Source organism: Lentzea sp. NPDC042327 (genome assembly GCF_040647275.1).
Classification (GTDB): domain Bacteria; phylum Actinomycetota; class Actinomycetes; order Mycobacteriales; family Pseudonocardiaceae; genus Lentzea.
This window is the reverse complement of the sequence record NZ_JBEZBX010000005.1, coordinates 453,395-510,803: the sequence shown is the minus strand read 5'-3', so window position 1 is coordinate 510,803 and position 57,409 is coordinate 453,395. Positions and strand designations below refer to the sequence as shown.

The 57,409-nt window shown below is 70.6% G+C and carries 53 protein-coding genes (1 of these 53 only partly in view); 38 read left to right on the top strand and 15 right to left on the bottom strand.

Annotated elements, in window-relative coordinates; all coding sequences use genetic code 11:
- Positions 1-27: 27 nt before the first annotated feature.
- The 5 genes from AB0A63_RS16220 to mutM are packed head-to-tail and all read left to right on the top strand — an operon-like array spanning position 28 to position 2,681.
- Positions 28-609: a YceD family protein gene (locus AB0A63_RS16220; protein ID WP_360391120.1), complete on the top strand. Its 582-nt coding sequence runs from the start codon at positions 28-30 to the stop codon at positions 607-609.
- A 2-nt stretch (positions 610-611) separates the two neighbouring features.
- Positions 612-794 (top strand): 50S ribosomal protein L32, encoded by a 183-nt coding sequence (gene rpmF / locus AB0A63_RS16215; protein WP_030467958.1) that lies wholly within the window; start codon positions 612-614, stop codon positions 792-794.
- 16 nt (positions 795-810) lie between these two features.
- The gene (gene rnc, locus AB0A63_RS16210; protein ID WP_360391117.1) at positions 811-1,614 is read left to right on the top strand and encodes a ribonuclease III; all 804 of its coding nucleotides are present in this window, start codon (positions 811-813) and stop codon (positions 1,612-1,614) included.
- Positions 1,615-1,621: 7 nt separating this feature from the next.
- Positions 1,622-1,822, top strand: coding sequence for a hypothetical protein (locus AB0A63_RS16205; RefSeq protein WP_030467960.1), 201 nt, complete (start codon positions 1,622-1,624; stop codon positions 1,820-1,822).
- 1 nt (position 1,823) lies between these two features.
- On the top strand, positions 1,824-2,681 hold the full coding sequence (gene mutM, locus AB0A63_RS16200; protein WP_360391114.1) for a bifunctional DNA-formamidopyrimidine glycosylase/DNA-(apurinic or apyrimidinic site) lyase: 858 nt from the start codon (positions 1,824-1,826) through the stop codon (positions 2,679-2,681).
- 4 nt (positions 2,682-2,685) lie between these two features.
- Here mutM and AB0A63_RS16195 read toward each other — a convergent pair whose 3' ends face one another.
- A complete protein-coding gene (locus tag AB0A63_RS16195) occupies positions 2,686-3,978 on the bottom strand; it encodes a TIR domain-containing protein (RefSeq protein ID WP_360391111.1) in 1,293 nt (430 codons plus the stop codon).
- Positions 3,979-4,069: 91 nt separating this feature from the next.
- Here AB0A63_RS16195 and AB0A63_RS16190 point away from each other — a divergent pair, with 91 nt between their 5' ends.
- The 4 genes from AB0A63_RS16190 to AB0A63_RS16175 all read left to right on the top strand — a co-directional run bounded on the left by AB0A63_RS16190 (position 4,070) and on the right by AB0A63_RS16175 (position 7,615).
- Entirely contained in the window at positions 4,070-5,464 is a 1,395-nt protein-coding gene (locus AB0A63_RS16190; RefSeq protein WP_360391108.1) for a toll/interleukin-1 receptor domain-containing protein, read from the top strand.
- Positions 5,461-6,048 (top strand): PASTA domain-containing protein, encoded by a 588-nt coding sequence (locus tag AB0A63_RS16185; protein WP_360391105.1) that lies wholly within the window; start codon positions 5,461-5,463, stop codon positions 6,046-6,048. Before AB0A63_RS16190 ends, AB0A63_RS16185 begins: the two co-directional genes overlap by 4 nt.
- A gap of 134 nt (positions 6,049-6,182) precedes the next feature.
- The gene (locus tag AB0A63_RS16180) at positions 6,183-6,506 is read left to right on the top strand and encodes a PadR family transcriptional regulator (RefSeq protein WP_360391102.1); all 324 of its coding nucleotides are present in this window, start codon (positions 6,183-6,185) and stop codon (positions 6,504-6,506) included.
- Entirely contained in the window at positions 6,503-7,615 is a 1,113-nt protein-coding gene (locus tag AB0A63_RS16175; RefSeq protein ID WP_360391100.1) for a hypothetical protein, read from the top strand. The genes AB0A63_RS16180 and AB0A63_RS16175 overlap by 4 nt, the downstream gene beginning before the upstream one ends.
- A 34-nt stretch (positions 7,616-7,649) precedes the next feature.
- Here the strand turns inward: AB0A63_RS16175 and AB0A63_RS16170 are convergent, their stop codons facing one another.
- Positions 7,650-8,090, bottom strand: a complete 441-nt coding sequence (locus tag AB0A63_RS16170) for a MarR family transcriptional regulator (RefSeq protein ID WP_090095422.1) — start codon at positions 8,088-8,090, stop codon at positions 7,650-7,652.
- A 331-nt stretch (positions 8,091-8,421) separates the two neighbouring features.
- On the opposite strand from AB0A63_RS16170, the gene AB0A63_RS16165 reads away from it, so the two are divergent.
- On the top strand, positions 8,422-10,911 hold the full coding sequence (locus tag AB0A63_RS16165; protein ID WP_360391096.1) for a DUF4118 domain-containing protein: 2,490 nt from the start codon (positions 8,422-8,424) through the stop codon (positions 10,909-10,911).
- The gene (locus tag AB0A63_RS16160) at positions 10,908-11,588 is read left to right on the top strand and encodes a response regulator (protein ID WP_360391093.1); all 681 of its coding nucleotides are present in this window, start codon (positions 10,908-10,910) and stop codon (positions 11,586-11,588) included. The genes AB0A63_RS16165 and AB0A63_RS16160 overlap by 4 nt, the downstream gene beginning before the upstream one ends.
- A 6-nt stretch (positions 11,589-11,594) precedes the next feature.
- Here AB0A63_RS16160 and AB0A63_RS16155 read toward each other — a convergent pair whose 3' ends face one another.
- The 3 genes from AB0A63_RS16155 to AB0A63_RS16145 form a co-directional block, all read right to left on the bottom strand.
- Positions 11,595-12,104, bottom strand: coding sequence for a hypothetical protein (locus AB0A63_RS16155; protein WP_360391091.1), 510 nt, complete (start codon positions 12,102-12,104; stop codon positions 11,595-11,597).
- 128 nt (positions 12,105-12,232) lie between these two features.
- Positions 12,233-12,700: a hypothetical protein gene (locus tag AB0A63_RS16150; RefSeq protein ID WP_360391088.1), complete on the bottom strand. Its 468-nt coding sequence runs from the start codon at positions 12,698-12,700 to the stop codon at positions 12,233-12,235.
- A gap of 44 nt (positions 12,701-12,744) precedes the next feature.
- Complete coding sequence (locus AB0A63_RS16145) at positions 12,745-13,470, bottom strand: CAP domain-containing protein (protein WP_360391085.1); 726 nt, start codon at positions 13,468-13,470, stop codon at positions 12,745-12,747.
- A 63-nt stretch (positions 13,471-13,533) separates the two neighbouring features.
- On the opposite strand from AB0A63_RS16145, the gene AB0A63_RS16140 reads away from it, so the two are divergent.
- From AB0A63_RS16140 to smc, 4 genes are read left to right on the top strand one after another with little or no spacing between them, the layout of a single operon-like run.
- Positions 13,534-13,824, top strand: coding sequence for an acylphosphatase (locus AB0A63_RS16140; RefSeq protein ID WP_360391502.1), 291 nt, complete (start codon positions 13,534-13,536; stop codon positions 13,822-13,824).
- Between the two features lie 32 nt (positions 13,825-13,856).
- Complete coding sequence (locus AB0A63_RS16135; protein ID WP_360391082.1) at positions 13,857-14,363, top strand: sigma-70 family RNA polymerase sigma factor; 507 nt, start codon at positions 13,857-13,859, stop codon at positions 14,361-14,363.
- The gene (locus tag AB0A63_RS16130) at positions 14,360-14,962 is read left to right on the top strand and encodes a zf-HC2 domain-containing protein (RefSeq protein ID WP_360391079.1); all 603 of its coding nucleotides are present in this window, start codon (positions 14,360-14,362) and stop codon (positions 14,960-14,962) included. Before AB0A63_RS16135 ends, AB0A63_RS16130 begins: the two co-directional genes overlap by 4 nt.
- A gap of 60 nt (positions 14,963-15,022) precedes the next feature.
- Complete coding sequence (smc, locus tag AB0A63_RS16125) at positions 15,023-18,616, top strand: chromosome segregation protein SMC (RefSeq protein WP_360391076.1); 3,594 nt, start codon at positions 15,023-15,025, stop codon at positions 18,614-18,616.
- A gap of 249 nt (positions 18,617-18,865) precedes the next feature.
- Here the strand turns inward: smc and AB0A63_RS16120 are convergent, their stop codons facing one another.
- The 3 genes from AB0A63_RS16120 to AB0A63_RS16110 form a co-directional block, all read right to left on the bottom strand.
- Positions 18,866-19,582, bottom strand: coding sequence for a lysophospholipid acyltransferase family protein (locus AB0A63_RS16120; protein ID WP_360391073.1), 717 nt, complete (start codon positions 19,580-19,582; stop codon positions 18,866-18,868).
- Positions 19,583-19,605: 23 nt separating this feature from the next.
- The gene (locus AB0A63_RS16115) at positions 19,606-19,944 is read right to left on the bottom strand and encodes a hypothetical protein (RefSeq protein ID WP_360391070.1); all 339 of its coding nucleotides are present in this window, start codon (positions 19,942-19,944) and stop codon (positions 19,606-19,608) included.
- A gap of 97 nt (positions 19,945-20,041) precedes the next feature.
- On the bottom strand, positions 20,042-21,973 hold the full coding sequence (locus AB0A63_RS16110; protein ID WP_360391067.1) for a hypothetical protein: 1,932 nt from the start codon (positions 21,971-21,973) through the stop codon (positions 20,042-20,044).
- Positions 21,974-22,102: 129 nt separating this feature from the next.
- Here AB0A63_RS16110 and AB0A63_RS16105 point away from each other — a divergent pair, with 129 nt between their 5' ends.
- Positions 22,103-23,026: a GNAT family N-acetyltransferase gene (locus AB0A63_RS16105; RefSeq protein ID WP_360391065.1), complete on the top strand. Its 924-nt coding sequence runs from the start codon at positions 22,103-22,105 to the stop codon at positions 23,024-23,026.
- On the opposite strand, the gene AB0A63_RS16100 is transcribed toward AB0A63_RS16105, so the two are convergent.
- Together AB0A63_RS16100 and AB0A63_RS16095 are read right to left on the bottom strand one after the other, a co-directional pair.
- A complete protein-coding gene (locus tag AB0A63_RS16100; RefSeq protein ID WP_360391062.1) occupies positions 22,976-24,544 on the bottom strand; it encodes a sodium:solute symporter in 1,569 nt (522 codons plus the stop codon). The genes AB0A63_RS16105 and AB0A63_RS16100 overlap by 51 nt on opposite strands.
- Entirely contained in the window at positions 24,532-25,665 is a 1,134-nt protein-coding gene (locus AB0A63_RS16095) for an anhydro-N-acetylmuramic acid kinase (protein ID WP_360391059.1), read from the bottom strand. The genes AB0A63_RS16100 and AB0A63_RS16095 overlap by 13 nt, the downstream gene beginning before the upstream one ends.
- Positions 25,666-25,779: 114 nt before the next feature.
- On the opposite strand from AB0A63_RS16095, the gene ftsY reads away from it, so the two are divergent.
- Complete coding sequence (ftsY, locus tag AB0A63_RS16090) at positions 25,780-27,168, top strand: signal recognition particle-docking protein FtsY (RefSeq protein ID WP_360391056.1); 1,389 nt, start codon at positions 25,780-25,782, stop codon at positions 27,166-27,168.
- 6 nt (positions 27,169-27,174) lie between these two features.
- On the opposite strand, the gene AB0A63_RS16085 is transcribed toward ftsY, so the two are convergent.
- Positions 27,175-27,921, bottom strand: coding sequence for an IclR family transcriptional regulator (locus tag AB0A63_RS16085; protein ID WP_360391053.1), 747 nt, complete (start codon positions 27,919-27,921; stop codon positions 27,175-27,177).
- Between the two features lie 76 nt (positions 27,922-27,997).
- On the opposite strand from AB0A63_RS16085, the gene aceB reads away from it, so the two are divergent.
- The 4 genes from aceB (at position 27,998) to AB0A63_RS16065 (ending at position 32,507) form a co-directional block, all read left to right on the top strand.
- Complete coding sequence (gene aceB, locus AB0A63_RS16080; RefSeq protein ID WP_360391050.1) at positions 27,998-29,482, top strand: malate synthase A; 1,485 nt, start codon at positions 27,998-28,000, stop codon at positions 29,480-29,482.
- On the top strand, positions 29,482-30,651 hold the full coding sequence (locus tag AB0A63_RS16075) for an aldolase (RefSeq protein WP_360391047.1): 1,170 nt from the start codon (positions 29,482-29,484) through the stop codon (positions 30,649-30,651). The genes aceB and AB0A63_RS16075 overlap by 1 nt, the downstream gene beginning before the upstream one ends.
- 74 nt (positions 30,652-30,725) lie before the next feature.
- Complete coding sequence (locus AB0A63_RS16070; RefSeq protein WP_360391044.1) at positions 30,726-31,193, top strand: Imm1 family immunity protein; 468 nt, start codon at positions 30,726-30,728, stop codon at positions 31,191-31,193.
- 30 nt (positions 31,194-31,223) lie between these two features.
- Positions 31,224-32,507 (top strand): FAD-dependent monooxygenase, encoded by a 1,284-nt coding sequence (locus AB0A63_RS16065; RefSeq protein WP_360391042.1) that lies wholly within the window; start codon positions 31,224-31,226, stop codon positions 32,505-32,507.
- On the opposite strand, the gene pucL is transcribed toward AB0A63_RS16065, so the two are convergent.
- Both pucL and uraD read right to left on the bottom strand, forming a co-directional pair.
- Positions 32,434-33,312 (bottom strand): factor-independent urate hydroxylase, encoded by an 879-nt coding sequence (pucL, locus tag AB0A63_RS16060; protein WP_360391040.1) that lies wholly within the window; start codon positions 33,310-33,312, stop codon positions 32,434-32,436. The genes AB0A63_RS16065 and pucL overlap by 74 nt on opposite strands.
- A 5-nt stretch (positions 33,313-33,317) precedes the next feature.
- The gene (uraD, locus tag AB0A63_RS16055; protein ID WP_360391037.1) at positions 33,318-33,800 is read right to left on the bottom strand and encodes a 2-oxo-4-hydroxy-4-carboxy-5-ureidoimidazoline decarboxylase; all 483 of its coding nucleotides are present in this window, start codon (positions 33,798-33,800) and stop codon (positions 33,318-33,320) included.
- Between the two features lie 122 nt (positions 33,801-33,922).
- On the opposite strand from uraD, the gene AB0A63_RS16050 reads away from it, so the two are divergent.
- The 11 genes from AB0A63_RS16050 to AB0A63_RS16000 all read left to right on the top strand — a co-directional run bounded on the left by AB0A63_RS16050 (position 33,923) and on the right by AB0A63_RS16000 (position 47,386).
- Positions 33,923-34,669 (top strand): TIM barrel protein, encoded by a 747-nt coding sequence (locus AB0A63_RS16050; RefSeq protein WP_360391034.1) that lies wholly within the window; start codon positions 33,923-33,925, stop codon positions 34,667-34,669.
- Complete coding sequence (locus AB0A63_RS16045; RefSeq protein WP_360391031.1) at positions 34,666-35,523, top strand: NAD(P)-binding domain-containing protein; 858 nt, start codon at positions 34,666-34,668, stop codon at positions 35,521-35,523. The genes AB0A63_RS16050 and AB0A63_RS16045 overlap by 4 nt, the downstream gene beginning before the upstream one ends.
- A 3-nt stretch (positions 35,524-35,526) precedes the next feature.
- Positions 35,527-37,227, top strand: coding sequence for a glyoxylate carboligase (gcl, locus tag AB0A63_RS16040; protein WP_360391028.1), 1,701 nt, complete (start codon positions 35,527-35,529; stop codon positions 37,225-37,227).
- A gap of 95 nt (positions 37,228-37,322) precedes the next feature.
- On the top strand, positions 37,323-38,309 hold the full coding sequence (locus AB0A63_RS16035) for a glycerate kinase (RefSeq protein ID WP_360391499.1): 987 nt from the start codon (positions 37,323-37,325) through the stop codon (positions 38,307-38,309).
- 5 nt (positions 38,310-38,314) lie between these two features.
- Positions 38,315-39,604 (top strand): allantoinase AllB, encoded by a 1,290-nt coding sequence (allB, locus tag AB0A63_RS16030; RefSeq protein WP_360391026.1) that lies wholly within the window; start codon positions 38,315-38,317, stop codon positions 39,602-39,604.
- Positions 39,601-40,593 carry an allantoicase gene (alc, locus tag AB0A63_RS16025; protein ID WP_360391023.1) on the top strand — a complete coding sequence of 331 codons (993 nt, stop codon included), beginning with the start codon at positions 39,601-39,603 and terminating at the stop codon, positions 40,591-40,593. Before allB ends, alc begins: the two co-directional genes overlap by 4 nt.
- A 114-nt stretch (positions 40,594-40,707) precedes the next feature.
- On the top strand, positions 40,708-42,225 hold the full coding sequence (locus tag AB0A63_RS16020) for an alpha/beta fold hydrolase (RefSeq protein WP_360391020.1): 1,518 nt from the start codon (positions 40,708-40,710) through the stop codon (positions 42,223-42,225).
- Positions 42,226-42,480: 255 nt separating this feature from the next.
- Positions 42,481-43,824, top strand: a complete 1,344-nt coding sequence (locus AB0A63_RS16015) for an ammonium transporter (protein WP_360391018.1) — start codon at positions 42,481-42,483, stop codon at positions 43,822-43,824.
- Positions 43,821-44,159, top strand: coding sequence for a P-II family nitrogen regulator (locus tag AB0A63_RS16010; protein WP_360391016.1), 339 nt, complete (start codon positions 43,821-43,823; stop codon positions 44,157-44,159). Before AB0A63_RS16015 ends, AB0A63_RS16010 begins: the two co-directional genes overlap by 4 nt.
- A gap of 19 nt (positions 44,160-44,178) precedes the next feature.
- Positions 44,179-46,503, top strand: coding sequence for a [protein-PII] uridylyltransferase (locus AB0A63_RS16005; protein WP_360391013.1), 2,325 nt, complete (start codon positions 44,179-44,181; stop codon positions 46,501-46,503).
- 322 nt (positions 46,504-46,825) lie between these two features.
- On the top strand, positions 46,826-47,386 hold the full coding sequence (locus AB0A63_RS16000; RefSeq protein WP_360391011.1) for an AAA family ATPase: 561 nt from the start codon (positions 46,826-46,828) through the stop codon (positions 47,384-47,386).
- On the opposite strand, the gene AB0A63_RS15995 is transcribed toward AB0A63_RS16000, so the two are convergent.
- Positions 47,373-51,140, bottom strand: coding sequence for a hypothetical protein (locus tag AB0A63_RS15995; RefSeq protein ID WP_360391008.1), 3,768 nt, complete (start codon positions 51,138-51,140; stop codon positions 47,373-47,375). The genes AB0A63_RS16000 and AB0A63_RS15995 overlap by 14 nt on opposite strands.
- 77 nt (positions 51,141-51,217) lie before the next feature.
- Here AB0A63_RS15995 and ffh point away from each other — a divergent pair, with 77 nt between their 5' ends.
- Both ffh and AB0A63_RS15985 read left to right on the top strand, forming a co-directional pair.
- On the top strand, positions 51,218-52,777 hold the full coding sequence (gene ffh / locus AB0A63_RS15990; protein ID WP_360391006.1) for a signal recognition particle protein: 1,560 nt from the start codon (positions 51,218-51,220) through the stop codon (positions 52,775-52,777).
- Positions 52,778-52,779: 2 nt separating this feature from the next.
- Positions 52,780-53,835, top strand: a complete 1,056-nt coding sequence (locus AB0A63_RS15985) for an amidohydrolase family protein (protein WP_360391003.1) — start codon at positions 52,780-52,782, stop codon at positions 53,833-53,835.
- Here AB0A63_RS15985 and AB0A63_RS15980 read toward each other — a convergent pair.
- Complete coding sequence (locus tag AB0A63_RS15980; RefSeq protein ID WP_360391000.1) at positions 53,829-54,305, bottom strand: carboxymuconolactone decarboxylase family protein; 477 nt, start codon at positions 54,303-54,305, stop codon at positions 53,829-53,831. The genes AB0A63_RS15985 and AB0A63_RS15980 overlap by 7 nt on opposite strands.
- Before the next feature lie 148 nt (positions 54,306-54,453).
- Between AB0A63_RS15980 and AB0A63_RS15975 the strand changes: the two genes are divergently transcribed.
- The 4 genes from AB0A63_RS15975 to rpsP all read left to right on the top strand — a co-directional run.
- Entirely contained in the window at positions 54,454-55,332 is an 879-nt protein-coding gene (locus AB0A63_RS15975; RefSeq protein WP_360390998.1) for an RNA polymerase sigma-70 factor, read from the top strand.
- 316 nt (positions 55,333-55,648) lie between these two features.
- Positions 55,649-56,419: a type II CAAX endopeptidase family protein gene (locus AB0A63_RS15970; protein ID WP_360390996.1), complete on the top strand. Its 771-nt coding sequence runs from the start codon at positions 55,649-55,651 to the stop codon at positions 56,417-56,419.
- Entirely contained in the window at positions 56,419-57,150 is a 732-nt protein-coding gene (locus AB0A63_RS15965; RefSeq protein ID WP_360390993.1) for a 5-oxoprolinase subunit PxpA, read from the top strand. The genes AB0A63_RS15970 and AB0A63_RS15965 overlap by 1 nt, the downstream gene beginning before the upstream one ends.
- 126 nt (positions 57,151-57,276) lie before the next feature.
- Positions 57,277-57,409, top strand: the beginning of a protein-coding gene (rpsP, locus tag AB0A63_RS15960; protein WP_360390990.1) for a 30S ribosomal protein S16. It continues 311 nt past the right edge of the window; 133 of the gene's 444 nt are visible here — the first part of the coding sequence; its start codon is at positions 57,277-57,279; its stop codon lies off the right edge, out of view.

The following is a 57,409-nucleotide window of genomic DNA, read 5'->3' as shown; positions in this document are numbered from 1 at the left end:
GTCCCCGTTCCAGCACCCAACCCGATCATGACTGAGCATCGCCACGCGTCCACGCGTCCCACAGCATCAGGACCCTGGGTCATCGACACCAGGGACCTCGGCCGTCGCGCCGGTTCCAGCCGACCCTTCATCCGGTCGGTACCCGCCGCAGGAGTGGGTCTGCTGGGGGTGATCGCGGTGCCGGAAGGCGGGGAGGTCGAGCTCGACCTCCTCACCGAGTCGGTCGTGGAGGGCGTGCTCGTGTCGGGGACGGCGTTCGCCAAGGTCGAAGGTGAGTGCGCGCGGTGTCTCGACCCCATCTCCGATGAGGTCGAGGTCCGGATCACGGAGCTCTACGCGTGGCCGGACAGCACCACGGACGAGACCACCGACGAAGACGAGATCAGTCGGATCGAGAACGATCTGATCGACCTCGAGCCTGTGGTGCGGGACGCCATCGTCCTCGCGCTGCCGCAGGCGCCGCTCTGCGAGCCGGACTGCAAGGGGCTGTGCCCCGAGTGTGGTGGCAGGTGGGCGGAGCTCGGGCCCGACCACGGGCATGAGACGATCGACCCTCGTTGGGCCGCGTTGCAAGAGCGGTTCAGCGATGACAACAACGAGGAGAAGTAGTCGTGGCCGTCCCGAAGCGGAAGATGTCGCGCTCGAACACCCGTGCGCGCCGTTCCCAGTGGAAGACGTCTGCCGTGCACCTGGTGGCGTGCTCCAACAAGGCTTGCCGCCAGCCGAAGCCGCAGCACGTCGCCTGCCCGGCCTGTGGTCAGTACGCTGGCCGCCAGGTCGCTCAGCCGGCCTGATCTCCTCGGCCACGTAGTGGGGGGAAAGCCGCCGCGCGCTCCGCAAGCCGACCGCGCGACCTTGCTCGAAGCGCTCGGCGTCCACCTGGACGCCGAGCTGCTCGTGCTCGCGCTCACCCACCGGTCGTACGCGTACGAGAACGGCGGGTTGCCGCCGAACGAGCGTCTCGAGTTCCTGGGGGACGCCGTGCTGGGGCTGGTCGTCACCGACCACCTCTACCGCACCCACCCCGACCTCCCGGAGGGTCAGCTCGCGAAGCTCCGCGCCAGCGTGGTCAACATGCACGCGCTCGCGGGGGTCGCACGCAACCTGGGTGAGGGCGGACTCGGTGCGCACCTGCTGCTCGGCCGCGGCGAAGAGCTGACCGGCGGCAGGGACAAGGCGAGCATCCTCGCCGACGGCCTGGAAGCCGTCATCGGTGCGGTGTACCTGCAGTTCGGTATCGATACCGCACGAACGTTCGTTCACCGGCTGTTCGATCCACTCTTGGCCAAAGCTCCGCTTCTGGGTGCTGGACTGGACTGGAAGACAAGCCTGCAGGAGCTCACCGCTCAAGCCAGTCTCGGCGTCCCGGAGTACCGCGTGGACGACCAGGGGCCGGACCACCGCAAGGAGTTCACCGCCACGGTGCTCGTCGGTGGTCAGCCCTACGGCAAGGGTGATGGGCGCACCAAGAAGGAAGCCGAGCAGAAGGCCGCGGAAGCGGCCTATCATGTTCTGTCGGAACGCGTGCAGGCCGAGCAGGAGCCGGCCTCGTCCGCGAACGGACAGAATGGCGCCTCGGTGACGCCAGGGACCGCCCCAACCGAGGAAGACTGAGACCGCAATGTATGCGACCAGGAACCGCACGAACCGCCGCACCCGCACCGTCCGCGGGCCGGTGAACACCTCCCGCAGCGGAGGAATCCAGGGCCTTGTGCTGGTCAGGGACACGAGCCGGGCCGGTGTGTGGGTGCTCAAGCCCACCAAGCCGCAGGCCGCCGTGATCGAGGCGCAGCCCGTCGACGAGGGCAAGTCCGAAGCCTGACGTGCCCGAACTCCCAGAGGTCGAGGTAGTCCGCCTCGGCCTCGAAGCCCACGTCGCCGGCCGGGTGATCTCCTCGGTCGAGGTGCTGCACCCGCGTGCGATCCGCCGGCACGACCTGGGCTCCGCGGACTTCTGCGCGCGCCTGGCCGGTCAGCCGATGACCGCAGCCAGGCGCCGCGGCAAGTACCTCTGGGTGGAACTGGCCGACAAAGCCGCCATGCTCGCCCACCTGGGCATGAGCGGCCAAATGCTCGTCCAGCCGTCCACGGCACCGGACGAGAAACACCTTCGCGTCCGGTTCCGGTTCGCCGACGGCGGCCCGGAGCTGCGCTTCGTCGACCAGAGAACCTTCGGCGGCCTCGCCTTGGCTGAGCTGGTCGAGGTCGATGGCACCCTCGTCCCGGACACGGTCGCGCACATCGCCCGCGACCCGATGGACCCGCTCTTCTCCCGTGATGCCGCCGTGCGCGCGTTGCGCCTGCGTCACACGGAGGTCAAACGAGCCCTGCTCGACCAGACCCTCGTCTCCGGCATCGGCAACATCTACGCCGACGAGGCCCTCTGGCGCGCCAAGCTGCACGGCACCCGCATGACGGACAAGCTCACCAAGGTCAAGGCCGCCGAGCTGCTCGACCACGCCACCGACGTGATGCGCGAGGCCCTCGGCCAGGGCGGCACGTCGTTCGACGCGCTCTACGTCAACATCAACGGCCAGTCCGGCTACTTCGACCGCTCGCTCAACGCGTACGGCCAGGAGAACCGGCCCTGCAAGCGGTGCGGCGCGATGATGGTCCGAGAGCCGTTCATGAACCGGTCGTCGTTCTCCTGCCCGCGCTGTCAGCCGCGCCCGCGCCTCTAACGCCTCACGGCCGCGTGACCCGGTCCTGGATGCGCTGCACCTGGACGTGCACCTCGTCGGCCACCTCGCGCCGCACCCAGCGCTGCCGGCGGAACGCCGCCTCGACCGTGGCCCAGGCCATCGCCGCGACGAGGCCGAATGCGACCGCAGGGACCCAGAGCCGCATCGCCGGCAGTGCCGCCGACGTCAGCAGCCCGACCGATGCCGCAGCCCACGCCGTGTAGGCGACCAGGTAGCCCGTCGGGTCGGAGGTCAGCCACCGCCACCGGCCGCGGCTCGCGTCCCGTGCGAGCACGTCGGCGGCGTTCTCCAGGTGCACGAGGTGCCAGCGGACCCGTTCCGCGTCGGCGGTGGCGTGCTTGCGCCGCAGGCGTTCGAGCTCGCGGCGCACCGGAGCCGGCTTCACCGGGTGCCGCAGCCGCACCGGCCAGTGGTCCTCGCGGAACTTCTCGGTCTGGTAGTTGCCCAGCACGAGGAACACCAGGTACAGCACGCCGACACCGGCGCCGACGACCAGGAACGGGCGCAGCTGCGGGTCGACCGGCGAGCTGAACACGAACGCCACGACCACCGATTCGAGCAGGATGAGCAGCGGCGCACCGACGGCCAGGTGGTAGCGGGTCGGGTCGACGTACTGCGAGAGCCGCTCGGCCGTGTTGAGCGGCTTGCGCGCCAGCGAGACCACCGACACCGCGAACAGCACCGCCGCCAGCACCACTACCCCGAACACGGAAAGGTAGACGGCCGCTTCCTGCCAGTCGCCCGGCACCAGCACGACCGGCGCGGCGAACGCGACGGCGCCGGCCACCCCGGCGACCGGTCCTGCCCACGGCTTCGGCGGCGTCTGCGCGATGGCGGCCCGCCGCCGGGGTTCCGCGGCGATCTTGTCGACGAGGAGGTCGTGACCGGGGTCGTCGTCGGCCCGGTGGGCCTGGAAGTTGGCCAGCTCCCTGATCGTGCGCGGCAGTTCCTGCGCCCGCGGCATCCTCGCGCCGCCGAAGAGCACCGGGATGATCGTCTTGCCGGCGTCGAGGGCCCACCGGATCTCGTTGTGCACCCAGTCCGTGCCGTCGGTCCGCAGCTCCCGCGCCCAGCCGTCGTGCACGACGACGACCACCACGTCGGACCGGTCGAGGTGGCGGCGCAGCTGGTTCGGGTAGCGCCGGCCGTGACCGATCGAGGCGGAGTCGAGGAAGACGGTGCCGGCGCCGAACCGTTCGGCGAGCCGCTCGTACAGCCCGCGGACGAACGCGAGGCGCTCGTCGTGGCGCCGGTAGTTCAGGAAGATGCCTCCCATGGCGTGCGACCGTAGCGGTACGGACACCGTGCGCGACAAGAGTTCGAGCGGATTGGACCGACGGGCCCCGGGAAGCAGGTGAGTCGGCGCGATGAGCGGCGGCATCTTCGTCAGCTACCGCAAGATGCACGACGGCGAACGGCGTGTGCACGCCCAGACCATCGAGGCGATCGTCGAACGCCTCCAGCACCACTTCGGTGAGGAGAAGGTGCTCGTCGACGTGGAGCTGGAGCCGGGCGTCCACTACCCGTCCCGGCTCCGCGACTGGCTGCGGGGCTGCGAGGTCGTGCTGGTGGTGATCCACCGCGAGTGGCTGGACGACCTCCGTGCGCGTCGCGGTGAGAAGTGGGACTGGGCGCGCTGGGAGGTCGAGACCGCGCTCGCCATGGGCCTGCACCTCGTCCCGGTGCTGCTCGACAACGCCCGGCTGCCCGGCAAGGAGCAGCTGCTCGCCGAGGACTTCCCCGGCCTGGCCGAGCTCGGCACCCGGCAGTACTGGCGGATCGGCTTCGGCAGCTGGAAGAAGGAGCTGGCGGAGCTGCTGCGAGCGCTGGAGGTGCGGGTCGCCACCAAGCCCCTGCCGGCGGCGGAACGACCGGAGCCTGTGCGCCGCAAGCACTTCCGGGCGGAGATGGGCGCGGCCGTGGCGACCGGCTTGGCGGCGCCGTGGGTGCTGGCGCACTCGCCGGCGGGGCAGGGGCAGCCGGAGGAGTTCCTGGTGGCGCTGTCGATCGCGATGACCGTGGTGCTGGTCGTGTGGCTTGTGGTGGTCGCGGCCTGCTACGCGCTCCGGCGCCTGTACGACCGGTACGACGTGCTGTTCGCCGAGGCCGGGCCGAACTCGAAGATCACCAACGGCCTGCTCGTCGCGGGCATCGGTCTCCTCCTGCTCCTCCTCGGCGCGGTGCTGTCGTACCGGGCGGTCGTGGCGGTGATGCTGGTGGTCGCCGCGTACGCCTTCGCGAGAGGCCACCGGTGGGTGGAGGAACGCCGCCGTGAGCTGTGGCCGTACCCGCACCTCGAACCGAGGTCCGAGCCCGTCCGCGGTGTGCTCGCGCACGCCGGCCGGTTCGTGGCCGAACGCGACCTGCTCACCAGGGCCGAGCGGGACCAGGTCGAGTTCGTGCTCGGGCAGGTCGAGTGGGCGCGGCGGCGGATGGACGACTTCGCCCGGCTGGGCAGGTGGGCGTGGTTGCGGCAGGCGGGGAGCCTGCTGCCGGCGGCGTACGTGCTCGTCCTCGCCGCGGTGGCCGGCTCCGCGGTGCTCGCGATCGCCGAGGGCGCCGTTCCGTCCTACGGGGCGTTCCTCGCCGGCTCCGTCGTCGTGGCGCTGCTGTGCTGTTCCGTCACCTTCGAGCTCGCGTTCCGGTTGCAGCGGTGGCAGCGCCGGACCGTCGTGGCGGACCTGCCCGCTCACGTCGACCGGGTGCGCGCGCGGCTTGCCGAGATCAGCGTTCCGCCCACCCGACAGGAGCACGCCGGATGAAGATCGTCATCGCCCTGCTCGTCCTCGTGCTCGCCGGGTGCGGGAACACGCCACCGCCGGGCCCGGCCGCGCAGAGCACGCCCACCGTTGCCGAGGAGAAGGTGCCGAAGGTCGTGGAGCTGCGGCTCGCCGAGGCGCGCGAGGTGCTGAAGGCACGGGGATACCGGGTGGTCGAGGAGGACGAGACCGGGCAGCGGCGGCCAGTCCTCGAACCGCGGAACTGGGTCGTCACCTCCCAGCTGCCGGAGGCCGGCGCCGACGCACCGGGCGGGACGGAGGTGGTGCTGGAGGTCCGCAAGCCCACGGACGCGTCGACGAGCTTGCCGCCGCCCGCGAAGGGGACCGTGCCGGACGTCGTGTGCCTCGACCTGCAGAAGGCGCAGGACACGTTGCAGGCGGCCGGGTTCTTCGTGTTGTCGTCGGAGGACGCGACCGGGCAGGGGCGGCGGCAGGTGGCCGACCGGAACTGGGTCGTGGTCAGCCAGTCCGCGGCCGCGGGCAGCACGCCCGAGGCCACCGTGAAGATCACGCTCGGGGCGGTGAAGGTCGGCGAGCCGACCGGGGGGTCCGGCTGTCCGAGCTGACGACGCCAACCGGCACCGGCCTCCCGCGTCCTACGACGGGGAGGCCGTTCTCGTCGCGCCGGAGCATCAACGGGTTCGACAGTACTGTGCGATGCGTAGTACTGTTCACCACGCAACAGTGCGTCGGAGGGGCCATGGACACCAGTCAGCTGCTCAAGGGGGTGCTGGACCTGGCCGTGCTTGCGGTTCTGCGCAAGGACGACGGGTACGGCTACGACGTGGTGCGCAGACTGCGCGCCGGGGGGTTGAACGACGTGGGGGACGCGTCGGTGTACGGGACGCTGCGGCGGCTCTACAACGCCGGGATGCTGACGTCGTACGTGGTGCCCAGCGAAGAGGGCCCGCACCGCAAGTACTACAGCATCAACGAGCCCGGCCGGGTGCGCCTGGCCGAGTCGAGGGACACGTGGCGGTCGTTCGCCAGCACGCTGGACGGCCTGCTCGGGGAGGTCGCATGAACACGCAGGCACTGGGTGTCGAGCACTACGTGGCCGGGATGCGGGCCGCGCTCGACGACCTGCCGCCGCACGAGGTCGCCGAGATCATGGAGGACGTCGAGGCGCACCTCGCGGAGCTGTCGACCGAGCTGGGCGAGGACGAGACGATCGAGCGGCGGCTCGGGCCGCCCGAGCAGTACGCGCGGGAGCTGCGGCAGGCCGCCGGGTACCCGCCGCGGACCGAGCGGGTGCCGGTCACGGTCAAGCAGGCGCTGCTGACGCGGCCGCGTGCGGCGGCGTGGGGGTTGGCGGCGGCCACCGGGATCACGCTGCTCGCGGGGGCCGCGGCGTTGCGGGAGCCGGCGATCCTGCTGCTGCCGGCGGTGATCCTGGTGCTCAGCCTCGCGCTGGTGCAGGACCGCGGTCCGCAGCAGGCCGAGGTGATGAACCTGCGCGAGACGGTCAAGCTCAAGGAGTGGCTGACGCCGCAGGAGGGCACGCCGGCCGAACGCGCGCTGACCTACCTGCGGTCGCTGCAGCCCGCGTGGTGGCTGGTGCGGGCCGGGCTGCTCGGGCTCGGTGCCGTGCTGCTCGCCGGTCGTGACCTGCTCGGGTTCCTCGCGCTGGCCGCGGTCGCCGTCGTGTCGGTGTTCGCGGCGCCGCGGGCCAAGACCGACCGCCGGTGGCTGTGGTTCACCCTGCCGGTCAGCGCGCTGGCGGTGGGCGTGCTGTTCTCGGTCATCGACGTGGCGGCCGACCAGCTGCGGTTCGGCGGCCCGGCGCGGCAGTCGTACTCGGCCCCGGTCGTGCGCGAGTACGAGAACATCTACGTCCGCGACGAGAACGGCAAGCTGCTCACCAACGTGCTGCTGTACGACCAGGACGGCCAGCCGATCAACGCGTCCGACCGGTACTACGGCTGCCAGAACCGCGGTGAGGAACCGATGATTCCGGCGAACCAGTACCCGCGGCCGAAGATCGACTACGAAAACGGTGTCTGTTACACCGTGACACCGAGTGCGGACACTCCGTCATCGGCGCCGAGTTCGGTGAGTTCGAGTGCGCCACCGCCTTCCAGTGGCGCACCGTCGAGCTCGGTGACACCCACTTCTGTGCCACCTAGCAAGTAATGCCGGGAGCGGGACCCGTCGGGGGGTCCCGCTCCTACTTGTTTTCCTGCGGGTCGGCCAGGTGGCGCAATACGGGCATGGCGGACCGCAGGTGTTCGCGGTCTTCCGGCGAAAGTTCCGACATTCTTTCACTCAATAGTTCTGCTTCGCCGTGAGCGAGCGACAGGATCGTCTCGCGGCCGACTTCGGTGAGCACCACAATCGTGGCCCTTCCGTCGGCCGCGTCGGGCTCCCTGCGGACCAGTCCGGTGGACTCCAGGCTGGTCACGACCGTTGTCGCGGTCGGCTGCGAACACAGCGCGCGCACCGCGATCTCGCCGATCCGCATCGGGCCGTGGGCGCTCAGTTCTGACAGCACCAACAACTGGGTGGGTTGCAGACGACGGGCCGGAGCGGCCTGTCGAAGACTTCGCACCAGCCGGTGCACGGCCACCACGAGTTGAAGTGCCTCGTGGTTGGTGACGGTGGTGGGCATCGTTTCTCCGCGCGCATGTGATTGTCCGAATTCGGACACGAACCCTGGCACTTTCCCTCATTCACGCTCCGCGCGCTATCCGCCAATTGCCGATAACCCATTCGGCCGTTGTGGTGACCGGAGGTGTCACAGCGCGCGTCCAGCACGCTTGAATGTGCTGGTAAACGGCGTAAAAAGCGCACTGCGGTTCCCGCGAACGGGTGGCGTGCGGCACCGTGGTTCCGATCGGTCAGAACGTGTGACAAAGATCCGCGAAGGAGCGCCGGTGTGCCCGGGTGGCGTAGCGCGTGCCTCCGAACGGCCGGTGGGGGTGCGGGGGCAGACTGACGAGGTGAGTGCGAAACCCAGGCGTGGCGAGCTCCGCATCTACCTCGGTGCCGCTCCGGGCGTCGGCAAGACGTTCGCGGTGCTCGGCGAGGCGCACCGCCGCCGGGAACGCGGCACGGACGTGGTCGTCGGCCTCGTCGAGACGCACGGCCGCGCGAAGACCGCGGACCTTCTCAGCGGACTGGAAATCGTGCCGCGGCGGCGGAGCACGCACCGCGGTGTCGAACTCACCGAGATGGACGTGGACGCGGTGCTCGCCCGCGCGCCCGAGGTCGCCGTCGTCGACGAGCTCGCGCACACCAACGCACCCGGCTCGCGTAATGCAAAAAGGTGGCAAGACGTCGAAGAACTGCTGGACGCCGGCATTGACGTCCTCTCGACCGTCAACGTGCAGCACCTGGAATCGCTGAACGACGTCGTCCAGCGCATAACCGGCGTGCCGCAACAGGAAACCGTCCCGGACGAGGTCGTGCGCAAAGCCGAGCAGACCCAGCTGGTCGACCTCACACCGGAAGCCTTGCGGCGCCGGCTCGCCCACGGCGACGTGTACGCGGCCACGAAGATCGACGCCGCGCTCGGCAACTACTTCCGCGTCGGCAACCTCACGGCGTTGCGGGAGCTCGCACTGCTGTGGGTCGCGGACCAGGTCGATGTCGCGTTGCTGCGTTATCGCACCGAACAGCAGATAACGGACACATGGGAAACGCGCGAACGAGTCGTCGTCGCCATCACCGGCGGCACGGAGAGCGAAACGCTCATCCGTCGCGCGCGCCGCATCGCAGCGCGCGCGGGAGCGGACCTTCTCGTCGTGCACGTCCTGCGCGGTGACGGTCTCGCGGGTGCCGATCCGCACTCGTTGCAGAGGTACCGCACGCTCACGGAGGACGTCGGGGCCACGTTCCACACCGTCGTGGGCGATGACGTGCCCACGGCGCTGCTGGAGTTCTCGCGCGGGGTGAACGCCACTCAGCTGGTGGTCGGCACCTCGCGCCGGTCGCGGCTCGCACGCGTGTTCTCCGCGGGCATCGGTTCGACGGTCGTGCGGGAGTCCGGTGCGATCGACGTCCACATGGTCACGCACGCGGCGACCGGCTCCGGCTGGCGGGCCCGGTTCGCCGCCAGTCCGCTGCGGCCGGGACGGCTCGCGCTGGGCTGGGTCCTGGCCGTCGCCGGACCCGCTGCGGTCACGGCGGCGGGCGCGACCCTGCGCGAGGGCCTGAACTTCTCCACGACCGTCATCGGCTACCTGCTGGTGACGATGGTGGTCGCGACCGCAGGCGGCCTCGGACCGGCGCTCGCGACGGCCCTGCTGAGCGCGCTGCTGCTGAACTTCTTCTTCACCGAGCCGCTCTACACGTTCACCATCGACGCGCAGCAGAACGTGCTCACGTTCATCGCGATGATCATCGTGGGCGTGTCGACCGCGCTCGTGGTGGACTACGCCGCCCGACGCGCCACCCAGGCCGCACGCGCTCGCACCGAAGCAACCCTCCTCGCCTCGTACGCGCGCACCGTGCTGACGAACCCCCATCCACTCGCACGACTGCTGGAGAAGGTGCGGGAGAACTTCGGCCTGACGTCGGTCGCGCTGCTGGAACGGGCCGACGGCGAGTGGCGGCGCGTGGCGGCCGTGGGCGCGCATTCGCCGGACGAGCCGGACGACGCCGAGATCGACATCGCGGTGACCGCGGACGTGCACCTGGCGGCCCGCGGCCGGTCGCTGCCCGCCTCCGACCGGCGGGTGCTGGAGGCGGCGGCCGGTCAGGCCCTGCTCGCGCTGCGCCAGCAGCGGATGGCCGAGCAGGCGCTGGAGGCCCAGCGGCAGGCGTCGCGGACCGAGCTGCGCACCGCGTTGCTCTCCGCCGTCGGCCACGACCTGCGCACGCCGCTGACGTCCATCAAGGCCTCCGTCTCGGCGCTGCGCGACCCGGACCTGACGCTGTCGGACCAGGACACGGCCGAGCTGCTGGAGACCGTCGAGGAGTCGGCCGACCGGCTCACCGGCCTCGTCGACAACCTGCTCGACTCCTCCCGCCTCGCGACCGGCGCGGTCGAGCCGCAGCTGCGCGCGGTCGGCTGCGACGAGGCGGTGGCGCTGGCGCTGCGCGGCCTGAACGGCGACGTCGAGGTCGACGTCCCCGAGACGCTGCCGCTCGTGCGCGCCGACATCGGGCTGCTCGAACGGGTGATCGCGAACGTGGTCGGCAACGCGCTGCGTTACGCCGGTGCCGTGGCGGTGCGGGCCAGCGCCCACGGCGACCACGTCGAGCTGCGGGTCGTCGACCACGGCCGCGGCCTGCCCAGCGGGACGGCGGAGGCGGTCTTCGCCCCGTTCCAGCGGCTCGGCGACCGCACACCGGGTGGCGTTGGTCTCGGTCTGAGCGTGGCGAAGGGCTTCACCGAGGCCATGGCGGGCACGATCACGGTGGAGGACACGCCCGGCGGCGGCCTCACCGTGGTGATCGCGCTGCCGGCCGAGGAGGGGACCCCGTGACGAAGGTGCTGGTCGTCGACGACGAGCCGCAGATCGTGCGCGCGTTGCGGATCAACCTGTCCGCCCGCGGCTACGAGGTGCTCACCGCACCCGACGGCGCGACGGCGCTGCGGCTCGCCGCCGACGGCCGGCCCGACGTCGTCGTCCTGGACCTGGGCCTGCCGGACATGGACGGCACCGACGTCATCGCCGGCCTGCGCGGCTGGACGACGTTGCCGATCATCGTGCTGTCCGCGCGCACGGACTCGCACGACAAGGTCGACGCGCTGGACGCCGGCGCCGACGACTACGTGACGAAACCGTTCGGCATGGACGAGCTGCTCGCCCGGTTGCGCGCCGCCGTCCGCCGCTCCGCCGTGACCGGCCCTGAGGACGAGCCGGTCGTGCACACGGCCTCGTTCACCGTCGACCTCGCGGCCAAGCGGGTGCTGAGGGACGGCGCGGAGGTGCACCTCACGCCCACCGAGTGGGGACTGCTGGAGGTGCTGGCGCGCAACGCGGGCAAGCTGGTCGCCCAGAAGCAGCTGCTGCGGGACGTCTGGGGCCCCGCGTACGAGAAGGAGACGCACTACCTGCGGGTGTACCTGGCGCAGCTGCGGCGGAAGCTGGAGCCCGAACCGGCCCGGCCGCGGCACCTGCTGACCGAACCGGGCATGGGCTACCGGTTCGAGCCCTGAGGGCGCCTACGGCTGGGGCGGGACCGGCGAGGTGCCGACGGTCGACGACGGCGTGGTCGGCGCCGTGCTCGACGTGGACGACCCGGTGGACGGGGTGGACGTGGCCGGCTCGGTCCACGACGTCGGCGGGTTGCTGTGCGTCTCGGTCGGCACCGCGGGGTTCGTCGTCACCTGCGGCTGCGCGGCCGGCTCCTGCGGCCGGGGCTGCTCGTCGGGACGCGCGGCCTGCCTGCGGTCCGAGCCGGCCTTGCCCGCCCCCTTGACCGACGACGACACGGTGACGACGACGGTGCTGGTGCTGCCGTCCGGGGCCACCGAGGTGAGCGTCTGCACGACGTCCGCGGTCGCGCGTTCCGGGGCGGCCTCCTGGCCGGAGCCGGCGAGCATGGCCGCGACGGTGGCGAACAGCGTGGCCACGACGACGCCACCGGCGGCCAGCACGACGGCCGTGCCGACGCGCTTCTTCTGCGGTGCGGCCGGCGAGCCGGGTGACTGCGGATGATCTACCTCGAACACACCCATCTCCTCGTGGGAAACCCGGTTGGATGGCTTTGCGTTCGAGTTATCGGCGGAAACGCACCAAGACCTCAGCAGGGCCACACCTTCGTGTAACCCTGTGTCACGTCGTGGGGACGGGCGTAACCCTACGGCGCCGTGGTCGTTGTGGCCGGCGCCGTCGTGGTGGTGGTCGTCGTGATCGCGGTGGTCGTCGTCACGACAGTCGTGGTGGTCGTCGGGTTCGTCGTCACCGGCGGCGGTTCCTCGGTCGTCACCGTCGTCGTGGTGCCGTCCGGGCGGGTGATCGTGGTGACCCGCGTGGGCCGCTTCGTCGTGGTCGTGGTGGCCGACGTGGTCGTCTCCGCCGTCGTCGAGGTCACCTCCGCGACCGACGAGGTGGTGGGCACCGTGGTGGAGGTGGTGCTCAGCGCGTCGCGCACGGCCTCCTTGCGCGGCGGCTGCTGGACGGGCGCCTCCGCGGCCGAGTCCGAGCCCGCGGCCAGCGAGGCGACCGCGGCGAAGACGGTGGCCAGCACCACGCCGGAGGCGGCGAGGATGATCTGGGGCGCACCGCGAAAGCGTGAACGCGCGTCGGGTTCCGGGCTCTCGTACACGAAGTTTCCCCTGCTCGAACCGTCAGTAGCCGTCTGTGGAGCCGTCAGAAGCCGAAGTTCTGCGTCCAGTAGAAACCGCGGGTGTCCAGGCCGACGCCCATGGTCGTGAACTTGCAGTTCTCGATGTTCGCCTTGTGGCCGGAGGAGTTCATCCAGCCCTGCATGACCTGCTCGGCGGTGCGGTAGCCCTGCGCGATGTTCTCGCCGCCGGGCTTCGGGTACCCGGCCGCCTTCATGCGCTCGGCGAAGTCCACGCCCTCGGGGGTGTCGTGGCTGAAGTACTTGCGGCTCGCCATGTCGGTGCTGTGCGCCTGGGCCGCGGTGGTGACGCGGTCGTCGATCACGAGCGCCTTGCAGCCCTTCGCGGCGCGGGCGTCGTTCACGAGGGCGAGCACGGCCTGCTCCGGCGTCTTGTCACCGGTGGGCGGCTTCGGCGGGTCCGGCGGCTTGGGCGCCTCGGACTGGGTCGTCGTCGTGGTGGTGGGAGCCGCCGACGAGGAGGTCGAGGAGGGCGTCGCCGTCGTCGTGGACGTGGTGGGAGCGGAGGAGGACGACGACGGGGTGGCGGTGCCCTGGACGGGGGTGCCGCCCGCGGTCTGCCTGCCGGGTGCGGCGGCGCTGCCCGATCCGAACTGGTTCGCCGCGTCGGTGCTCTCCTGCCGCGCGGCGGAGGTGACACCGATGCCGAGGGGAGAGGTGCCGCTGACGGCGAGGCCGCCGACGCCGGTCGCACCGATCAGCAGGCCGAGTAAGAGGCTGCGGGCACTCACGGCTGGGGACCGTACCACTAATGGGTGATAAGCCCAGGGTGCGTCTTCGGTCACCTCGGGTCACTGCGCGACCATTCGGAGGTGGACGTACGACTGAACGCGTGGGTGCGCGGACGAGTGCAAGGCGTGGGTTTCCGCTGGTGGACGCGGGCCCGAGCACTGGAGCTCGGCCTGGTGGGGAGTGCTTCGAACCGGGAGGACGGCCGGGTCGAGGTGGTCGCGGAGGGATCACGGGACAAGTGTGAACAACTCCTGAAGGCTCTCCGTTCGGGTGAAACTCCCGGCCATGTCGAATCGGTGGGTGAGCAGTGGTCCGGCGCCCGCGGCGGCCTGAACGGCTTCGTCGAACGCTGAACCTTCCGGCGACCGGTGGCGTAGAGGAGACCGTGGACTCCGGCGAAGACGTCCTCAACCAGCTGTACGAACGCTGGCGAGGCCCGTTGCTGCACTACGTGCTGCGACTGGTCGACGGCGACTACCAACAGGCAGAGGACGTGGTGCAGGAGACGTTGCTCAGGGCGTGGCGCCACCACGACGAGCTGGAACCCGACGACGCGGCACCGTGGCTCTACACGGTCGCGAAGAACCTGGTCATCTCCGGCTACCGGCGCCGCGGCGCACGCGCGACCGAGGTGCCGCTCGAACCGGTGGACCTGCCACCGGTCAGCGACCAGGTCGAGCACGTGCTGCAGGCGTGGCAGATCGCCTCGGCGCTGCGGGCCCTCACACCGGAGCACCGCGCCGTCGTCATCGAGCTGTACTACCGGCGCCGCACGGTCGCGGAGGCCGCCAAGACGCTCGGCGTCCCGCCGGGCACGGTCAAGTCGCGCTGCTTCTACGCGTTGCGGGCGCTGCGCGACGCCCTGGAGGAGAGAGGGGTGACCGAGGCATGAGCTGCGCGCACACCGTCGACGTCGGCGCCTACCTCTTCGGATCGCTCGACCTGAGGGAGCGCTCCGCGTTCGAACGCCACCTGCCCGGCTGCGCGGCGTGCCGGGCCGAGGTGCTGCGGTTCGCCCCGCTGCCGGGCCTGCTCGGCCGGCTGAGCCTGCGGGAGGTCGAGCACCTCGACGAGCTGCCCGCCGAGCCGCCGAAACCGGTCCGCGACCACCGTCGCCGCCGCCGTGTGCTGCTGGTGTGCGCGACCGTGCTCGTCGCACTCGCGCTCGCCGGCGGCATCCTGTTCCTGCGGCCACCGCCCGCACCGACGTGGGCGGCGATGGACGCCGGCACCGGCGTGAACGCCGAGGTCGCGATGATCCAGAAGACCTGGGGCACCGAGCTGCGGTTCAAGCTCGGCAACGTCAAACCGGGCGCGCGCTGCAAGGTCATCGTGTTCGACCGGCGCGGGCAGCGGGAGATCGGCGGCTGGTGGGGGTCCGACCACACCGCTGACGAGCGGATTCCCGGCTCGACGTCGTTCCGGGTGGACCAGATCGACCGGCTGGAGGTGTCGGACGAGAGCGGCCTGCTGGTCACCCTCCGCCCTTAGGGGCGCAGGTCGGCCCCCGCCTCCCGCAACCGGCGCAAGCGCTTGGGTACTCTGCGCGGCGTGCACCTCAAGAGCCTGACGCTGAAGGGCTTCAAGTCCTTCGCCTCGGCTACCACGCTGCGCTTCGAGCCCGGCATCACCTGTGTGGTCGGCCCCAACGGGTCCGGCAAGTCCAACGTGCTCGACGCGCTGCGCTGGGTGATGGGCACGCAGGGTGCCAAGGACCTGCGCGGCGGCAAGATGGAGGACGTCATCTTCGCGGGCACCTCCGGCCGCGCGCCGCTGGGCCGCGCCGAGGTGACGCTGACGATCGACAACTCCGACGGCGTCCTGCCGATCGAGTACACCGAGGTGTCGATCACCCGCCGGATGTTCCGCGAGGGCGCCACCGAGTACGAGATCAACGGCAGCTCCTGCCGCCTCATGGACATCCAGGAGCTGCTGTCGGACTCCGGCATCGGCCGCGAGATGCACGTGATCGTCGGTCAGGGCCAGCTCGCCGCGATCCTGGAGTCCAAGCCGGAGGAGCGGCGCGCGTTCGTCGAGGAGGCGGCCGGCGTCCTCAAGCACCGCAAGCGCAAGGAGAAGGCGCTGCGGAAGCTGGAGGCGATGCAGGCCAACCTGACCCGCCTCACCGACCTCACCGCCGAGCTGCGCCGCCAGCTCAAGCCGCTGGGCAAGCAGGCCGAGATCGCCCGCCGCGCCCAGGTCGTGCAGTCCGAGCTGCGGGACTCGAAGCTCCGCCTGCTCGCCGACGACCTCGTGACGCAGCGCGCGGCCATCGCCCAGGAGGAGCACGACGAGGCGAGGGCCCGCGAACGCCGCGCCGAGGTCGAGAAGTCGTTGCAGGCCGCCCAGTACCAGCAGAACGAGCTGGAGGAGCGGGTCGCTGCCGACACCCCGAAGCTGCAGGCCGCCCAGGACACCTGGTACCGGCTGTCCGCCCTGGAGGAACGCCTGCGCGGCACCGTCCGCCTGGCCGCCGAACGCGCCCGGCACCTGTCCGCGGACGTGGACGCGCCGTCGCGCGGTCGTGACCCGGACGACCTCGACCGCGAGGCCGAGGAGACCGCCGAGATGGAGCTGGAGCTCCAGGAGGGCGTGACCGAGGCCAGGATCGCGCTGGCGGAGGCCGTGGAGACGCGCGCCGAGCTGGAGCGCATGGTCTCCCAGGCCGAGAAGGCGCACATCGCCGCCGTGCGCGCGATCGCCGACCGCCGGGAGGGCCTCGCGCGCCTGTCCGGTCAGGTGGAGGCGTTGCGCAGCAAGACGAACGCGACCGCCGAGGAGATCGAACGCCTCTCCGGCACGCTCTCCGAGGCCGCGGAACGCGTCGAGCTCGCGTCCGTCGAGCTGGCCGAGGCGCAGGCGGTCACCGGCTTCGAGGACGAGGGTGACAACGACCTCGACGAACGGCTCCGCCAGGCCGTGCAGGCCAACGACGCGGGCCGCCAGCGCGTCGAGGAGCTGGTCAAGGCCGAGCGCACCGCCGAACGCGACATCGCGTCGTGGCGGGCCCGCGTCGACGCCCTGTCGCTCGGTCTGACGCGCAAGGACGGCGCCGGCGCGCTGCTCGCGTCGGACGTGCCTGGCCTGCTGGGGTCCGTGGCCGCGCTGCTGACCGTCGACCCCGGCTACGAGGTGGCGCTGGCCGCCGCGCTCGGCCCGATCGCCGACGCCGTGGCGGTGTCCTCCGGTGACGGCGCGCTCGCGGCGCTGAAGCTGTTGAAGGAGAAGGACGCCGGCCGCGCGGGGGTGCTGATCGGCGGTCATGGGTCCACTGTGGACGCCGCGCAGTGGGGACCGCTGCCGCACGGTGCGCGGTGGGCGGTGGACGTCGTGCACGCGCCCGAGGCGTTGCGTCCCGCACTGGCCCGCGCGCTCGACCGCCTCGCCGTGGTGGACGACCTGGACACCGCGGCCGGCTTGAACGTGCGCGCGGTGACCCGTGACGGTGACCTCTTCGGCACGGACTGGGCCGTCGGCGGCTCCGGCGGCCAGGGCCAGAGCGTGATCGAGGTGCAGGCCGCGGTCGACGAGGCCCAGGAGCAGCTGGCCACCGCGGAACGCGCGCTGCAGCACGCCTCCGCGGCGCTGGAGGGCGCCCGTGCCGAGCAGCAGGCCCGCCGCAAGGTGCTCGACGCGGTCAAGGAGGCCGTGCAGGAGGCCAAGGTCCGCCAGGCCCGCTCCGGCGAGCGGCTGAACCGGATGGCCGCCGCGGTGCGCTCGGCGCAGGCCGAGGTCGGCCGCATCACCGAGCAGCGCGCGAAGGTCGAGCGGTCGCGCGAGGAGGCCCTGCTGAAGCTGGGCGAGCTCGAAGAGCGGCTGCTGATGGCCGAAGAAGAGCAGACCATGGACGACGAGCCGGACACCGACCAGCGCGACGAGCTGGCCGCCGAGCTCGCCTCCGCGCGCCAGGCCGAGATGGACGCCCGGCTCGTGCAGCGCACCGCCGAGGAACGCGCGCGTGCGTTGCAGGGCAAGGCCGACAGCCTGCGCCGCGCCGCCCGTGCCGAACGCGAGGCCCGCGAACGCCACGCCCGCGCCACCGCCCACCGCGCCCGTGGCGCCGTGGTCGCGAAGGCCGTGGTGCGCGGCGGTGAGCAGGCGCTGGAGCGCATCGAGGTCTCCCTCGCCCGCGCCGCCCGTGAACGCGACCAGGCCCAGGAACGCCGGGCCCAGCACGAGCTGCTGCTGACCCAGGTGCGCAACCTCGTGCGCGAGATGTCCGGGGAGCTGGAGAAGCTCGTCGACGCCGTGCACCGCGACGAGGTGCTGCGCGCCGAGCAGCGCATGCGCATCGAGCAGCTGGAGACGAAGATCGCCGAGGACTTCGGCATCGGCCTCGACGACCTCGTGAACGAGTACGGCCCGGACGTGGTGGTGCCCGCCACCGCCGCCGAGCTCGCCGAGTACCAGGCGGCGAAGGAACGCGGCGAGCAGGTCTCCGAGCCGCAGCCCTCGCCCTACGACCGCGACACCCAGGCCCGCCGCGCCAAGCGCGCCGAACGCGACCTGTCGTTGCTGGGCAAGGTCAACCCGCTGGCGCTGGAGGAGTTCGCGGCGCTGGAGGAGCGCTACAAGTTCCTCTCCACGCAGCTGGAGGACATCAAGGACACCCGCCGCGACCTGCTCACCGTCGTGAAGGAGGTCGACGACAAGATCCTGGAGGTCTTCACGCTGGCCTACGAGGACGTGGCGCGCGAGTTCGAGGTCGTGTTCAAGGTGCTGTTCCCCGGCGGTGAGGGCCGGCTGGTGCTCACCGAGCCCGGTGACATGCTGACCACCGGCATCGAGCTGGAGGCCCGCCCGCCCGGCAAGAAGGTCAAGCGCCTGTCGCTGCTCTCCGGCGGCGAGAAGTCGCTGGCCGCCGTGGCGATGCTGGTGGCGATCTTCCGCGCCCGCCCCTCACCGTTCTACGTGATGGACGAGGTCGAGGCGGCGCTGGACGACACGAACCTGCACCGCCTGATCAGCCTGTTCGAGCAGCTGCGGGAACACTCGCAGCTGCTGATCATCACCCACCAGAAGCCGACCATGGAGATCGCGGACGCCCTGTACGGCGTCTCGATGCGCGGTGACGGCATCTCGCAGGTGATCTCGCAGCGGCTGCGGACGAAGGGCGAGGAACCCGAGCCCGCGAACGAGGCCTAGGACGAGAGGGGCGACCGGAGCGGGCGCCTGGGGGGCGTGAACCGGCTCCGGTCGCGGCCTTCCGGCTGCGTCAGCGCGATGGCCTCCCCCTCCGGGAGCCCCCTCGCCACCGCTCTGACGCAGCTCGCGCTCCGGGCGGGGTGTGATCCCCCAGTTCCACCGCACCACGTCCCGGCTCGCAGGACAAACTGTGCACGGCCGAGCTTGTGGAAACCTTGCATCCGCAGGTCAGAGTCGGTTCGGCGGGGTCTACTCAGGCCTGCGCGCGTCGAGCCGCGCGGCTTCCTCCGGTGTCGGCGCGGTGCCACCGAGGTGCCGCGGCACCCACCACGCACCCGGCTCGTTGGGGTAGTCGGCCTGGGCGGTGTCGAGCAGGTCCTGCATCCGCTCGCGCAGCAACTCGTCGCCGGAGTCGCCGGGGGAGGCCTCGAACGGCTCGCCGATCAGGATGGTGACGGGCACGTGCCGCTGCGTGAGGTCCTTCTTGCGCCCCTTGGTCCACAACCGCTGCGTGCCCCACAGGGCGACGGGCACGAGCGGCACACCCGCCTCGTGCGCGAGCCGGTTCGCCCCGGACTTGATGTCCTTGACGGTGAACGACTGGCTGATGGTCGCCTCGGGGAAGATCCCGACGACCTCGCCGCCGCGGAGCGCGGACAGTGCCTGCTGGTAGGAGGCCTGACCCGCGCTCCGGTCGACGGGGATGTGGTGCATGCCGCGCATGAGCGGGCCTGCGATCTTGTTGGCGAAGATCTCGTGCTTCGCCATGAACCGCGTGAGCCGCCCCGACTGGAGCGCCCCGTAACCGCCGAAGATGAAGTCGAGGTAGCTGACGTGGTTCGACGCCAGCACCGCCCCGCCCTCACGCGGCACGTGATGCGCCCCTTTGACGGTGATCCGCAGGTCGAGCACGCGGAACATGAGCTTGGCCGCGGCGATCACCGGGGGGTACACGAGATCCGACATGCCTCAGAAAGTAGCCGGAACGGCTACTCGCCGGTAGCGGTACCTTCCTTGTCCCGGATGACCCTGGGCACACCCGCGAGGTCCTCGTCGTTGCAGAGCAACTTGAGGTCGTAGTACGGGTTCCCCTTGGTGTCGTCGTAGTCCAGGTGGACCGCGATGACGTCCACGGGTTCGCCCAGCCACTCCTGCGTCTGCCGCAGCCACGCGGCGGCACGTTCGAGGGCGGTGGGCAGATCATCGTCACGGAATTCGACCGGCCGGTACGGAACACCCTGGACCTGGTCCCGGTTGTTCGTCGGCAGCGGCAGGTCGACGGCCACCCCGGATTCGTTGAGATCGAGTTGGATCGTTTCCTCACTCACCGTAGAAGAGTCCCCCACCCTCACCTGGGCTGCAAGCCCGAATCTGGTGGTTGCCGCTCGAATCACCCGTCGACCCACCGCGACGGTGAGCCCCGTCTCAGGTCAGTTCCGTCCGGCACCTGGCGAGAACCTCGTTCGCCAGCAGCGTCCGGGAATGGTCGGTGCCGAGCGCGTTCGCGCACTGCTCGGCGAGTTCTTCGAGCTCGGCGATCGCACGCGGACCGTCGCCGGTGAGAGCGCGGCAGCGGGCCAGGCTGATGCGGCTCAGGAGCGTGTCGCGGTCGTCGGCACCCAGCACCCGGTGCTGATCGGCCGCCAGCGACTCCAGCTCCGCGATCGCGGCGGCCGGGTCGCCCGCTGCCGCACGGCTCGCCGCGAGACCGTGCCTCGACCTCATCGTGCCCCGGTGGGACTCGCCGAGCGTCCGCCGGGAGTCGGCCACCAGCTCCTCCAGCTCCGAGATGCTCGCACCGACCTCACCCGAGCTCGCGCGGGCTCTCGCGAGGTTGTTCCGCACGGAGAGGGTCAGCTCGTCGTTCTGACCGACCAGGCGGAGGCAGTCCTGGAGCAACCGGGTCAGGTCCGCCACCGCGTTCTCGCCGCCGGCGTTGTTGTTGCGGATCATGAGGACCTGCCTGTGGCCGGCACCCAGGCGCCGGCTGGCGAGTTCCAGCAGCAGTCCGTAGTACTCGTGCATGTCGTCCACGAGCCCGGCTGCCCTCAGGGCTTCCCCTTGGTCGAACAGCAGGGGATGGCATCCGGACGACGTCACCAGAGCCGGAAGTGCGACCAGGATCACCGCGGAGGCGTTGGCGTGCAACGGAGACGCCAGGGAGAGGTCGTTCCCTTGTTGCTGGAGTGCCTGGTGCACCGCGTGGGCGGCCATCCACGCAAGCGTCGACCGGGTCCGCAGCGGCACGTCGTCACGGGCGACCCGCTGCACGAGCGGGTGCAGGGTCACCACCCGGTCGGCCGCGTTCAGGTCCACCAGGCTGAGCCGGTGCAGGCAGTGCAGTGCGTCGGCGGCGTCGTCGGGGCCGACCGGCCGGCCGGTCGCCTCCTCCAGCCAGAACACCGCCGCCTCACCCGTGAGGACGGTCGTCGGGATGCCGTGCGGGTCGAGCAGCGACGCCAGCTGCAGCAGCGGTTCGGCCAAGCCCTGCGGCGTGAGGGAGTTCGCCAGCTCGACCGCCAGCGACCACGTGACGGCGACGGTCGCCCGGTGGTCGTCCGGCAGTGCGGACGGTTCCGGGGCGAGCGCGTCGAGCCGCCTGCTCCGGAACCTGGAGAGGTACTCGGCACAGGTGAGGCCGCGGTCGACGAGGTAGGCCACCGCCTGCGCCAGCGCCAGCGGCAGGTGGCCGAGCGCGTCGGCCAGGTCCTCGGCGCCCGTGCGGAGGTCCGGGTGCGCGGCGAGCTTGGCCGCCAGGTACGACGAGGAGTCCGCCGCGCTGAAGGTGTGGACGTCGACGACGCGGGAGTCGGCGCGCCGCACCGCGGAGTCGCGGCGCTGGGTGGTCACCAGGGTCTGGCCGGAGCCGGGTGGCCACAGGCCCCGCACGGCCGCCGGGTCGACGACGTCGTCGAGCACGACCAGCCAGGTCCGGTTCGCGGTCTGGAGCCAGGACAGGAACTCCTCGGCGGCCGGAACGACGTCCGTGCCGGACGTCACGAGCCGGAGGCACGCGGCGGCCGCGGCGTACGTGTTCAGGATCGCTTCTCGCGTCGTGGCGGAGACCCAGACGACCACGTCGGCGTCGCTGGCACGGGCGTGGTGGGCGGCCGTCTGCGTCTTGCCCACCCCGCTCGTGCCGGTCAGCGTCGTCAGACCGGTGGTGAGCGGCGCGTCGGTGAGGCGGTCCTGGTAGCAGTCGGCCTGCCGCGGGATCACGCCCACGCGGATCGGGAAGGCCACCTCCGCGGTTGGTGGGTGGAGGTGCACGCCGCCGTTCACGTCGCCGGAGACCTGGACCACAGGCCCGTGGACCACGCCCGTCACCGAGTTGGCGGGGCGGTCCTCGTCGGGCACGGCGCGATTGTACCGTCAGGCTGCTGTGAAGGAGAGTATGCGCAGGTCAGAGTCGGTATAACCGCGTCAGTTGAGACACCCGCGAAAACTCCCTCGCTTCGAACGGCCGTGCGAGCAACCATTCCCTGCATGTACGACATCCGTTTCGCCGAACCTGGCGACCTGAGCGCCACGATGGCGCTGCTCGTCCGGCTCCAGGCCGACAACGCGCACCACATCGGCTACCTCGGTGAGACAGTCGACGAGCTCCGCGCCGAGCTCGGCGAGTTCGAGCCGAGCTGGGCCGACTGCACCGTGGTCGCCACCGACGCCGATGACAACATCACCGGCATGTTCAGCGTCGAGGTCGACAGCGAGCTGGGCCGTGCCTGGTTGCACGGGCCGTTCGTCGACGTGCCGGTCAACCACCCGGCGGGCAGCCGGATCTGGGACCAGACCGCCGACGCGATGTTCCGGAGGGCCGCCGAGATGCTCACCGGCATCACCGACCTCGAGCTGTACGGGCACACCGCCCACCGGCGGCTCGCGGCGTTCGCCGAGCGGCACGGGTTCAGCGCCGGCAAGGCGAGTGCCATCCACGTGCTCGACAACGGGGATCTGCGCACGCTGCTGCTGCGGGACGCGAAGTGCCCCAGCGAGCGTGAGATGCGCGTCCTGCCCACCGATCCGCACGTGCACGAGGCCGTTGCCGTGCTGCACGAGCGATGTTTTCCGCGCACGTACCTGTCCGGCAAGCAGCTCGTCGAGTCCAAACCGGAGAACCGCACCGTCGTCGTCGCCATGGACGGCCGGCGCGTGCTCGGCTACGCCGCGGGCAAGGCGCAGCCCGAGGAGTACTACGTCGACTTCGTGGCCGTGGAACCGGACGTCCGCGGTCAGGGCGTGGGCGCTGCCCTCGTCACCGAACTGCTGTGGAAGCTCGCGGCGGACCACGGTGCACGACCGCAGGCCGCCGCGTCGATCCACGCGGGCAACGAGAGCTCGCAGCGGATGTTCGACCGCCTAGGCTTTCGGCTGCACGTCGAGCTCGTCGCCTACCGGCACACCGCCTGAACGCCCAGCCGGGTGCCGCAGTGACAGCAACCCGCCGACCAGCAACGTGACCGCCACCCCCAGGGGCGTGTTCCACCAGCCGGTCAACGACTTGCGCGTCGCGTCCGCCTTCGCGAAGTCGATCGTCGGGGTGTTCCCGACGAACTTGACGCCCAGGATCACGAACCCGACGACGAGGACCGTCGCCACGAACGCGATGACCGCGTCCGCCTGCGTGACGCGCTTGAAGACCAGGCCGAGGAGGAAGGCCCCGAGCAGCGCGCCGTAGGTGTAGCCGGCGATGCCGAGCGCCTGCACCACGATCGGGTCCGCCGTGGTCTTGTTCGAGGAGGCGAACAGGCCCGCGCAGACGATCAGCAGCCCCGCCCACACCAGGGTCCAGATCCGGCCGTGGCGCAGGCGTTCCTCGTCGGTCATCGGGGTCTTGCGGACGCGTTCGTAGACGTCGGTGACCGTGCTCGACGCCAGCGCGCCCAGCGACGACGACAGCGCCGCGGCCAGGATGCCCGCGATCACGAAGCCGGACAGGCCGCTCGGCATGCTGACGATGAAGTGGGCGAACAGCTCGTCCTTGTTGTTCAGCCCCAGGTCCTTCACCGGGTCCACGCCGTTGTAGAACGCCCACATCATCACGCCGATGAACAGGAAGAACGCGAACTGCAGGAACACCACGAACCCGGACGCGATCAGCGCCTTCTGCGCGGCCTTGACGTCCCTGGTCGCCATGAGCCGCTGCACGATCAGCTGGTCGGCGCCGTGCGAGGCCATCGACAGCAGGGCACCGCCGAAGAACGCCGCGATGAACGGGTAGGCGCCCGTCAGCGGTGACGAGGTGAAGTCGAAGAGCTGGAACTTGCCCGCGTCGGCGGCTTTCCCGAACCAGCCGTCGGGCAGCTTGCCGGCCAGCACCCAGATCACGACGAGACCACCCAGGACGTACCAGAGCATCTGGATCGCGTCGACCCACACGACCGCGCGCACGCCGCCGAAGAAGCTGTAGAACACCATCGCGATGCCCAGCGCCAGCACGATCACCCAGTACGACGCGGTGATGCCGTACTGCGCCAGCACGACCTTGATCGGGATGGCCGTGGCGAAGAGCCGGATGCCGTCCGCGAGCAGGCGCGTGAACAGGAACGTGACGGACGCCGTGGCGCGCATGCCGTTGCCGTAGCGCTGGCCCAGGTACGCGTACGCGGTGACGAGGTCGCCCTTCACGTAGCGTGGCAGCAGCACGAACGACACGACGATCCGGCCCACGATGTACCCGAGCGCGAGCGTCAGGTACGTCATGCCGCCCTGCGCGGGCGTCGCCATGTAGGCGATCACGGGCACGCTGAGCACCGTGAGGGTCGACGTCTCCGCCGACACCACCGACAGGCACACCACCCACCACGAGATGCGCTTCTCGCTCACGAAGTAGTCGGTGGCCGACTTCTGCCTGCCGCCGATCCACGTGCCGAGCAACGGCATGCCGACGAGGAACAGGGCGATGATCGCGAGGTCTAGTCCGCGCACTTCGGGTCCCCCATCTTGAGCTTGGTCACGACGGTGCCGTGCGGCTGCGGCATGCGCAACGGCCCGTTGCCGGGAGTGATGCTGCCGAGCAGGCGCGGCCCGGATGCCCCGGTCGCGGACGGCGTGTTGCCCGCGACGCCGTGCCAGGTCAGGAAACCGAGCAGCGCGGCCAGGTAGGCCTCCTTGCCGTCGCGCGGCAGGCCGAGCGCGTCGCTGATCCGCAGCGGGATCGGGTGCAGCGCACGGGTGAGCGCTTCCACGAGCACCGGGTTGCGCATCCCGCCACCGGAGGCGACGACCACGCCGGCGTCGTGCGCGCGGCAGGCGTCCGCGATGGTGCGCGCGGTGAGCTCCACCAGGGTGCGCAGCATGTCCTCGGCCGGGACCGTCGGGAACCCGTGCAGGTACTCGGCGTTGAACAGCTCCTTGCCGGTCGACTTCGGCCACGGCGTGGCGTAGTACGGGTCGGCGAGCAGCTTGCCGAGGATGTCCTCGCGAACGGTGCCGCGGCGGGCGAACTCCCCGTTGGTGTCCTGGCGGCGCCGGCCGTCCGACAGGACCTCGACCACGGCGTCGAGCAGCGCGTTGCCCGGCCCGGTGTCGTAGGCGATGGGCGCGGAGCCCGGCCGCACGACGGTGATGTTCGCGATGCCGCCGATGTTGAGCGCGACGGCGGGCGTGTCGACCATCCCGGCGAGCCACAGCGCGTCGAGCGTGCTCGCCAGCGGCGCCCCGTGCCCACCGGCGGCCACGTCGCGCACCCGCAGGTCGGCGACGACCGGCAGGCCGGTCCGCTCCGCGATCCAGGCCGGCTGCCCGAGCTGCAACGTGCCCAGGCAGTCGCCGTCCTGCACCTCGTGGTGCACGGTCTGGCCGAGCGAGCAGATCAGGTCCGCCGGGAGGTAGCCGGCGGCGACTTCGCCGAAAGCCTGCCCCAGCGACGTGTCGAAGGCGCACACTTCAGCTGCGTCCCGCGGTATCTCCAGCAGGTCCTTCGGGAACGGGTGCTCGGCGTGCTGCACCGGCACGAGCTCGACGACGTCACCGCTGATCGCCAGGTCGGCGACGGCCACGTCGATGCCGTCCATCGACGTGCCGGATATCAGTCCGATCACCCTCACGACGTGTGGTCTATTCCACACCGTGTTCAGGCGCAAGAGCTGCGGTGAAATCTTCGCCTAATTGAGCACTATCTCGTTGACAGGTCACATGCACCGCTGTGAAACGATGCTCCCGTGACGTCTTCCCTGATCCTGATCCTCATCGTCGTCGCGGTCGTGCTGATCGCCGCGCTGGTGACCGGCGTGGTGCTGACGCGTCGCCGTCGCATCAGCCTGACCCAGAAGGAGGAGACGCCGCGCCCGGCCGGCTACCAGGCCTCGTCCGGCTTCTCGCTCGCACCCGCCGCGCCGGACGCGTCCGAGGCGGAGGCCGTCGCCCACGCCGAGGCGGAGGTGGTCGCCGAGCCCGTCGCGCCCGTCAAGCCCGTCTCACCCGTCAAGCCCGTCCCACCCGTCGCGCCCAAGCCCGTCGAGCCCGTCGCGCCTGAGCCCGTCGCACCGGTCGACCACCCGGTCGCCGACCGCACCGAGGTCGACGGCCAGCCCGGTGTGGGTGACGACGCCTCCGTGCCGCGCGACTCGGTGAAGCGCGGTTTCGTCGAGGTCGACCTCCCCGAGGAGGCCTCCGAGATCGAGGAGATCGAGCCGACCGCCGGGCGCCTGGAGCGCCTGCGCGGCAAGCTCGCGAAGTCCCGCAGCGGCTTCGGCTCGTCCCTGCTGGGCCTGCTCGGCGCCGGCGACCTGGACGAGGACTCGTGGCAGGACGTCGAGGACACGCTGCTGATCGCGGACCTGGGCGCCGCCACCACGACCGAGATCGTCGACACGCTGCGCACGAAGATCGCCTCCACCGGCGTGCGCACCGAGGCCGAGGCACGTGCGCTGCTGCACTCCGTGCTGGTCGCGGCGCTGGACCCGTCGATGGACCGCTCCCTGAAGGCGCTGCCGCACGCGGGCAAGCCGGCCGTGCTGCTCGTCGTGGGCGTCAACGGCGTGGGCAAGACCACCACCACGGGCAAGCTCGCGCGTGTGCTGGTCGCCGACGGCCGCACGGTGCTGCTGGGTGCCGCGGACACGTTCCGCGCCGCTGCCGCGGACCAGCTGGAGACGTGGGGCAAGCGCGTCGGCGCGGAGACCGTGCGCGGCCCCGAGGGCGGCGACCCGGCCTCGGTGGCGTTCGAGGCGGTCAAGCGCGGCGTGGACACCGGCGTGTCCACCGTGCTGATCGACACCGCGGGCCGCCTGCACACCAAGAAGGGCCTGATGGACGAGCTCGGCAAGGTCAAGCGCGTCGTCGAGAAGCAGGCCGTGGTCGACGAGGTCCTGCTCGTGCTCGACGCGACCACCGGGCAGAACGGCCTGACGCAGGCACGCGTGTTCGCCGAGCAGGTCGCCATCACCGGGATCGTGCTGACGAAGCTGGACGGGACCGCCAAGGGCGGCATCGTGTTCCAGGTGCAGCGGGAGCTGGGCGTGCCGGTGAAGCTCGTCGGGCTCGGGGAAGGCGCGGACCACCTGGCCCCGTTCGAGCCGGGCGCGTTCGTGGACGCGCTGCTGGGCTGAGGTCCCTCAGGCGGTGGCGGTCTGGTCCGCCAGCTTCTTCGCCACCGCCAGCACCTCCGGCAGGATGCGGTTCACCGCGTCCTTCGTCAGCCGCCCCTCCGGCCCCGACACCGACACGGCGGCCAGCGTCGGCCCGCCGATCACCGGCACCGCGATGCAGCGCACCCCCAGCTCCTGCTCCGACTCGTCCAGCGCGTACCCCCGCGCGGAGATCTCGTCGAGCGAGTCCAGCAGCTCCGCGGCGTCCGTGATCGTGTTCGGGGTGTAGGCCGGGAGGCCGGTGCGTTCCAACAGCGCGCGCACGTCGTCGCGGGGGAGCTGCGACAGCATCGCCTTGCCCACGCCCGTTCCGTGCGGCAGCAGCCTCCTGCCGACCTCCGTGAACATGCGCATCGAGTGCTTCGACGGCACCTGCGCCACGTAGACGACCTCGTCGCCGTCCAGCACGGCGAGGTTCGCCGTCTCCTCCACCGAGTCGACCAGGGCCGAGAGGAACGGGCGGGCCCAGGTGCCGTACTGGCGGGAGGCGGTCTCGCCGAGGCGGATCAGGCGCGAGCCGAGGGTGTAGCGGCGGTTGCTGTTCTGGCGCACGTAGCCGAGCGTGACGAGGGTGCGGATGAGACGGTGGATCGTCGGCAGCGGCAGGCCGGAGGACACGGCCAGCTCGGACAGCGACGCCTCACCGCCGGCGTCGGCGAGGTGTTCGAGCAGGTCGAAGGCACGCTGCAGGGACTGCACGCCACCTGTGGACACGTGCGGCTCCTTCCGTTGCCGTTCCGCAATGCAGAAACTATAGTCCACACAGCAAAACCGAGAGAGGTGGCTCCAGGTGCAGGTCCTCACCGCAGAGGCTCTTGAGTTCGTCGCGAAGCTGCACGAGGCGCACGCCGCGCGCCGCGACGAGTTGCTCGCCCGCCGCAAGGACCGCCGGCCGCTCGGCTTCCTGGAGGAGACCAGGGACGTCCGCGAGGGCGAGTGGCAGGTCGCGCCGGCGCCGGAGCCGTTGCGGGATCGCCGGGTCGAGATCACCGGGCCCACCGAGCGCAAGATGACGATCAACGCGCTCAACTCCGGGGCCAAGGTGTGGCTCGCGGACCTGGAGGACGCGAACACCCCGCACTGGGACAACGTGGTGCAGGGGCAGGTGAACCTGTACGAGGCGGCGCGCGAGACGATCGAGTTCACCTCGCAGGAGGGCAAGGAGTACCGGCTCAAGGGCGGGCCGTACCCCACGATCGTCGTGCGGCCGCGCGGGTGGCACCTCGACGAGCGGAACCTGCAGTTCGGCGGGAAGAACGCCGTCGGCGCGCTCGTGGACTTCGGGCTGCACTTCTTCCACAACGCGGAGCTGGGCAAGCCCTACTACTACCTGCCGAAGATGGAGTCGCACCTCGAAGCGCGGCTGTGGAACGACGTCTTCACCACGGCTCAGCAGCTGCTGGGCGTCCCGCACGGCACGATCCGCGCCACGGTGCTCATCGAGACGATCCCCGCCGCGTTCGAGATGGAGGAGATCCTCTACGAGCTGCGCGACCACGCGTCGGGGCTCAACGCCGGACGGTGGGACTACCTGTTCAGCGTCATCAAGTACTTCCGGGACGCGGGCGCGGACTACGTGCTGCCGGACCGCAACAGCGTCACGATGACGGCGCCGTTCATGCGCGCGTACACCGAGCTCCTGGTGAAGACCTGCCACAAGCGCGGTGCGTTCGCCATGGGTGGCATGGCGGCGTTCATCCCCAACCGGCGCGACCCGGAGGTCACGGAGAACGCGCTGCGCAAGGTGCGCGAGGACAAGACGCGCGAGGCGAACGATGGTTTCGACGGGTCGTGGGTGGCGCATCCTGACCTCGTGCCGATTTGCCGTGAGATCTTCGACGGGGTGCTGGGCGACCGGCCCAACCAGGTCGACAAGCAGCGCCCGGAGGTCAGCGTCACCGCGGAGCAGCTGCTGGACTTCACGTCGGCGGGCGGCGCGGCGACGCGGGCCGGGCTGGAGAGCGCCGTGGACGTCGGCGTGCGGTACATCGCGTCGTGGCTGGGCGGCAACGGCGCGGCGGCGATCCACAACCTGATGGAGGACGCGGCCACCGCGGAGATCAGCCGGTCGCAGCTCTGGCAGTGGGTCCACAACTCCGTCGTGCTCGACGACGGCACCCCGGTGACCGCCGACGTGGTCCGCGAGGTGCTGGACCGGGTCAAGGGCGGGGTCGAGGGCGAGCACGTCGCCGCGGCGGCCGAGCTGTTCGAGCAGGTCGCGCTGTCCGACGACTTCGTCGACTTCCTGACACTGCCCGCCTACGAGCGCATCTGATGTACGAGACATCCCTGTCGCCCGACGACGTCGCACGGGTCACGGCGCGGTTGTCCACTGTGGAGCGCAAGGTGCCGGTGGGCCGTCAGCCCGTGCACACGTGCTACGTGCCCGCCGGCCGCCTCATCGGGTCCACGGTCGACGACTGGGGCCGCGAGGCACTGGAGTCCATCGACGAGGAGCTGCTGCCGGAGCTGCCCGACGGCGTGCTCGACCGGGTCCGCGCGAAGCTGCGCCGGGAACCGGTCGAGGACCTCAGGATCGACTTCGAGGACGGCTACGGCGCGCCCGAGGACGACGTCGAGGACATGGACGCCGAGAGCACGGCGCACATCGTGTCCCGCTGGCTGGAGAACGGGACCGCGCCGCCGTCGTTCGGGGTGCGGATCAAGTCCTTCGACACCAGGGCATCGCGCGAACGCGGGCTGCGCACGCTCGACATCTTCCTGACCGCGCTGGAAGAGGTTCCGCCGGGTTTCGTGATCACGTTCCCGAAGGTCACCTCCGCCGAGCAGGTCGAGGTGTTCGCGGACGTGCTCGACCTCTTCGGCGGCGACCTGCGGTTCGAGATCCAGGTCGAGACCGCCCGGTCCGTCGTGGACGACCAGGGCCGGCTCGCGATCCCGGGGTTCATCGCCGCGGGACGGGGCCGGGTGAGCGGCCTGCACTTCGGGACCTACGACTACACCGCGGACTGCGGGTTGCCGGCGGCGCAACAACACCTGGCGCACGGTGCGTGCGACTTCGCACGGCACGTCATGCAGGTCTCCGCGGCGGGCACCGGCGTGCGGCTGTCCGACGGGTCGACCAACGTGCTGCCGGTCGGCGAGCAGAAGCAGCACGGCTGGCTGACCCACTACGAGCTGACCAGGCGGTCGCTGGAGCACGGCTTCTACCAGGGCTGGGACCTGCACCCGGCGCAGCTGGTCACGCGCTACGCGGCCGTGTACGCCTTCTACCGGGAGGGGCTGGCCGCGGACGCCCGGCGGCTGGAGGACTACGTGCGGCGCGTCGCCGGCGGTGTGCTGGACGAACCCGCGACCGCTCGGGCGCTGTCGGCGTTCTTCCTCCGCGCGGTGGACTGCGGGGCGCTCGACCCGGCCGAGGTGCACGCGGCGACGGGGCTCGACGAAACAGCGCTGCGGGGGCTCGCCGCCCGGTCGGACTGACCGGTGCTCGCCCGTTCAGGTGGTTCTGGCAGCGGGTGTCGACGGGTGTGGGCAATGGGTGCAGGGTGGCTCCCATGAGCATGCGAGCCGGCCTGTGGACCGGGCTGCCGGACCTCGACGCGGCGGAGCACAGGTACCAGGTCGTCGCGTGCGCAGCGGATGTGGACACCCTGATCGGGCTGCTGGGGCGGCCGGAGTGCAACGACGGGTCGCTCGACCACTTCGGCCGGCCGCTCACCCCCGAGGGGGACCCCGACCACAACGTCGTGCTCGCCGTCCGCGGCAGGTGGGGCTACCTGTACTACGTCGACAACGAGTTCATGGGCTGGCCGAAGGGCTCGCCAGAGGCGCCGTACGTGAACGAGAAGTACACGGACTTCCCGCCCGGCGTGGGGGTTCCGCTCGGCCTGTACCGGCAGCTGCTGGTGGAGTTCATGACCACGGGGAAGCGGCCGACCGGGGTGGACTGGTACAGCGAGGCCGACCTGTTCCACTCCTGGCGCGACCAGCAGATGTCGCTGCGCTCGTCCGAGAACCGGTGACGCCCGGCTGAACGCTGGTTCAATGGCTCCATGAAGGCCGTGGTGATCGGTGGGGGAATCGCCGGCTTGCTCGCCGCCAGGGTGCTGACCGAGACGTGCGACGACGTGGTGGTCCTGGAACGCGACGAGCTGTCCGGCGAACCGGAGTACCGGGCCGGGGTGCCGCAGGGCAGGCACGTGCACGGGTTGCTGGTGCGCGGCGGTGAGCTGCTGGAGGAGCTGTTCCCCGGTCTGCGCGAGGAGCTGGTGCTGGCCGGTGCGGAGCTCGCCGACGCGGGGGACATGCGAATCCTCAACCCGCTCGGCTGGCTGGCCGCCGCACCCACGGGCATGCCGCTGCTCTCGCTCAGCCGCCCGCTGCTGGAGACCCGCATCCGCCGCCGGGTCACGGCGCAGTTCATGACCGGTGTGCACGTCACCGGGCTGTCGATGCGCGACGGCGTCGTGGACGGCGTGCTCACCCGCGCCGGCCGGGTGGACGCCGATCTGGTGGTCGACGCGTCCGGCCGGTCGTCGAAGCTGCGGGACTGGCTCGCCGCCGCGGGGATCACCACGCCGGAACCCGAGGTGGTCGACTCCCGCACCGGGTACGCGACCCGGACCTACACCGCACCGGCGGACTTCCCGGTGGTGTACGCGGAAAGCCTGTCCGCACCCGACCTGCGGCGCGGGGTCGCGGCGATGCGCGTCGAGGGCGGCCGGATCATGGTGACCGCGCAGGGCGCCGCCGGTGACCACCCGCCGCGCGACCCCAAGGGCTACCGGGAGTTCCTGGGCTCGTTGCGGGTGCCCATCACGGAGCTGCTCGCCGGCGCGGAACCGCTCACGCCCGTCTACCTGTTCGCCCGCACGGCCAGCCGCCGCAACGCCTTCGAGGACACCGCGCGGTGGCCGGGCGGGCTGGTGGCGGTGGGCGACGCGGTGTGCGCGTTCAACCCCGTGTACGGCCAGGGGATCACCGTCGCGGCGATGGAGGCGCTGTTGTTCCGCAGCCACGGGGACTTCAGCGCCAAGGGCTGCCGGGACTTCCAGCGGCGGGTCGCGCGGACCACGCGGGGGACGTGGGCGATGTCGAGCAACGCCGACCGCGGCTGGGTGGAGACCAAGCGCGGCGGCCTGCTCGGCTGGTACCTGAAGAAGTGGCAGGCCGGGATCGTGCACGACCCCGACCTGTTCCGCCGCTTCCTCCGGGTCGTGCACATGGTCGCGCCGCCCGCGAGCCTGTTCACCCCGGTGGTGTTCAGAAGGCTGGCAAAGTACTCCAGGCTCGACCGGCGCCGGGGGCGTCGTCCCGCAGCACCGACCCCTCGATGAGGCCGTACGGGCGGTCGGCGGCGTAGAAGACCTCGTTGTCGTTCTCCAGGCCGAACGGGCTGAGGTCCACCGGGAAGTGGTGCTTGTTCGGCATGGAGAGCCGCACCTCCGCGACCTCGGGCCGGGTGTTCAGCACCGCCTCGCCCATCGCGTAGAGGGTCTGCTGCAACGACAGCGAGTGCTTGTCCGCGAACGTCCTCAGCATCGTCGAGCGGATCTCGGTGAACGACGTCGCCCAGTCCACGTCCGTGCCGGTGTACCGCCAGCGCGCGGTCACCGACGTCGCGAGGATGCGGTCGTCGGTCTCCTTCAACGTGGTGTACGGGTCCTTCGGGTAGCCGTGGAACTCCGACCCGGTCGACTTCAGCACCACCAGGTCCCGCAGGCCGGAGACGACCCACGCCTGCGCGCCCTCGATCGTCACGGCCGTGGTGCGCTTCTCGTTCGAGCCCTGCACGAACGCGTGGTCGTGCCCGTCGATGCGGTTCCACGAGTGCTCGTCGACGAGGATCCGCGCACCGGTGATCGGTTCCTGCGAGCCGACGAAGTGCCGGCCGAGCCGCAGCGCGAAGTCCTCGACCTCCCCGACCGGCGCCTCCTTCGCGAAGGCGTAGACGGTGTTCTTCTGCGTGTCGGTGGCGAGCACCTTGGCGTTGTCGCCGGTGAGGTGCGTGTCGGCGAGGTCGCCGCGCAGCGAGGTGCTGACGGTCAGATCCCTGATGGTGTGCACCGAACCGTTGCGCGACACCGTGACGAGGCGGTTCTCCGCCTTGCCGTACTGGTTGGGGCCCAGGACGATGGCCATGTCGATCAGCTCCCGATCAGCTTCTGCAGCCGCAGCGCGGCGATCTTCGCGAGTTCGTCGTTGACGACGCGGAGTTCGACGTCCGGCGGGTTGTCCATCCGGGAGGACAGGTCGTCGAGCACCTCCGCACCGCTCAGGCCGGTCGCGCACACCAGGTAGATGTGCCCGAACCGATCTTCGTACGCGGCGTTCGCAGCCGCCAGGCGATCAGCCTCACCGCTGTCCACACCGGACTGTTCCGACCGCGACCACCTCGCCGACACCCCGCCACCGCGCTGTCGTTCGCCGATGCGCGGGTGCCCGGCGATGGCACCGAGCACCTCCTCGTCGGAAAGCCCTTGTGCGGCAACCGAAGAAGCCGCGAGGAGCGCATTGACCGACGCGTACGGCCGGCCGTTCAGGATCGCGTCGACCCAGCGGGGTACCGCGAGGCACTCGGTGAGCAGGGGGCGGAGTTCCGACTCCGGGGCGGTGTTGAAGCTCTCCACGGCTCTCCAAGTTTCTACATCGCGGAATTGAACTTCCACATTCTTGACCTGAGGCTCGCGGAATGTCTAGTGTCTCCGTTGTACGGAATATAACTTCCGCCATGTGGAAGGAATCGCCGAAGATGTTCGACGCAAACCTGTCCATGCTCTTCACGGAGCTGCCGTTGCTGGAACGCCCGGCAGCCGCGCGAGCCGCCGGGTTCGACGCGGTCGAGATCTGGTGGCCGTTCGCGGACGCCGTACCGGAGACGCGCGAGGTCGAGGCGTTCGAGAACGCGATCGTGGACGCGCGGGTGCGCCTGGTCGGCCTGAACCTCTACGCGGGCGACATGGCCGCGGGGGACAGGGGACTGGCGAGCTGGCCGGGCCGCGAGACGGAGTTCCGCGCGAACGTCGAGATCACCGCGGCCATCGCGGGCCGGCTGGGCTGCCGCACGCTCAACGCGCTGCACGGCAACTTCGAGACCACCGCGCAGACGATCTCCCACTACCGCTTCGCCGCCGACGTCGCGGCGGAGATCGGCGCGCAGGTCGTGGTCGAACCGCTGAGCGGCGCGCCGCGGTACCCGATCAAGACCGCCCGGCAGGCGTTCGACCTGATCGACGAGGTCGACCGCGGCAACGTGAAGCTGCTCGCGGACCTCTACCACCTCGCCACGAACGGCGACGACCTCGACGCGCTCGCCGGCCACGTGGACCGCATCGGTCACGTGCAGGTCGCCGACGCTCCCGGACGCGGTGAACCCGGTACCGGTGAGCTCGACCTCTTCGGGCACCTGCGGAAGCTCCGCGCCAACGGCTACACCGGCTTCGTCGGCGCCGAGTACAAGCCCGTCACCCACTCCTTCGCGTGGAGGGACCAAGCATGACGAAGATCGGTTTCATCGGCCTCGGCATCATGGGCAGCCCGATGGCGGCCCACCTGGTGGCCGCGGGGCACGACGTGACGGGCTTCGACCTCAGCCCGGCCTCGCTCGACAAGCTGGTCGCGGACGGCGGCAAGGACGCGTCGTCCGCACAGGAGGCCGTGAGCGGCGCTGAGGTCGTCATCACGATGCTGCCGAACCACCCGCAGGTCGAGGCCGTCGTCGACGAGGTGACGTTCGACGACGGCGCGTTGCTGGTCGACATGAGCACGATCCGCCCGTCCACCTCGATCGACATCGCGCGGAGGCTGGCGCACGTGCGGGTGCTCGACGCGCCCGTGTCCGGCGGTCAGACCGGCGCGGTGCAGGCGTCGCTCAGCATCATGGTCGGCGGTGAGGAGCGGGACTTCGCGGCCGCGCGGCCGTTCCTGGAGGTCGTCGGCAAGACGGTCGTCCACGTCGGGCCGCACGGCGCCGGGCAGGTCGTGAAGGCCGCCAACCAGCTGATGGTGGGCGGCATCTACGCCCTGGTCGCCGAGTCGATCGTGCTGCTGGAGGCGAGCGGTGTCGACCCGAAGGCGGGCCTCGACGTGCTCGCCGGCGGTCTCGCCGCGAACCGGATCCTCGACCTCAAGCGCGAGTCGATGATCGCCCGCGAGTTCCAGCCCGGCTTCCGGATCGACCTGCACCACAAGGACATGGGCATCGCACTGGACGCGGCACGGGCCGCCGACGTCGCGCTGCCGGTCACCAACCAGATCGCCGCACTGGTCGCGGCGGCCCGCGCGCAGGGGTACGGCTCACTCGACCACTCCGCGCTGCTCAAGGTCATCGAGAACTTCGCGGGAAGGGCCTGACAGATGCCGAAGATCCCCGTCATGCAAGCGGTCGTCGAGGTCCTCAGGTCCGAGGGCGTCGACGTCGTGTTCGGCTGCCCCGGCGCCGCGATCCTCCCGCTGTACAAGGCGATGGAGGAAGACGGCGGCATCGAGCACCTCATCGTGCGGCACGAGGAGGGCGCCACGCACATGGCCGACGGCTGGTCGCGCACGACCGGCAACGTCGGCGTCGCGATCGGCACCTCGGGCCCGGCCGGCACGAACATGATCACCGGGCTCTACACCGCGCAGGCCGACTCCGTGCCGATCCTGTGCATCACCGGCCAGGCCGCGGTCTCCAAGCTGCACCAGGAGGCCTTCCAGGCCGTCGACATCGTCTCGATCGCCGCGCCCGTCACGAAGTGGGCGGTGCAGGTCAAGGAAGCCGCGCAGATGCCGTGGATCTTCCGCGAGGCGTTCCGGATCGCCCGCTCAGGCCGTCCGGGTCCGGTGCTGATCGACCTGCCGATCGACGTGCAGAAGCAGGAGATCGAGTGGGACTCGACGATCGACGAACCGTTGCCGGTGCAGCGGAGCGCTCCGAGTGCCGCACGGGTCGAGCGCGCGCTGGAGATGCTGCTGGCCGCCGAACGCCCGCTGCTGCTCGCCGGTGGCGGTGTCGTCCTGGGCGAGGCGTCCGCTGAGCTGCTGGAACTGGCCGAGCTCCTGCAGATCCCCGTCCAGGCCACGCTGATGGGCAAGGGCGCGCTCGACGAGGACCACCCGCTCTACGCGGGCATGACCGGCATCCAGACCTCGCAGCGCTACGGCAACGCGTCGTTCCTGGAGTCGGACCTGGTGCTGGCGCTGGGCGCGCGGTTCGGCGACCGGCACACCGGCGACCTCGCGACCTACCGCGGTGACCGCAGGTTCATCCACGTGGACGTCGAGCCGACCCAGATCGGCAAGGTGTTCGGGCCGGACCTCGGGATCGTCGCGGACACCAAGCTGTTCCTGCGGGCCCTGCTGGACGAGGCGAAGCAGCACGGTCCCCGGGAGAAGGGCGCCTGGGTCGAGCGGTGCCAGGAGCTCAAGCGGACGCTGCTGCGGCGCGAGGACTTCGACACCGTGCCGGTCAAGGCGCCGCGGGTGTTCAAGGAGATCAACGAGTTCTACGGCCCGGACACCTACTTCGTCACCGCGATCGGGCTCTACCAGATCTGGTCCGGCCAGCACCAGAAGGCGCACAAGCCGCGGCACTACCAGGTCTGCGGCCAGGCCGGCCCGCTCGGCTGGGAGATCCCGGCGGCCATCGGAGTGAAGAAGGCGAGGCCGGATGCCGAGGTCGTCGGCATCGTGGGCGACTACTCGTTCCAGTTCCTCGTGGAGGAGCTCGCGGTCGGCGCGCAGTACGACGTGCCGTTCGTGCTGATCATGCTGAACAACGAGTACCTGGGCCTGATCCGGGTGGCCGAGGACCACGGCGGCTACGACATGAGGTACGAGGTCGACATCCACTACGACACCACGGGCTCGGACAACGTCAAGATCATGGAGGCCTACGGCTGCTCCGGCGTCCGGGTCGCCGACCCCGGCGAGATCCGCTCCTCGCTGGAGTGGGCCCGCAAGGAGGCCGACCGCACGTCACGGCCGGTGCTCGTGGAGATCATGATCGAACGCGAGGGCAACACCGCCAACGGCACGTCCATCGCCGCGATGCACGAGTACGAGCCCCTCCCGTGACCGGTTTCGAGGTCACGCGGGAGTCCCGCGTTCCCCTCAGGGACACGCGGGGCCCTTTCGTACCCCAGGAGAGTACGAAAGCTCCCCGCGTACTCATTGCGCCGGACAAGTTCAAGGGGTCGCTCACCGCTCCGCGGGTTGCCGCCGCCGTCGCGCGCGGCCTGAGGGAGGCGGCGCCTGGTGTGGACGTGCGTTGTCTGCCGGTGGCCGACGGCGGTGACGGCACGGTCGACGCGGCCGTCGCCGCCGGGTTCGTCCGGGTCGGGCGCTGGGTCACCGGACCGGTCGGCGAGCCGGTGCCCGCGTCGTTCGCGGTGCGGGACCGGACCGCCGTGGTGGAGGTGGCCTCGGCGGCCGGGCTGGCGTTGCTCGCCGAACCCGCTCCGCTGGACGCCACCAGCCACGGCGTCGGTGAGCTGCTGAGAGCCGCGCTGGACGTCGGCTGCACGACCGTCGTGCTCGGGCTGGGCGGCAGCGCCTGCACCGACGGGGGTGCGGGCATGCTCGAAGCGCTCGGGGACACCTCGTTCGACGGCGTCGACCTGGTGCTCGCTTCGGACGTGGACAACCCGCTGCTCGGACCGTCCGGTGCGGCCGCCGTCTACGGCCCGCAGAAGGGGGCGTCACCCGAGCAGGTGGAGCTCCTCGAAGAACGGCTGGCGGCGTTCGCGCAGCGGACCGGACCCGAGCTCGCGGACCGGCCGGGAGCCGGAGCGGCTGGCGGGATCGGGTTCGCGGCGCTCTGCCTGGGCGGCCGGTTCCGGCCGGGCATCGAGGTGGTGCTGGAGCTGGCCGGGTTCGCCCGAGCGGTCGCGGACGCGTCGCTGGTGATCACCGGCGAGGGCTCGCTGGACGCCCAGACCAGGCACGGGAAGGCGCCGTACGGGGTCGTGCGGGCCTCCGGTGACGTGCCGGTGGTCGCGGTGGCAGGGCAGTGCTCGGTCGAGCCCGGTGACCTGGGGTTGAAGGCCGCCTACGCGCTGCTGGACGTCGAACCGGACCTCACCCGGTGCCTGGCGCGGGCGGAGGAGCTGCTGGTGGGTCTCGGTGGTCGCATCGCGCGCGACTGGGTGTCAGAGTGAGGGACATGGACCTGGTGTTCCGCGCCCGCAGGGTGGTCACCCCGCAGGGCGAGATCGCGTGCGACGTCGGTGTCGCCGACGGCCGGATCGTCGCCGTCGAACCGTTCATCGAGTCGCCGAACGTCGTGCGCCTCGCGGACGACGAGGTGCTGCTGCCCGGTCTCGTCGACACGCACGTGCACGTCAACGACCCCGGCCGCACCGAGTGGGAGGGCTTCGAGACCGCCACCCGCGCGGCGGCCGCCGGTGGCGTCACCACGATCATCGACATGCCGCTCAACAGCATCCCGCCGACCGTCGACGTCGCGGCGCTGGAGACCAAGCGCAAGGCCGCGGCCAACGTCTCGGTGGACGTCGGCTTCTGGGGCGGGATCGTCCCCGGCAACCTCGACGACCTGAAGCCGTTGCACGAGGCGGGCGTCTTCGGCTTCAAGTGTTTCCTGCTGCACTCGGGCGTCGACGAGTTCCCCGCGGTGACCGTGCCGGAGCTCGACGTGGCGTTGCGGCGGTTGGCGACGCTCGACGCGTTGACCATTGTGCACGCCGAGGACGCGCACACGGTCCGCGACTCCGAGCCGGACTACGCGGGGTTCCTCGCGTCCCGGCCGCGCGAGGCCGAGAACAAGGCGATCAGCGACGTCGTCGAGCTGACCCGCAAGACCGGCGCTCGCACGCACATCCTGCACCTGTCGTCGTCGGACGCGTTGGCAATCCTCGGGGCCGCGAAGCGGGAGAGCCTGCCGATCACCGCGGAGACCTGCCCGCACTACCTCACGTTCACCGCCGAGGAGATCCGCGACGGGCAGACGGAGTTCAAGTGCTGCCCGCCGATCCGCGAGGAGGTCAACCGCGAGGCGTTGTGGCAGGGCCTGCGCGACGGCGTGGTCGACCTCGTCGTGAGCGACCACTCGCCGAGCACCGCCGAGCTGAAGGCCGGCGACTTCGCCACGGCGTGGGGCGGCATCGCGTCGCTGCAGCTCGGCCTGCCGGCGGTGTGGACGGGCGCCCGCGACCGCGGTTTCCGGCTCACCGACGTCGTGCGCTGGATGGCGGCGCACCCGGCGCGGCAGGCCGGGCTCACGACCAAGGGCGCCGTCGAGGTCGGCAAGGACGCGGACCTCGTGGTGTTCGCACCGGACCAGACGTTCGTGGTGGACCGGAACGCGCTGCACCACCGCAACCCCGTCACGCCCTACCACGGGCGCGAGCTGCACGGCGTGGTGCGGCAGACGTGGTTGCGCGGCAAGGAGACCGGCACGATCCCCGGCAAGCTGCTACGCAGAGGAGAAGCATGACGGAGTGGACCCGGCTGCCCGATCTCGCCTCGCGCGCGGTCGGCGGCGGTGTGGTGTGGGCGAACGACGAGCTGTTCGCAGAGCGGGAGAACCTGGTCAAGCCCGCCGAGCCGGTCTACCAGGTCTACACCTTCGGCCACAAAGGCCAGATCTACGACGGCTGGGAGACCCGGCGCCGCCGGGAGCCCGGTGTCGACCAGGCCGTGGTCCGGCTCGGCATGCCCGGCGTGGTGCGCGGGATCGTCGTCGACACGGCGTTCTTCAAGGGCAACTACCCGCCGTTCTGCTGGGTCGAGGGCGCCCAGGTCGACGGCTACCCGGCGGCCGACGAGATCACCGGGTGGTTCCCGCTGGTCGGACGCTCGCCGCTCCAGGGCGACGAGAAGCACTTCTTCGACGTCACCGAGCACCGCCGCGTCACGCACGTCCGCCTCACCATCGACCCGGACGGCGGAGTCGCCCGGTTGCGCGTGCACGGTCAGCCGGTCGCCGACCCGCGCCTGCTCGTCGGCGGCGTTGACCTGGCGGCACTGGAGAACGGCGCGGTCGTCGTGGGGTGCAGCAACATGTTCTACAGCTCGCCCAACAACCTCATCGCCCCCGGTCAGGCGACGGTGATGGGCGAGGGCTGGGAGACCGCGCGCCGCCGCGACGACGGCAACGACTGGGTGTCCGTGCAGCTCGCGGCGGCCGGCGTGGTGCGGCTGGTCGAGCTCGACACCAGCCACTTCAAGGGCAACGCGCCGGGCTGGGCGTCGGTCAGCGGCTGCGACGCGCGCCGGGACCCGGGCGCGTGGTTCGACGTGCTGCCGCTGACCCGGCTGCAACCCGACACCCGGCACCGGTTCCTCGTGGACGCCCCGGAGGTGACCCACGCGCGGCTCGACATCCACCCCGACGGCGGGATGGCAAGGCTCCGTCTGCTCGGTACCCCTACGAGTGACGGCCTAGCTCACCTGCGGACGGTGTGGTCTGAAACGACCAACTGAGGGTGGTTGTCCGACTACGGTCTGATTCGCCCCCATACTTCGGTCGGTTGTACGGATCACACGAACGGTGGAAGCGTTTCCTCTCGCCAGATCGGGGATCTAGGGAGGAAATCCATGCAACCGATGATGCGCGTCTTCGGGGCCGCGCTCGCGAGTTCTGCATTGGTTCTGGGCATGGCTCCGCTCGCCACTGCGGCGGAGCAGGGGCAGGCACAGCCGGAGTTCAAGGTCGGCGCGATCGACTGGAAGCCCTGCGAGGAGGTGCCGACGATCGACTGCGGGTTCCTGACGCTGCCGATCGACTACGCGAAGCCGAACGGCGAGAAGTTCCAGCTCGCCGTGTCGCGGCGCAAGGCGAACGACCCGGCGCAGCGCATCGGCGCCATGGTCATCAACCCCGGTGGGCCGGGCGGTTCCGGCGTCGACTTCTCCTTCGGCGCCGACCGGTACTTCAGCAAGGAGATCGTCGACAGGTTCGACGTCATCGGGTTCGACCCGCGCGGTGTCGCACGCAGCCAGCCGATCAAGTGCTCGCTCGACCTGCTGCAGAAGTCGCCGTCGGAGTACCCGAAGTCGAAGGCCGAGTTCGACCGGCTGGTCGCGTTCAACAAGGAGCTGCGCGCGGACTGCCGCAAGCAGTCCGGTGCGATCTTCGACCACGCCTCCACCAGGGACGTGGCGCACGACATCGACTCGATCCGGCGCGCGCTGGGCGAGCAGAAGATCAACTACTACGGCGTCTCGTACGGCACGATCATGGGCCAGCACTACGCGGAGCAGTACGGCCGCAACATCCGCGCCATGATCATCGACTCGAACATGGACCACAGCCTCGGCACGTGGAAGTTCCTCGAGACCGAGGCGCGTGGCGCGGACGACATGTTCAACGAGTGGGTCAAGTGGAGCGACCGCACGCCGGCCTCGCCGTTCTACGGCAAGGACCTCCGCAAGATCTGGAAGGACCTGCTCGCCAGGGCCGACCGCGGTGAGCTCGTCGACGAGAGCGGCCGCAAGATCACCGCGGAGAACCTCGGCGCCAACGTCGTCGGCATGGGCTACGGCCCGTCGTTCAAGCCGTTCGCCGACTGGATCGCGACGCTCGTGGCCGGTGCGCCGGCGCCCGCCAAGGCCTTCGCCGCGGGGGAGACCGCGGAGAACCCGTTCGCGGGCATCTTCTGCAACGACTACAACCTGCGCGTCGGCTCGTGGGGCGAGTACCAGGCCCTCAACGCCCTGGAGAACCGCGTCGCGCCGAACACCCGTGGTTCGTCGATCGGCCACGGCGCCATGATGGGCTGCGTCGGTTTCCCGAAGGCCACCAACGCCCAGCGCCCGCTGAAGATCAAGAACGCGCCGAAGATCCTGCTCACCAACTCGCGCTACGACACGGCGACGGTGTACGAGTGGGCCGTCAACGCGCACCGGCAGTCCCGTGACACCACCGTCTTCGTCACCTACGAGGGCTGGGGCCACGGCGTCTACGACCGCAGCGAGTGCACGCTGAAGATCAACAACGAGTACCTGCTGTCGCTGAAGCTGCCGCGCAACGGCACCACCTGCGCCGCCGTCGAGCCGCCGCTCGAGCCGGCCGTGCTGTCGGCGAAGCCGAAGGTCACGGTGGGCCCGTTCTAGTCCGTCACCCGTCGTGAACCGCGCCCCCGGTGTGTACGCCGGGGGCGCGGTTCGCGTCACGGGCGGGTGAGCGGGGCGGGACACGCCTCGTGACCGGACCGGCGCCGCGAGGTGACCGAACCGAAGCCGTGAACGCGGCGAAACGCGGTCGTAACACCCCCTCCCCGACAGTTCACCTCGGCGAAACGTTCTGCGCGGGCGCGTGAAACAGGCCATGCCGATGCTCCCTGCAACCGACGTGCAGTGGAGGTCGAAGTGGATACAGGGGACACCGCCTGGGTGCTCACCAGCGCCGCCCTGGTGCTGTTGATGACGCCGGGCCTCGCCTTCTTCTACGGGGGCATGGTCCGTTCGAAGAGCGTGCTCAACATGATCATGATGAGCCTCGGCGCGATGGCCGTGGTCGGTGTCCTGTGGGTGCTCTTCGGGTACTCGACGGCGTTCGGCGCGGACGTCGGCGCCGGCCTGCTGGGCAAGCCGTTCGAGTTCTTCGGCCTCGACGGGCTGCTGGGTGCGGACTCGCTCGCCGGCAAGATCCCGAGCACCGCGTTCGTGGCGTTCCAGGCCATGTTCGCGATCATCACGGTCGCCCTCATCTCCGGTGCGATCGCCGACCGCGCCCGCTTCGGCCCGTGGCTGCTGTTCGCGGGCCTGTGGGCCACCGTCGTCTACTTCCCGGTCGCGCACTGGGTCTTCGACTTCGACGGCAAGGACGCCGACGGCAACGTCATCGACCCCGGTGGCTGGATCGCCAACAAGCTGCTCGCGATCGACTTCGCCGGTGGCACCGCTGTCCACATCAACGCCGGTGCGGCGGGTCTCGCGCTCGCGATCGTGCTCGGCAAGCGCGTCGGCTGGCCGAAGGAGCCGATGAAGCCGCACAGCCTGCCGCTGGTCGTGCTCGGCGCCGGTCTGCTGTGGTTCGGCTGGTTCGGGTTCAACGCCGGTTCCGCGCTGGGCGCCAACGGCCTCGCCGGTGTCACGTTCGTCAACACGCTCGTCGCGACCTGCGCCGCCATGCTGGGCTGGCTGCTCACCGAGCGCATCCGCGACGGCAAGGCCACCACGCTCGGTGCCGCGTCGGGCATCATCGCCGGCCTGGTCGCCATCACGCCCGCCTGCTCGTCGGTCACGCCGATCGGTGCCATCGCGGTCGGTGCGATCACCGGTGTCCTGTGCGCACTGGCCGTGTCCCTGAAGTACCGCCTGGGCTTCGACGACTCGCTCGACGTCGTCGGCGTGCACCTCGTCGGTGGCCTGTCCGGCACGATCCTGATCGGCCTCTTCGCCAGCGAGGCGGCCCCGGCCAAGATCAACGGCCTGTTCTACGGCGGCGGCTTCGACCAGCTGTGGCGCCAGGCCGTCGGCGCGGTCGCGGTGCTGGGCTACTCGTTCGTGATCAGCCTGCTCCTCGGCTACCTGGTGAAGTTCACCGTCGGGTTCCGCGCCACCGAGGAGGCCGAGGTGGCGAGCATCGACGAGTCCGAGCACGCTGAGCGCGCCTACGAGTACGGCAGCCTCACCAGTGCGCGGGGAACCGGCAAGCCGAGCGTGGCCGCGGGTGCGACCGCGGTCCTCGAGGGGAGCAACAAGTCATGAAGCTGGTCACCGCGATCATCAAGCCGTTCACGCTCGACGACGTGAAGGGCGCCCTCGAACAGCTCGGGGTGCTCGGCATGACCGTCAGCGAGGTGCAGGGCTACGGCCGCCAGAAGGGCCACACCGAGGTCTACCGCGGCGCCGAGTACTCGGTGGACTTCGTGCCCAAGATCAAGATCGAGGTCGTCGTGGACGACACCGCCGTCGACAAGGTGCTGGAAGCGGTGGTCGAGGCCGCCCGCACCGGCAAGATCGGCGACGGCAAGGTCTGGGTCACCCCGGTCGACGCCGTGGTGCGGGTGCGCACCGGCGAACGCGGATCGGACGCGCTCTAAGGACTGAGGGAGACGGCCCGTGGAGAACAACGAAACGGCCGTCGTCACGGCTGACGACCTGGTGCGAGCCCGCGAGAGGCTGCTCGTGCCAGGTCGTCGTCGCTTGGCCGCCGAACCGCTGCGCGAGGCACTCGTGGACCTGCACGAGTTCTGGTTGACCAAACACGCGGGCGCAGCTGGGACATCCGGACCGGGTGTCGCGCTGGTGGCGGTCGGCGGGCTGGGGCGGCGCGAGCTCGTGCCCTACTCCGACCTGGACCTCGTGCTCGTGCACGGCGGTCTCAAGAACATCGACGAGATCGCCGAGAAGCTCTGGTACCCGCTGTGGAACTCCGGCATCGGCCTCGACCACTCCGTCCGCACGGTCGGCGAAGCACTGCGCGTGGCCGCCGGAGACCTGCGGACCGCGTTGGGGCTGCTGGACATCCGGCACGTCGCGGGCGACCAGGAGATCACCCGCAAGCTCGCCGACGGCGCGCGGCAGGCGTGGCGCGGCAACGTGCGCAACCGGCTCGACGAGATCGCCGAGTCCTCGACCAAGCGGTGGGCGCGCAGCGGCGAGATCGCGCACCGCGTGGAACCCGACCTGAAGCACGGCCGCGGCGGGCTGCGGGACATCACGATCCTCGACGCCCTGTCGGTGGCCCAGCTGGTCGACCGGCCGTCGGCCGACGTGGACGAGGCCCGCAAGCTGCTGCTGGACGTGCGCACCGAGCTCCGCAGGGTGGCGCGCAAACCCCGTGACGTGCTGCGCGCGCAGGACGGTGACGAGGTGGCCTCCGCGCTGGGGCTGGCCGACCGGTTCGCGCTGGCCCGATCGCTCTCCTCCGCCGCACGAACGGTCGTGTACGCGTTCGACGTGGCCACACGAACGGCCCGTGCCGCGGTTCCGAAACGGGGGCTCGGGGCGTTCCTGCGGGGGCAGCCGCCGCGCAGGCCGCTCGATGAAGGCGTTGTGCTGCACGGGTCCGAGGTGTCCCTGGCCCGTGACGCGATCCCGAGCCGTGATCCCGCGCTGTTGTTGCGCGTCGCGACGGCGGCGGCGCGCTCGAAGCACCCGATCGCGGCCGGAACGCTGACCCGGCTCGCGGACTCGGCGCCGGAGCTGCGCCAGCCGTGGCCGCGCGAGGCCCGCGAGGAGCTGCTGGCGTTGCTGGGCAGCGGCAGCGGGCTCGTGGACGTGGTGGAGGCACTGGACCGCACCGGGCTGTGGGGCCGGCTGTTCCCCGAGTGGGGTGCCGTGCGGGACCTCCCGCCGCGCGACGCCGCGCACATGTGGACCGTCGACCGGCACCTCGTGCAGACCGTCGCGCACGCCGCCCGGCTGGCGACAACGGTGTCACGGCCCGACCTGCTGCTGCTGGGCGCGTTGATCCACGACATCGGCAAGGGCCGGCAGCAGGACCACTCCGAGGTCGGCGCCGCGCTGGCCACGGCGATCGGCGAGCGGATCGGGTTGTGGCCACAGGACGTCGCGACGCTGTCCGCCCTGGTCCGCCACCACCTGCTGCTGCCGCACACAGCGACCCGCCGCGACGTCGAGGACCCGGCGACCGTGCACCGCGTGGTCGAGACCCTCGGCGGCGACGCGGTGCTGCTGGAGCTGCTGCACGCGTTGGCGGAGGCGGACTCCCTGGCCACCGGTCCCGGCGTGTGGACGGACTGGAAGGCGTTGCTGCTGGCCGACCTGGTCGCCCGCTGCCGCACGGCCATGGCGGGGGAGGCGCTGCCCAAGCCGGAACCCCTCGACCCGGCCCACGTGGCGATGGCCGAACGCGTCGCGGCGACCGGAAAACCCGACGTGCTGCTGGAGAAGCAGGACCACGCGGCCGTCGTGACGGTGCTCGCCCCCGACCGCCCCGGCATGCTGTCGAAGGCGGCGGGCGTGCTCGCGCTGAACTCGCTGGAGGTCCACGCGGCGACCCTGCGCTCCCGCGGCGGCGCGACGGTCGACGCGTTCACGGTCTCCCCGCGGTTCGGCTCACTCCCCGACGCCGCACTGCTGCGCGAACAGCTCGCCAGGGCCATCGAGGGCTCCCTGCCGCTGGCCGACAAGCTCGCCGCCAAGGAACGCGACTACGGCGGCCCGCCACTCGACCCGCCCCCCGCGCGCGTGCTGTGGTTCGACGACGAGGCCACCGGCGCGGTCGTGCTGGAGCTCCGCGCGGCGGACCGCATCGGCCTGCTGCACCGGATCGCGGGCGCCCTGGAGCAGTGCGGCGTGGACGTGCGGTGGGCGCGCGTCTCGACGCTGGGCGCCACGGTCGTCGACTCGTTCAGCATCGCCGGCTCCGACCTGGACCGGCGCCGCGTCGAACGTGCCGTGCTCGACGCGGCCAGGTAGCGGATGAGTATCTCTACGCACAACCACTCGGGGTGCTCACGCTCCTGCGGCGCTGCGGAACAGGGCAGTCTTCGTCGTGTCCGGAAAGCGTCCTTCGAGGGGTGGACCGCTTCCCGGACGAGGTGGCCCGGCCGGGGCAGACCGGCGGTGGGCGTTGGCGGGGCTGGGGGAGGCCACCGCGCGACCGACACCGCCGGTGGCTCCGGCCGCGGTTGCCGTCCTCCTCTCAGACGGTGCGCTTGATCACCCGGATTTTTCCGTGCATTCGGTGATGAATCGGACCAAACTGAACGAGAGGGCCGGCCCAGACGTCTTCTAGGACATGACCGCCGTGTTGAACACGCAGACCACCGCCGTCCGAGTGCAGCGCCGCTCACTCGTCGTCCTCGCCGGAATCCCCGGCGCGGGCAAGACGACGCTGCTCACCCGCCTGAAAGCGGACGAGCCGGTCACGGTGCTCGACTCGGACCAGGTCCGCACGTTCCTCGAACCCCGCATCCCGCTGCCGTACCGGTACTGGCGCGTCGTCGTCCACCTCACCCACCGCCTGCGCGTGTTCCGGGCGGCCCTCTTCAGCCCGGGCCTGCTGGTCGTCCACGAGCCGTCCACCCGCCCCGGCACCCGTTCCATGCTGGTGCTGGCCGGCCTGCTCTCCGGCCGCGCCCGCCACTTCCTGTGGCTCGACGCCACCGCCGCCCAGGCCCTGGACGGCCAGATCGCGCGCCGCCGCATCGTGCGCACCCACGCGTTCGAACGGCACGTGCGCCGCGGCGTGGAGATGCGCGAGCGCTTCGAGTCGGGCTGGGTGCCGTTCGGGTTCCGGTCGGTGACGCTGCTGACCCGCGCGGGCACGTCCGGCGGCCTGCGGATCACCGTGGGCTGATCCTGCGTCTGGCCTCCGCGATGAGGTCATCGGGGTCTCCGGTGACGGCCGAACCCGTCATCGGGTGGGTGCGGCCGTCGGCGATGTCCCAGAACCTGACCGTGCGGTCGGACGAGCCGGTGACGATCACGTCATCGGGCAGCCACAACGCTGCTGTCACCGCGGAGCTGTGCCCGATCAACGCCGTCCGCTGACCGCCCGTGGTGGTGTCCCACAGGCGAGCGGTGTGGTCGTCGGACGCAGTGAGAAGAGAACCGCCGTCCGGAGACCATGCCACGACGTTGATCTGATCGCGGTGTCCACGCAGCTCGGACTCCTCGCCCAGCTCATCTGTGAGACGCAGGACGAGGACGGTTGCGTCCGCGCATCCGACCGACAGGAGTTCTCCACCCGGATGCCAGTCGAGGCAGGTGAACCGTTTGTTGGTCCTGAAACTGCACAGTGTGCGGTCCAGGGTGTTGATGGTGATCAGGTTCTCCGAGTCCGCGACTGCGAGAACGTTCCGGGATGGATGCCAGCGGACTGCTCTGAGCGATCCCGCGTGGTCCCTCCAGTTCGTCGGCACGATCAGTTCTCCGGTGCGACCGTAGATCCTGGGCACACCCGTGTAGCTGAGCGATGCCACCGCCAGCAGCGAGCCGTCTGCCGACCAGTGGACGTCGAGTGCGGGGTCGGCTTGTCCGGTGAGCTGCGTCACCATGCGGAAGTTCTTGTCGTAGACGAGCACATCGCCGCGGGAGGCTCCGACCGCGAGCTGCTCACCGTCCGGTGTCCAGGCCAACGCCTCCGGTGCCGGGTACTGGATGAACCTGATGTCGCGCCGGCTCACCTCCGACGTCCAGCGTGACGGAGCCCGGTCGTCGTGGAGGTTCGCGGACATACCGACCGACAGTTCGAGGCCGAGAGGATTCCAAGCCAGCGCGCGAACCGGTTCGCGCGCGCTGAACCACCGGTAGTCCGGTTCCGAACCGATCTTCCAGGTTCGCTCGACGCCGTCGGCTGACACCGTCGCCAGACGATCTCCCCGGTGCGACCACGCGATGGCTCGCACGGCGTGCTGGTGGACGTGCAGCCGCAACACCTCCTCCCCGGTCACCGCGTCCCAGACCCGCAGCACGCCGTCGACGGCCCCGGTGGCCAGTCGCGTCCCATCCGGCGACCACGCCACCGCCTCGACTGCCCCGGTGTGCCCGAGCAGGTGGCGTTCTGCGTCCATGCGGTGCAGCCCGGCGCTGCCGTTTTCACTCCCGCTCGCGAGCACCTCGTTGTCCGACGGGTGGAACCGCACCGAGTGGACAACCGAACCCGTCGCGATGTGTCTGTGCTCTGAGGAAACCGGGCCGTTCGCCGTGCTCGTGACAACGATGCCGCCATCACCCCGTGCGACCGCGACCCATCTGCCGTCGCTTGAGATGTCGGCGTCCCACAACGCCGGTGGTTGCACGGCGGTGTTCGGCGTCCGGAACTGCCACATCGCGTCGGGGAGTTCCTCGAAGAGATCCCAGACCCGGACCACTCCGTTCGCACAAGCGACCAGGAGAAACCTGCCTTCGGCGTTGAAGCGCACGGAAACCGGCCTGCCCTGCAACGGCAGTTCCCGGAGTTCCCGCTTCTCGCTCACCGACCACAGACGGAGAACCTCATCGGTCCCGGCTGACGCGATGATGTCGCCGGTGACCGACCATGCGATCGACCGGACGTCCGCTGTGCCGATTCCGTGGGAGAGGGTCCACCGAGGTTCATCTCGGTCCGCGTTGCGGACGTTGATCTTTCCGTCGGAGGAGCCGGTCGCCACCATGGTGTCGTCGGGTGACCAAGCCACGTTCGCAATGCCCCCACCGGGGCTGGGCGTCGACCGCAGTAGCGGTGTGGATGACAACGCTTCCAGAAGCGCCTGTTTCCACTTGGCCACATCAGGCGCGAGCCACAGAATTCGGGCTGAGGTGTCGTCACCGGCGAGTGACCGCAACACCTCCTCGGGATCCAGCAGACGTTTGCGCTTCACGACCTCATCGAGCCGTTGCTGCAGTGACAGCTCGACCAACTGCCGGGCGTCCTCCGACAGACCGGACGCAGCCACTGCTTCAGCGAACTGCCTGCGAGACTCGCGGAACGATCTGTTCTCGGCGACGGGCCACAGCGCCGCAAGCAGGGAAGTGAGCCGAGAGGGCGCGATGAGCTGGTCGGGGTGTCGTGTCCAGTCTGCGGCAATGCCCTCCAGTTCTCGGCGGGCGAGCAGCGCTGCTTGGTCGCGTTGCAAACTCTCCCGCAACCGCGGCCAATGCTCGAACAAGCTTTCGTGTGCAACCTCAACGGCGTCCTGACCGCAGTGTGCCCAGCCGTCTTCGCCCACCGCGCTCAGCCGGACGGTGGTGAGGACGCGGTTCGCGATGAACGAGTCGAGCAGCTGTCGTTCCGACGGGCTCAGTCCGCGCAGCGCGACCGGGCGTCTCGTGAACCTGCCGGATGCGTCGACGGTGGCCAGCCGGTGGAGTGTGCGCAGCACCTCGAGCTCGGCCTCTCGGGGATCAGGCCATGACCCGTCGCCGTCGCGAACGAGGTCACGAGCCATCGCGAACGCTTCTTCGGCTTGCCGCCGGAGGATGTCCATGACTCGGCCCGACGCCAGGTACTCGGCGCGGGTGATCGCTCGCGGCGGCTGGGTGCCATCCGGGTTGACGTGCCACCACAAGTTCTCCAACGCAAACGCAAGGAGTGGTAGCGAGCCGCGGCTGGTGTCCGCCAAGATCGAGCCGAGTGCCTCCTCGTCGACGTGCCAGCCGCGTGAGCGCAGAGGCCCGTTCACGACGAGCGGCAGGTCGGCGCTGGTGAGTTGGTTGACCAAGAAGTTGTCGCGCAGCAGAGGTGTGAACTCCTCGTGCTGCATCAGCGCGTCGAGGAAGTCCGCCCGCACGGTGTACACGACCCACGCTGTGGTGCGACTTGCCTCAATCAAAGCCTTGACCAGCGCGGACGGCTCGGGAGCCAGATGTCCGTCCTCGGCTCCGAGCAACAGCTCCTCGGCCTGGTCGAGCACTACGACGTGGTGTTCGGCATGGCTGCCGGCAGTGATGATGTCGATTGCGTCCCGAGCAGGTGTGAGGGGGCCCGTGATCGTTCGCCCGTGCTTCCTCAGCAGCGGAATCAAACCCGCACGGACCAGCGAGGACTTTCCGGCGCCTGACGGTCCGATGACCGCTATCGCGCCAGACGTACGCCGGCCGAGTAGAGGCTCGGCAAGCCGCCGTACATCGTCATCACGGCCGAAGAACAGCGACGCCTGGTGTTCGTCGAACGCCTTCAAACCAGGAAACGGTGATGAAGGGCCCGCCGCCGTGCTCACACCCGCCCGCGAGAGAGTGCCGAGCAGCATGTCCGCAGCCGCCGCCAACGAAGCCGGATCAGACGCGTCCACGCTTTGCGCTTGCAGGTCGTTGAGGAGCACCCGGCCTTGAGTGCGTGCGCTGAAGAACTCGATGCACGGCGACTCGGGCTTGCGTTCGCGGAAGACCGACACCTCCCAGATGCACCATTCGGAGGCGGAGCCGGGCGACGTGACCACGATCAACGCCTCCGCGCCGAGCAGCTCACGGCGCAGGCTGTCCTTCCACGGCAACGACACCGTCGGGCCTGATCCGGGCGCCGTGTAGGCGTGCACGTCCTCGTAGCCGGCGGCCAGGAGCGCTTCACGCAGGTAGAGCGCGATGGTGTCGCCCTCGTCGTGGCCGTGGTAGCTGACGAAGATGCGCCCCATGCGCTGAATCCTGCAGCAATCGACGCAGATGGGGAGCCTGCCCTCGGGTGACGGGGCGGCCAGCTAGTCTGGGAGGCGTGTTCTCGACGCTTTCCGACCGGCTGACCACGGTCCTCCAGGGCCTTCGCGGCAAGGGCAAGCTCAGCGACGCCGACATCGACGCCACCGCGCGTGAGATTCGGGTCGCGCTGCTCGAGGCCGACGTCGCGCTGCCCGTGGTGCGCGGCTTCATCGCCAAGGTGAAGGAACGCGCCAAGGGCGCGGAGGTGCACCAGGCGCTCAACCCGGCGCAGCAGGTCGTGAAGATCGTCAACGAGGAGCTCGTCAACGTCCTCGGTGGTGAGACGCGCCGGCTCAACCTCGCGAAGAACCCGCCGTCGGTGATCATGCTGGCGGGTCTGCAGGGTGCCGGCAAGACGACGCTCGCGGGCAAGCTCGCCAAGTGGCTCAAGGGGCAGGGGCACACGCCGCTGCTCGTCGCGGCCGACCTGCAGCGCCCGAACGCGGTCACGCAGCTGCAGGTCGTCGGTGAGCGCGCGGGCGTGCCCGTGTTCGCACCCGAGCCCGGCAACGGCGTGGGCGACCCGGTCTCGGTGTCGCGCCGCGGCATCGAGGAAGCGAAGGCGAAGCAGCACGACATCGTGCTCGTCGACACGGCCGGCCGGCTCGGTGTCGACGAGGAGATGATGAAGCAGGCCGTCGACATCCGGGCGGCCGTCAACCCGGACGAGGTCCTGTTCGTCGTCGACGCGATGGTCGGCCAGGACGCGATCAACACGGCCACGGCGTTCCGCGACGGCGTCGGCTTCACCGGTGTCGTGCTCACCAAGCTCGACGGTGACGCCCGCGGTGGTGCCGCGCTCTCGGTCCGCGAGGTGACCGGCCAGCCGATCCTCTTCGCGTCCAACGGTGAGAAGCTCGAGGACTTCGACGTCTTCCACCCGGACCGGATGGCGTCGCGCATCCTCGGCATGGGTGACGTGCTCACCCTCATCGAGCAGGCCGAGCAGCACTTCGACCAGGAGCAGGCCGAGAAGGCCGCGCAGAAGCTGCACTCCGGCCAGTTGACGCTGGAGGACTTCCTGGAGCAGATGCTCGCGATCCGCAAGATGGGACCGATCGCGAACCTGCTCGGCATGCTCCCCGGCGCCGGCCAGATGAAGGACCAGCTGGGGATGCTGGACGAGAAGCACCTCGACCGCATCCAGGCGATCATCCGCGGCATGACCCCGGCGGAGCGGGACGACCCGAAGATCATCAACGGCTCCCGCCGGCTGCGCATCGCGAACGGCTCCGGCGTCAAGGTCAGCGACGTCAACGACCTGGTCAACCGCTTCTTCGAGGCCCGCAAGATGATGGCCTCCATGGCCGGCCGGATGGGCTTCGGCGGCGGTGGCGGCAAGAAGGGCAAGGGCAAGAAGGGGAAGAAGGGCAAGGGCCGCGGCCCGACGCCCCCCAAGATCAAGGGCGGCTTCCCCGGGATGATGCCCGGCATGGGCGGTCTCCCCGGCATGGGCCAGCTCCCCGGCATGCCTCCCGGCGGCCTCCCCGACCTCGGCGGCAGCCTGAACGAGCTCCCGCCCGGCTTCGACCCGTCGAAGTTCAAGTTCGACGGCGACGACAAAAAGAAGAAGTGACCATGCACCTGCGCGGCGTCGTCCTGCCGGACGGCGAGCCGCGAGACCTGTGGGTGGTCAACGGCCGCGTGCGCACCCGGCCCGTTCCGGGTGCGCAGACCGTGGTCGACGGCGGTTTCCTGGTACCGGGCCTGGTCGACGCGCACTGCCACGTGGGCCTCGGCCCGCAGGGTGGCGTCGAGCTGCCCGAGGCCGTCGACCAGGCGCTGACCGACCGCGCCGCGGGCACGTTGCTGATCCGCGACTGCGGGTCGCCGGTCGACACGACGCCGTTGCAGGAGCGCCTCGACCTGCCCCGGATCATCCGCGCGGGCCGGCACATCGCCAAGCCGAAGCGGTACCTGCCGCACATCGGCGTGGAGATCGAGACCGACCTCGCCTCCGCCGTGGCCGAGCAGGCCGCGCAGGGCGACGGCTGGGTGAAGCTCGTCGGCGACTGGATCGACCGCGGCGTCGGCGACCTGGCCCCGCTGTGGACGGACGACGAGCTGGCGCAGGCGATCAAGGTCGCCCACGACGCCGGTGCCAAGGTCACCGCGCACGTGTTCGGCGAGGACGCGCTGCCCGGCCTGATCGGCGCCGGGATCGACTGCATCGAGCACGGCACCGGCCTCACCGACGACACCATCGCGATGATGGCCGAACGGGGCACCGCGCTGGTGCCCACGTTGATCAACATCGAGACCTTCCCCGGCATCGCGGACAAGGCGGGCAAGTACCCGGCCTACGCCAGCCACATGCGCGACCTGCACGCCCGCGTCGCCACCACGGTGGCGAAGGCGGTCGAGGCGGGCGTCCCCGTCTACGCGGGAACCGACGCCGGCGGTGGCATCCAGCACGGCCGCATCGTCGACGAGATCGCCGCGCTGCACCGCGTGGGCATGAGCGCCGCCGACGCCATCGGTGCCGCGTCGTGGAACGCCCGCGAGTGGCTGGGCTTCCCGTCGCTGACCGAGGGCGCGGCCGCGGACATCGTGGTGTACGACGAGGACCCGCGCACGAACCTCGACGTCCTGCGGTCACCGCGCCTGGTCATGCTGCGGGGCCGGGTCTACTGAGCCCGGGCGAGCGCACCGACCTGGTACGAGCCGCCCTTCCGCTGCGTGATGACGGCCATCCGGTTGGCCGCGTTGATGAGCCCCACCAGGCACACCAGCGCGGCCACCTGCTCGTCGTCGTAGTGCTTGCGCACGTTCTCCCAGGTCTCGTCGCTGACACCGTCCCTGGTGAGCAGCGTGCCCTCCTCGGCGAACGCCAGCGCGGCCTGCTCGGCCTCGGTGAACACGGTGGTCTCGCGCCACCCGGCCACCAGGTGCAGCCGCAGCGGGTCCTCACCGGCGGCGACGGCTTCCTTGACGTGCATGTCGAGGCAGAAGCCGCAGCCGTTGAGCTGGCTCGCCCGCAGGCTGACCAGCTCGGCCGTGAGCGTCGGCAGCGACGTGCCGTGCACCGCCTGGCCGAGGCCCGCGAACCGCTTGGCGATCTTGGCGCCGGTCTCGGTGGCGAAGAGGTCGAAGCGGGGTTCCATGGTGTTCCTCCCTCGTGGGTCTTGCTCGGTGCCCACAGGACGCCGCCGCTCCAGACCGTGTGACAGGCCGCCGTTGTGACCCGTGCCACTGTCACAGGACCCGATCGGGTGGCGTCTGGTGGGGAGGCCACGTTCAAGGGGGACACCGATGCCGGACACCGCGACGGACACCTTCGTCAGCCACCGCAACCTGCTCTTCACGATCGCCTACGAGATGCTCGGCTCCGCCGCCGACGCCGAGGACGTGCTGCAGGAGACGTGGCTGAAGTGGTCCGGCGTCGACCACGGCACCGTCGAGAACCACCGCGCCTACCTGGTCCGCATCGTGACCCGCCACTCCCTCGACCGCCTGCGCACCCTCGGCCGCCGCAAGGAGACCTACGTCGGCTCGTGGCTGCCGGAACCCCTGCTCACCACCCCGGACGTCGCCGAGGACGTCGAGCTCGCCGACAGCGTCTCGATGGCCGTGCTGCTCGTCCTGGAGACCCTGACCCCGACCGAACGCGCCGTCTTCGTCCTGCGCGAGGTCTTCGACCTGGACTACGACGAGATCGCCGCCGCCGTCGACAAGACCCCGGCCGCGGTCCGCCAGATCGCCCACCGCGCCCGCTCCCACGTCGCTGCCCGCCGCCCGCGCGAGGTCGTCACCCAGGCGGCCACCCGTGCCGCGCTGGCCGCGTTCCGGCGCGCCACCGAGACCGGTGACCTGCAGGGACTCCTCGACCTGCTCGCGCCGGACGTCGTGTTCCTCGGCGACGGCGGCGGCGTCAAGCAAGCCGTCCCCCGTCCGGTCGTCGGCGCCGCGAAGGTCGCCCGCATGCTGCTCGGCGGCCTCACCAGGGTGGCCGGCTGGTCCATGGAACCCGCGCAGGTCAACGGCTACCCGGCGCTCGTGCTCAAGTTCGCCGGCGAGCTCGACACGGTCATCGCGCTGCGCATCGACGACGGGCGGATCAGCGGGCTCTACGCGGTGCGCAACCCGGCGAAGCTCTCGCACATGGAACGGGAGAACCCGCTGGCCCGCTGACCGCGGCGCGGAGGTTTGGACCCCTCTCCGCCCGCCGATTCGACTACGAGGAGAAGGACACCCGCCAAGACCTCGATCTGACCATCTTTTGGCCAGGCGCTTGGCCGGGTTCCACCGGTGCAGCACGCTAACCTCGGATTCGGGGCCGCTGATCGCTGTCCCCACTCCACTCGTATCGCGAGGCACCGGTCCCGCACCGGTGTCTCAGCAGCCGTCGATCGCGAGGTGAGCCGATGAGTGCGCCACACACCACGCCACACACCACGCCGCACGCAGTACAGCCGCTGGCAGCCGCGGCGTGACTAAATTGCAGAGCGTGAACGAGCAGGAGTCCCCCAAGCGCACCTTCCTCCAGAGCGTGCGCGACGTCAGCCGCAACCCGGAGCCGGAGCGGGTCGGCCAGCGCTGGGGTTTCGGTGCGTTCCTCCTGGTGGAGGCCGTCTTCATCCTGTCGGCCGTGTTCATCACCGCGGTCGGCAGCAGCGTCGGCGCGACCCTGGAGAACTCGACGTCGCTGGTGCTGATCGGGTCGCTGGTGCCGATCCTGCTCGCCGCCACCCTGGCCGTGGTGATCACCTACGTGCGCGGCAACGGGCCCGTGGTCGACCTCAGGCTGAGCATGACGAAAGAGGACGTGGCGATCGGCCTGAAGATCGGTGTCGCCGGTTTCGTCCTCACCTACGTCGCCGCCACCGCGTGGGCCAAGATCGTCGGCGAGGGCAACGCGACCAGCGCCATCGCCGAGCTCTTCAGCCAGGCGAACCTGCCGCTCGCGGCCGCGATCACGATGTTCCTCTACATGAGCTTCATCGGGCCGATCTGCGAGGAGATCATCTTCCGCGGGCTGCTGTGGGGTGCCGTCGAGCGCCAGGGGTGGAGCCGGTGGGCCGCGTTCGTGCTGACCACCGTGATCTTCGCGGTCAGCCACCTGGAGCCGCAACGGACGTGGCTGCTGCTGGTGATCGCCATCCCGATCGGGGTGGCCCGGTTGATCACCCGCAGGCTCGGGGCGAGCATCGTTGCGCACGTGATGAACAACTTCCTCCCCGGTCTGTCCCTCCTGCTGCTCTCGGTCGGTGTCATCTGATGGACCTCAACAGTGACCTCGGCGAGGGCTTCGGCATCTGGCAGCTGGGCGACGACACGGCGCTGCTGGGCGTCATCACCAGCGCGAACGTCGCCTGCGGCTTCCACGCGGGCGACCCGTCGACCATGCGCCGGGTGTGCGAGCAGGCCGCGCGCAACGGCGTCCGGGTCGGCGCCCAGGTGTCCTACCGCGACCTCGCGGGCTTCGGCCGCAGGTTCATCGACGCCGACCCGGCCGAGCTGGCCGACGAGGTGCTCTACCAGATCGGCGCGCTCGACGCGTGCGCGCGAGCGGCGGGCACCGAGGTCGTCTACGTGAAGCCGCACGGCGCGCTCTACAACGCGACGGTGCACCACGAGAGGCAGGCGCAAGCCGTGGTCGACGGCATCAAGGCGTTCAAGGACCTGCCCGTCCTCGGCCTCCCGGGCTCGCAGCTGCTCACGAAGGCCGAGGCCGCCGGCCTGCGCGCGGTGCAGGAAGCCTTCGCCGACCGCGGCTACACCCCGCAGGGCACGCTGGTGCCGCGCTCGGAGCCGAACGCCCTGCTCACGGACACCGAACAGGTCGTGGAACGGGCCAAGCGCCTGCTCGACGGCGAGATCGTCGCCGTCGACGGCACGGTGCTCAAGACGCGGGCCGAGTCGTTGTGCGTGCACGGCGACACGCCGGGTGCCGTGCACCACGCGCAGGCGGTGCGAGAGGCGCTGGGAACGGTCGCCGCGTTCGCCTAGACCGCCCCGATTCGGGTTCGGCGGCTCCCCTCTGGCACAATTGACCGCTGTCCGCCGCGGTCGGCCCCTCTGCCCGGGCCGCGGCTGTGCGAACCACCAACACAGAGTTCGAGGAGTACCAGGCCCGTGGCCGTCAAGATCAAGCTTCAGCGTCTCGGCAAGATCCGCCAGCCGTACTACCGCATCGTGGTCGCCGACGCGCGCACCCGCCGCGACGGCAAGGCGATCGAGACGATCGGCAAGTACCACCCGAAGGAAG

Coding starts and splice junctions, on each gene's coding strand:
- AB0A63_RS16220 (WP_360391120.1), top strand. CDS start 28: ATGACTGAGCATCGCCACGCGTCCACGCGTCCCACAGCATCAGGACCC.
- AB0A63_RS16205 (WP_030467960.1), top strand. CDS start 1,622: ATGTATGCGACCAGGAACCGCACGAACCGCCGCACCCGCACCGTCCGC.
- AB0A63_RS16195 (WP_360391111.1), bottom strand. CDS start 3,978: ATGGGAGGCATCTTCCTGAACTACCGGCGCCACGACGAGCGCCTCGCG.
- AB0A63_RS16190 (WP_360391108.1), top strand. CDS start 4,070: ATGAGCGGCGGCATCTTCGTCAGCTACCGCAAGATGCACGACGGCGAA.
- AB0A63_RS16185 (WP_360391105.1), top strand. CDS start 5,461: ATGAAGATCGTCATCGCCCTGCTCGTCCTCGTGCTCGCCGGGTGCGGG.
- AB0A63_RS16180 (WP_360391102.1), top strand. CDS start 6,183: ATGGACACCAGTCAGCTGCTCAAGGGGGTGCTGGACCTGGCCGTGCTT.
- AB0A63_RS16175 (WP_360391100.1), top strand. CDS start 6,503: ATGAACACGCAGGCACTGGGTGTCGAGCACTACGTGGCCGGGATGCGG.
- AB0A63_RS16170 (WP_090095422.1), bottom strand. CDS start 8,090: ATGCCCACCACCGTCACCAACCACGAGGCACTTCAACTCGTGGTGGCC.
- AB0A63_RS16130 (WP_360391079.1), top strand. CDS start 14,360: ATGAGCTGCGCGCACACCGTCGACGTCGGCGCCTACCTCTTCGGATCG.
- AB0A63_RS16120 (WP_360391073.1), bottom strand. CDS start 19,582: ATGTCGGATCTCGTGTACCCCCCGGTGATCGCCGCGGCCAAGCTCATG.
- AB0A63_RS16105 (WP_360391065.1), top strand. CDS start 22,103: ATGTACGACATCCGTTTCGCCGAACCTGGCGACCTGAGCGCCACGATG.
- AB0A63_RS16075 (WP_360391047.1), top strand. CDS start 29,482: ATGTACGAGACATCCCTGTCGCCCGACGACGTCGCACGGGTCACGGCG.
- AB0A63_RS16070 (WP_360391044.1), top strand. CDS start 30,726: ATGAGCATGCGAGCCGGCCTGTGGACCGGGCTGCCGGACCTCGACGCG.
- AB0A63_RS16065 (WP_360391042.1), top strand. CDS start 31,224: ATGAAGGCCGTGGTGATCGGTGGGGGAATCGCCGGCTTGCTCGCCGCC.
- pucL (WP_360391040.1), bottom strand. CDS start 33,312: ATGGCCATCGTCCTGGGCCCCAACCAGTACGGCAAGGCGGAGAACCGC.
- AB0A63_RS16050 (WP_360391034.1), top strand. CDS start 33,923: ATGTTCGACGCAAACCTGTCCATGCTCTTCACGGAGCTGCCGTTGCTG.
- AB0A63_RS16045 (WP_360391031.1), top strand. CDS start 34,666: ATGACGAAGATCGGTTTCATCGGCCTCGGCATCATGGGCAGCCCGATG.
- gcl (WP_360391028.1), top strand. CDS start 35,527: ATGCCGAAGATCCCCGTCATGCAAGCGGTCGTCGAGGTCCTCAGGTCC.
- allB (WP_360391026.1), top strand. CDS start 38,315: ATGGACCTGGTGTTCCGCGCCCGCAGGGTGGTCACCCCGCAGGGCGAG.
- alc (WP_360391023.1), top strand. CDS start 39,601: ATGACGGAGTGGACCCGGCTGCCCGATCTCGCCTCGCGCGCGGTCGGC.
- AB0A63_RS16020 (WP_360391020.1), top strand. CDS start 40,708: ATGCAACCGATGATGCGCGTCTTCGGGGCCGCGCTCGCGAGTTCTGCA.
- AB0A63_RS16010 (WP_360391016.1), top strand. CDS start 43,821: ATGAAGCTGGTCACCGCGATCATCAAGCCGTTCACGCTCGACGACGTG.
- AB0A63_RS16000 (WP_360391011.1), top strand. CDS start 46,826: ATGACCGCCGTGTTGAACACGCAGACCACCGCCGTCCGAGTGCAGCGC.
- AB0A63_RS15995 (WP_360391008.1), bottom strand. CDS start 51,140: ATGGGGCGCATCTTCGTCAGCTACCACGGCCACGACGAGGGCGACACC.
- AB0A63_RS15985 (WP_360391003.1), top strand. CDS start 52,780: ATGCACCTGCGCGGCGTCGTCCTGCCGGACGGCGAGCCGCGAGACCTG.
- AB0A63_RS15980 (WP_360391000.1), bottom strand. CDS start 54,305: ATGGAACCCCGCTTCGACCTCTTCGCCACCGAGACCGGCGCCAAGATC.
- AB0A63_RS15975 (WP_360390998.1), top strand. CDS start 54,454: ATGCCGGACACCGCGACGGACACCTTCGTCAGCCACCGCAACCTGCTC.
- AB0A63_RS15965 (WP_360390993.1), top strand. CDS start 56,419: ATGGACCTCAACAGTGACCTCGGCGAGGGCTTCGGCATCTGGCAGCTG.